Consider the following 57,671-nt stretch of genomic DNA (forward strand, 5'->3'; position numbering starts at 1 on the left):
GAACGCATACAGTTCCTGTTTTCCACCAAGAGGAAGCGGCGGGGCGAAACGAACGGGAAATCCAACGCATCCCCGCCCAAAGCAGAGCGAAAAACGACAAAACCAACCCTAAAAGAGCAGGCCAATACTGCAAAAAAATAACACGCAGCAGAAACACGATTTCGTTGCGAACAGTAAGCACTTCTTCGGCAAGGTGGCGTTTTGCCTCCGGAAAATAAATAAAATCGCCCGTCAATATTCCGGCTGTCAGTACAAATAAGATACACCACAGCACATAAACGGTTTTAATGTATTTAGGCGACTTTATGGGCAGCAGTAACACCAACACAAGCGGAGCGCAAAAGAACGAAACAATGGACAAATCAAAACGAATACCTTGTATAAACCCGCGCCAAACCTCTGCCGCTGTCAAAGCAGCAAAAACGGGATGATAAAAATAATAAACAGCATACCGCGCCGCCGAAAAAACGATTAAAAACAGCACAAACCACGCCAGAATCAACTTCAACTTAAAATGTAAATCCTGCCAGCATTTTAATCCAATATTACGAATGGCGCACATTTACGGCCTCCCTTAACGCCGCGATTCTTTCAGTTTCCCTTTTGCTGCTTATGCAAACAACACCCTCTGTTTGTAAGTTAGGCAGAAACTTTTACACCCAAGTGCGGACAAAGATCCGCTAATTTACATTTTAAACACGCTGGCTTGCGCGCATTACACACCTGCCGTCCGTGCAAAATAAGCGCAATGGCAATCCAACCCCAGTATTCATACGGAATAATTTTCGTCAAATCTTTCTCCACTTTCACGGGATCGGTCTGTTTAGTAAGCCCCAAGCGAAATGATAACCGTTTCACGTGCGTATCCACCACAATGCCGGCGGGTTTCTTAAAATAATCGCCCAACATCACGTTAGCCGTCTTGCGCGCCACGCCGCGAAGCGACAATAAATCCTCCATACACTGCGGTACCTCTCCGCCGAACACCTCGCACAGGCGCTTGGAAGATTCAATTAAAGATAACGCCTTGGAATGATAAAATCCGGCGGAGTGAATAATTTTTTCCACCTCTTTTATATCGGCATACGCCAAGTCCTTTACGGTGGGATATTTTTTAAACAGATGCGGCGTAATGGTATTCACGCGCGCGTCCGTGCATTGAGCGGACAAAATCACGGCGCACAACAGCTGCCAAGCATTCTTGTGATGAAGCGGAATAACGTGTTCCGGATACAATTTTTTAAGTTGTTTAACGACATCCAACGCGTGCGTTTGCAGCGTAGTCTTTTTAACGGGCATCCATCCCCCCCAGTTTGGAGTAGAGATAACTGCCGGCCAGAAAAATCAAATTGACCAGAATAATCGCCGCTCCGGACGGAATATTAAATACAAACGACAAATATACCCCTGTCCAAACGCTCCCCACCCCAAAACACGCAGCCAGCCACAGCACCTGCCTAAACGTACGTGATACTAAAAGCGCGCTGACGGGTGGAATTATGATAAGCGCAGAAATCAAAAAAATTCCTACCACTTTAAATGCTAATACCACCGCAACGGAGGTTACCATAACAAGCACCGTATTAACCGCTCCGGCACGTATACCGCGCGTGCGGGCAAAAGGCTCGTCAAAACAGGTGGACGTTAAATCGCGGTAAAAATAAATAAGGCCGAACAGAACGGCGGCCAGCAAAAGACCGCACAACACGGCTTCGGATGAGGTAACCGTCAAAATACTGCCAAATAAAAAGCCGAGTAAATCGGTATTAAAACCACCTGCAAAAGCGGTAATCATGAGGCCCACGGAAAGCCCCGCCGCGCTGACAATGCCGATAGCCGCATCGCCATAGATTTTAAACTTTTGCGCCAGCTTCATAATACCCAAAGAGGAAGCCATCACTACCGGCACCGACACATACACCGGATTGGCAGACGTCAGTAACGCCAGGGCAACACCGCTTAAACATACGTGGCTCATTCCGTCTCCAATTAGGGACAAGCGTTTAAGCACCAAAAACACCCCCAGTAGCGCACACGATGCCGCCGCAAAACTGCCGGCAATAAGACCGCGCTGCACAAACCCATAACTTAAAAATTCCCCAATCACTTGTGTTCCTCCCCGCACGAACAACCCAGCGGACAATGCCCGTGGTTGTGTAAATGGTCAATGGTATGTTGGGCAAACGCGCCCAGTTTCTGGGCCACTTTATCGGACTTACAAAATTCCTCTTTCGTACCAAAAAACACAAGTGTTTTGTCCACGTACATAAATTTGGAAATATATTTGCCCACCTCACCCGTATCGTGCGTAATGAGCAAAATGGTCACGCCACGTTTATTGTTTAACTCGCCCAAGAGGTCAAAAAACATTTCACGGGACGAAGCGTCAAGCGCAGTGGACGGTTCATCCAAAATCAGAAGTTCCGGTTTGCTGACGATAGCACGCGCTAATAAAACGCGCTGTTGCTGTCCGACGGATAAATCGTGAAAGATCCGCCCCGCATATTCACGCGTGCGCGTTTGGCGCATTGCTTCGTGCACTTCCTTCAGCTCCGTGCGCAACACATCAGCCCCGCGTCGTGACGGCAGTCCCATCAGCACCACTTCTTCGGCCGAAATCGGGAACCGGCTCTGCGATACGGGGCTTTTCTGCGCTAAATAACCGATTTTTTGCCAATCTTTAAACCGCGCGAGCGGCGTACCGAACAACTCAATTTTTCCCTCTCCGCGCTCAAGCCCTAACAATAATTTTAACAGCGTTGTTTTTCCGCCTCCGTTAGGACCGATAATCCCCACATAATCGCCGGACGTTATCTTGAAAGAAACGCCTTCTAAAACGGGCGTACGCGTATACGCAAAACGCAAATTGTCCGCGCAGATTATGCTTTGCATTCAAGCCCCCTTTTCAAACTTTCCAAATTCCGGCGCATCAGTTCCGTATACGTTACGCCGCGGTCAAAATCCTCTTTGCTGACGTGCTCCACCGTATAAAGCGGCAAAATTTGCGCGCCCGTTTCTTCCGCCACCGCAGCGGATAAACGCGGAGAAAGCGTTTCTTCGGCAAAAATGGTTTTTACGTTTTTTTGGCGGATAAACTTAACCAGATCCGCCAACTTGCGCGCGGAATGTTCCCCGTCGTGAGAAGCCCCTGCTAACGCGAAAAGCGAAAGGTGATATCTCTGTGCCAGATTTTGAAACGCCAAATGCCCTATATGTACCACTTCTCTTGATCGGCAATCCGCAAGCGCGCGTTGATAATCAGTGTCCAATGCGGCAAGTTCCGCTTGAAAAGCGTCTAAATTCTGCTGGTAAAATGCCTTGTTTTGCGGATCTTTCTGCGACAATGCCCCCGCTAACGCAGCGGCGATTTTTCCGGCATTATCAAAATCCATCCAAACGTGTGGATCCTCCGACGGTACGGCAAACGCCGCCGACTCCACCGCAAGCGTTTCCGCTCCCGCAGCGGACAGCACATCTTTCGCCCACGGTTCAATGCGGGGCGACACATACACAAACACATCCGCACGGCGCACGGCTACCATATCCCCGGGGGCAGGCTCAAAAGAATGAGGTTCGGCATTGGCCGGAAGCAGCATAGAAAGAGAAATTTTATCTCCGCCGATTTCTCTGGCAAGCGTATACGGCACATAGCCCGAAACTACTACGGACGTTTTATCCGCACGCGCCGTATTCGGGCGCGAGAATCCCCAATACAAAAGCCCCAGCGCAATTAAAACAACCAAAAGAAAAAATGTTTTTTTCATGCGTTTCTCCTTAATATATATTATACGAATTCACGGCCGCACGCGTACGGCCGGTTACTGGCGCCGGTATTAGACCCCAAAAGAAAAAAATACAGGATGACAACAAAAAAATCGGTAGATTCCCAACTACAACCCCGGGAATGACAGCAATAAAATAATGCCGTGCAGATTAGAATAACATTACATAGCTTCGGCTGGTTTTTCAGATTTGAGCTAAATTTGCGTTGCCAGTTGCCCGAGGAAGTACTGCCAGGTACGCTGAGTGGCAAGGGAACGCAAAGTTAGCCAAATGTGGAAAATGGTTGCCCGTAAAAGCAACAAGGGATAAGAAATATCTCTTTCTTATCCCTTGTGCGCAAATCGCCAGTTAACATCAGCCGTCCGTTGTTATTTACTATAATATTTTAAAGGAGAACTATTTTAACTTATGGGATATATCCTCGCCGTCTGCCTGGCCCTCTGCTGGGGTACCGCCCCGCTGGCCACCAAATACATTGTATCCGCCCTGCCCCCAGTATGGGGAACGTTCTTTCGCGTTTTTGCGGGGCTTATATTTTTTGCCGTTTTATACGCGGCACAGCGTAAAAGTTTATATTTGCCGCTGCGCCGCGCGTGGAAACCCGCGCTGTTGGGATTTACCCTTATTTTGTTCCCGTTTGCAGCCTTGTCGTGGGGACAGCGTTTTGTGGCGCCTACCGTGGGAGGTATTTTTTACGGCACCGTACCGATTTGGTCATTTATTGCGGCCGGCATTTTTTTAAAAGGAGAGGACCGCTTTACCCTAAGAAGAACCATCGGCGTACTGTTTGGCCTTATCGGTATGTGGACGGTAATGTGGCCGATGGTGTCAGCCGGAGCTGCTTCGCTGGAAGGCAACCCGAACGCCGTCTACGGCTGTGCGGCGTTTATTTTGATGACGTGGTCTTTGGGGATGGGCGGCGTGCTCATTAAAAAAATTATGGTGGACGAACACACCATTACGCCGCAAGCCAATACGTTTTACCAATACTTTTTTTCCGCCGTAATTTTGCTGATTTCGGCGTTTATGTTTGAACAAGTTCCGGCGGCCTCCGCCTTCAGCACAAAAGTAACGCTGGCTATTCTGGCAGCGGGCGTATTGTCATCCGCGGTAGCTTTCTTATTAATGGTGGCTTTAGTCCGGCGCTGGGGCGCCACGCGTATGGCCGCAGTGGCGTATTTTTCCCCCGTGGTGGCAATGGGAGGAGATTTTATCGTCTACGGACGAATTCCGTCCGGCGCGGAAGCGTGCGGGCTGCTGCTTATTTTTATAGGGCTTTTTTTAATTCAAAAGAAAGTGGACGCAAAGTAGAAAAAACCTCGGGAAAATTCCCGAGGTTTTTTAATTGAGTGAAAACGCTTTATAATTCCCGGTCATCAGCGAATAATCTTCCGGAATTTCGCTCGTTCCCAGGGACTGGCAAACGGACATTGCTTTTTCATCCGACGCCTGCGCGACGCACAAATACCTTCCGGCATAGGACGTATTCGTGTTCAAGTCGCGCAAAAAGAAACGGTAGTGCAAGGTGCTGTTATCCCGTTTGACACGGATATTTTCCGTCGTAAAATCCAAATCAAACGTCCAGCCTTTTATTTGGGGCTGCGTTTCGCCCAACTCATCCCAGTCATCTGTATACCGCCCGTTAGATAAAAGGAACAATTCCTCCGCTTCCACTAAATGTTTCCCCAGAATAAACGCTTGCGTGGCGCGGGATTTTTCCACCGCCGTTTCGTATTGCGGCACCGCCACCGCCGCCAAAATGCCGATAATCAAAACGACGACCAATAATTCAATCAGCGTAAAACCTGTTTTCATACTGCTCCCGAACAGCTTGTTAAGGATATTTACACTTATACTACTTTTCGGACTGGAAAATCAATCCGTTTCCCCCCTTTTCAATTTTTAAATGCTACAATATAATTGGGTTAAAGGATTTAAAAAAGGACATTACAAATTAAACAGGGGAGGGGAGAATAATATTATGACGCAAAATTTATCTTCATCTGCATTAGTACGTCCGCAAGTAAAAGACGCCAATGCGGAAGCAGACATTCCGTCAGGATACGGAAAAACGGAAAGCTTTTTGCTTCCTAAAGATCCGGCTTGGCTGTTCCTGTTTTGGGAAATCACCCAAAGCACGCTGGATTGCGTAAAAAGCCAATACGGCCAAGAAACGCTTGAAAAAGCGCGTACGGTCATCCGCCTGCACGACGTAACAGGCGTGGAATTTTTTGACGGCACGAACTCCGTACGCTTCTACGATATGCCGGTTATTTTTGAAGCCCGCAGCTGGTACATCAACGCCCCCGAATCGGGCCGCACTTATTTGGCCGATTTGGGATACCTGACCGAGGACGGACGTTTTATTTTAATTACCCGCAGCAACATTACCTCCGTGCCGTCCGGCCGTATTTCCAATGTGGTGGACGACAAATGGATGATTGTGGAAGGCGATTTCCAGAAACTCCTGCAGCTCTCCGGCGCAGACTACATTGGTCTGGGCTCCAGCGAACGGATGCAGGTACTCGGCGAACGCTGGAAACTGACGGAACTGACCAATTCCGGCGCGCCCAGCTCGTGGAGCTCTTTCAAACTCCACTTGGACAGCGTTAAAACCGAAGAGGACGAGGACATCTGGCTCAAGGCCGACTGCGAAATCATCATCTACGGTTCCGCCTCCAAAAACGCCATTGTTACCATCAACGGGCAGGAAATTGAACTTAAAGAGGGCAAATTTTCCATCCGCCAGCATTTACCCGCCGGCAGCGTGGTGGACTTGCCCATCAAAGCGCGCAACGCCAAAGGCGACAAGACGCGCCAAGTAACCATTAAAGCTCTGCGCGAGCAAGGAAAGTAATATGGGAGAAGAAAAGGGATATCTCGCGCTTGTTCTGCACGCGCATTTGCCGTTTATCAAACATCCGGAATATCCGGACTTTTTGGAAGAGGACTGGTTCTACGAAGCGATGGTGGAAACGTATATTCCGCTGTTAAACGTATTCGAAAACCTGACCGAAGAAGGCACCGATTTCCGCCTGACGATGACCCTCACGCCGCCGCTGTGCAATATGATGGAGGATCCGCTTCTTATCGAACGCTTCCGCCATTATTTAAACCAACGCGTGGAATTGTCGCAAAAAGAGCTCAACCGCACGCAGGGCACCGAGTTTGAAGGCGTGGCGCGGATGTACTTTAACAAATTCCGCCGCTATCAGGATCTGTTCGAACACCGCTACCACGGGCACGTGCTGCAGGGATTTAAAAAATTCCAAGATATGGGCAAACTGGAAATCATCACCTGCTGCGCCACCCACGGCTACCTGCCGCTAATGGTACATAAAGAAAGCGTCAACGCGCAAATCAAAATCGCCGCCAACGACTACCGCAGCCGCTTCGGCCGCAGCCCGCGCGGCATCTGGCTGGCCGAATGCGCCTACAACCCGGGTGATGACAAATTCCTGCGCGACGAAGGGATCCGCTTCTTTTTTACCGAATCGCACGGCATTTTACACGGCACCCCGCGGCCGAAATACGGCATCTATGCCCCCGTGTACTGCCCGCAGACGGGCGTAGCCGCTTTTGCGCGTGATATGGAATCGGCCCAGCAGGTATGGAGCGCCGAAGCCGGCTACCCGGGCGACGCCCGCTACCGCGAATTTTACCGCGACCTGGGGTACGACCTCGACTACGATTATATCAAACCCTACCTTCACTCCGACGGCGTACGCCGCAATATCGGGATGAAATACCATAAAATTACCGGCAAAGTGGCGTTAAACCAAAAGCAAGCATACGATCCGTACGCCGCGCGCGAGGTAGCCGCCCAGCACGCTGGCAACTTTATGTTCAACCGCCAGAAACAGATTGAATATTTAAGCACGGTAATCGACCGCAAGCCGCTTGTCGTGTCTATGTACGACGCGGAACTATACGGCCACTGGTGGTACGAGGGGATTGATTTCCTGGAATATCTGTTCAAAAAAATTTATTACGACCAAAAAGATATCAAACTCATTACCCCGAGCGAATACTTGGAAATGTACCCTGAAAACCAAGCGGTACAGCCGTCTATGTCCTCGTGGGGAGACAAAGGATACCACGACGTGTGGCTCAACTCCGGCAACGACTGGATTTACAGACACCTCATTAAATCGGCCGAACGGATGATGGAACTGGCCAATAAATTTCCCAATGCGGACGGGCTTCTGCGCCGTGCACTCAACCAGTTGGCACGTGAACTGGTGCTGATGCAGTCCTCCGACTGGGCCTTCTTGATGACCACCGGAACAGCCAAGGAATACTCCACCAAACGCACCAAGGATCACGTCAAACGCTTTAACGAGCTTTACGAACAAATCCAAGGCAACCGCATTAACGAAGGGTACGTCTATGACTTGGAACAAAAAGATTCCATCTTCCAACAAATAGACTACAACGTATACTCGTCTGCAGCTAAAGAAGCCGTATTGAAGAAATACTAATTTTCTTCTTAAACCAACGGGCCCCAAAAGGGCCCGTTTTTTTGTTCTCCCCCACCCTGCGAAAGCTAAAAGACCTATGCGCGCACTAGGCCCAAAGGCCCTGTTACCAAACAAAATCTTTTTCTATACTTTTTATATGAAAAGACCAATTTTGCTATTATCTACCATCTTGCTGACGCTGCCTGCCTATGCACAAATAAAAGGGCTATCAAGAGTAGCGAGAATATCATCTACAGTTACCGAACGGGTATCCCAACAGGTATCCCGCAATCTCTCTGCCGCTTCGCGCAACGCCTATGTATTGACACTGGGACTTTCCAATTCCCCCACCAAACATATTTTAAACCAACGTTTCCAGTTCCAACGCGAATACGCCCGCGCCGTTGACTTATACCAAAGCTTGCAGAGCCCAAGTGCTCTCCCCAAAAACCTGCGGGACAAAATACAGGAAGACATCATCAATAATACACTGAGAACGTCCCTCTTAGACAATTTGGACAAGGGCTTCGTTTCCGGTATGACCCGGGATTTGGAAGAATACTTTAATCTTACGTCTCAAATGCCGGTCTTTTCCACCAGCGCCGCCCCTGGTGAATCGTTTGCTCTCTCGGCACGGAGCTACTTAATGCGCCATCCGCATAAACCTTCCTGGCCGCTGCGCGAAGTGATTAAATTTGGCGGAATGCGCACCATTAGCTCAGAACTATCTAGGGACGGCCGCTCTCCGCAACAGGCAGCTCTTACACACAACCTCAATGAGGACGAAGCTAAACAACTGTTCGCACTGTACGAACGAGCAAATATATTCAACGCCGAAATCAAAGAATTTATCGCCAAAGGCACCCCCACCCCACAGGAATATGAAGACGTGCTGGTTACGCTGCGGCAAATGAGTGATTTGTACAAAGAATTACTGGTTTTTGCCGAAAACAGCATTTCTGTAAGAACCACCGTTGAAATTTACAACAACTTATTAGCGGATATGGAGGCATTCGTTGCCGAATACCACCGCGCGCCGACGTGGCAAAACCCGCTAGAACGGCCGTTGTACAATTTATTTGAACCATTGGTGTTTAACAACCAAGTCAACATGTTTGAAGAAATGGTCCCCATTATGACACGACTCTACGAACTGACGGAAATGTATCCGGTAAAAAGATTGACAGAACAAGAAACATTAGCAGGCATACAAAAGTTTAGGGAAAAACACGGATTTTTCCCCCGATCCGTCAAAACCCGGGATTTCTTTGACATCCGCAAAGACGAACCTATGCTGTTTGAAGCTATATCCTACTGGAAACAGAACAGCAATAAATTCGCCGGAGAGCTCAACCAGTTGATGTTCCCTGCCGAAGAAAATTGATTTCCGCCGTTCTTTTAAACTCAAATTTGCAAAAAAATCCACGGCATTTAAACCGTGGATTTTTTATATTCAAAGCATTTATTTATATTCCAACTTAACCAACTTATATGTTTTGGGTCCGCGCGGCAGCCGGGCTTCAAACGTATCGCCTTCTTTCTTGCCCAGCACGCCATTGGCCAGCGGAGACTGAACGGACAAAAGTCCTTTTTCCGGATTGGCTTCCATAGAACCTACTAGCGTATAAGTAAACTCAAGGCCCGAGTCCACATCTTGGAACGTAACGGTAGCGCCAATACGCGCTTCGCTTTTATCCACCGTTAAATCGTCGGTAATTTGGGCGTTTCTAAGACGAGATTCCAGCTCCTGAATACGAATCAGCGTTTCGGCCTGTTTTTCTTTGGCAGCGTGATATTCGGCGTTTTCTTTCAAATCACCTTGTGCGGCGGCTTCTCCGATTTCATTGGAAAGCTGGGCTTTTAATTCTTTTAAATCTTTCAGCTCATTAACAAGAGCTTCGTATTTTTTACGGCTGACATAAAAAGCTTCTGGCATATTGCAACTCCTTATCTTTAATTTTAGTGTACAATTTATGTACCTTTATTTCAATGTTTCCACCCGAAAAAAAATTATTATATAATCAGTAAATGAAGAATCTTTTTTCCGCGCTTCTCATTTTATTGTGTTGTCTGGCCGCCCAAGCGGAAAACGACCATGTCCGCATTGCACGCGACAACGCCCCCGCCGTGGTGGCCGTAAATACCGTCCGCAAGGACGGATCCACTTTTACCGGTACGGGCTTTGTGCTGACACCCGACGGACTGATTGCTACCAGCCGCCATGTGTCAGACGATACACTTTATATCAATATCACCTTCAACAATGGGATTATCTCCAGTGAAGCCGTTACCGTTTTAAGCGCGGGAGATGTGGATTTGTCCTTACTTAAAATACAGGCGCTAAACCTGCCTACTGTCCGGCTGGCTGATTCTGACGAAGTGCAAACCGGTCAATCGATTACCGTCATCGGTAATCCGCGCCGCCTGCAAAATACCGTAACGTCCGGAATAATCAGCCAAGTACGAAAAAAATCAAACGGCGTCATCTGGCATCAAATTAGCGCGCCCATTTCCCCCAGCTCCAGCGGCAGCCCCGTGTTTAATGCAGACGGAGAAGTTATTTCTATTGTTTTCGCCAGTTATTCGGGTGATAACAACCAAAACCTAAATTTTGCCATACCCTCCAAATACTTAGCCAAACTGGTGCAGCGGGCGGGCTATTCCCTGCCCCAAAAAGATGCTCCCCCCCAAACAGAACAACCCTCTAAAACTGATAACGCGTTTATAGCCCACATCAAAAAAGCGTGGGCCATTTTAAAACGGCTGCTCCGCGGGAATGAGTCCCAAGGTCCCACAGAGAAATAGGTCTTATTTCCCTTGAAAAAATCTCCACAAACGAGTAGACTATGCCTAGATAGATCCTTAAGCCTTTCACGGAGTATTTATGAAAAAAGCTGCTAAAATTATTTTACCCATTTGTATCTGTGCGTTATGTTTATTTTTATTACTACCGTTTTTAGAGACACAAGCGCCCTCAACAACGCATCCAACCACCGATAAAGTCGAACCGCAGATTTTTACGTCTAACCCGCTGACCGAAATCATCGGTCGGATTGCGTGGTTCTTTAACGTGCGCGAAAAAGCAAAATCTGCCCGAAACGCACAAGGACAAACCTTGACGGATAAACAAGCCGCCGAAATGTTTGGGGAACCGCAAAATGATACACTTTACGCCGCCGCCAACGGTACTGCAGCAGGTGCCTCTTTGCAGGACGCCGCTGCCTACAGCAATGCCTATCTTCAAAATGACGATGGAGAATGGGTACTCATCCACCAAAAAGTACCGCAGGGAGCTTCACGCGGTATGCACGAAATTAATGTTCGGGATAACGCCTATGACCGCCTCATCACTCAGGAACGCCATGCCCGTTTTACGCCTGTTATGCGTCTTCCTGCCGTCAAAGGAGAAGTGCCCGATTCCCGTATGGCACGCATATTTAACCCAATAAAGCGTTTCTTCGGTTTTGGCGAGGATCCTTCTTCCTTCGATGCATTTCCAGATGAGCAAGGTCCCTTTTATGTCAGCCAACTTGCTTCTTCTGGAATGAACAAAAATAAAGAAAAAAGATCCACACTGCCCTCCATTCACCCCATAGACTGGGAAGGATTTAGAAATAACCCCTTTGCCTCGATGGCAGCAGGCGGAAAAGAAGCCACCAAAGCTTTGGCTGATATGATTTTTCCCAACTCAGCTTTACAGGAAGTTGCGGAAATGCTGGCAAATATTAAATTTCCCAATGCGGAAAACGATCCGCAAGTACAACAAGAAAAAGAAAATTTCAAATTACAATGGCTGCAAGAAAAATATCAAGAGGTTAATGCACAATCCGCCGAAATTTTGAAGGAACAAGCAGTCAATCGGGAAAATACGTTGGGAGACATCTTAAAAGACTCCTGCCCCAGCGAAGTTCCTTCCGTAAAAAAAACCAGCTGTTCCATCACCGACGGAGAAAACCAGCCCCAAAACCAACAGGAAATGGAGGAAATCAAGAACCTGAATAAACGGATATTCTACGAAAAAACCAATTTGAATCTTCCGCCCGCCGGAATTACCGTCGTGCTGCACAAAACGGACTTGCCGCTTCCGACACTAGAAGACATCCAATCCTCTTATGAAGGGAAAGATGTTCCGCTTGAGAAGCAACAGGCTATGGCACTATTCGATTATATGCAGAGGCAATGCCCCGACTGCTACTGGGTAGCCACGGGGAAAGGCCCAGCACAGGAACTACAGCAAACGGTGGAAGCCACCGGGCTCTTGATGAAAGGCGACCCGTTGAACCGCCACCAACAGTACATTGACGGATTCCTCGAAGAAATAAAACAAACCGGGGTAAATGAAGAAACATTAAACGAGTTAAAAACACATTTGGAACAAAATCCGACCCCTTATACGGCCTATACAAAAGCGGAATTACAGCAGCTCCACGCACAGATATTAAGATTGATGATAGACAACTCTATGCCGGAAGAAGCGGCCGTACCTTTCTTTGTACAAGCCAGCAGTGCTTACGACTATTATAACGAAACCGGACAACGACACCCTATGTTTTATGGAAACGGCAGTGCCACAAAAGAAGGCACCTTACAAACCCGTTCCGAAGCGCTGACCAACGAAATGGCGGTTTATGTTAACTCGTGGAAGCCAATTCTCCGAGAAGTTAAACAGGCAGCTGCCCGAGAAGGTGTTACGGATTTAGCAGGTCCCCAACTACAAAAAGTGCTGCAAGATTATCTTCAAAGAAAAAAAGATTTTGACGCCAACAATGACTTGGGAAAAACCCAAAAATAAGTTTTTGCGCACATTCCGCAGGGCCCTTTTTTACGGGCCCTGTTTTTTTGCATTGCAAACCAGTTTCTTTTCTTTCCAAAAACGGGTATAATCTGTATAGGAGTTTCTATATGCGCATAAACGCGCCAAACCTGAAAAACAAGGAGCAAAGTTTATGAAAAAACTGCTCGGCCTGCTGTTAATTTCTTCTTTCGTTTTACTGGCGGGATGCCATTTAAAAAAACAATCCCCCTATAACCGTACCGATGATAAACAAGACTACGAACGCTTGCTTAACACTCACGTGTTTGCCGCGTGTTTAAACATTGGCAAACCCTACGCCACTTATTCGCTGGCCGATCTCAATAAACGTCCATCAAGTAATCATCCGTATTATAAAGTTACGTTCGTCAACGGTCCATGCAAAGGCCAAACACTGTGGACCAAAGACGTTTTGGTAAAAACTGCTCCTGTAGGGGCGGAGTATCTGCCCAAAGGCACCGTACTGCTGCGCAATTACTGGAACCCCAAAGAACCCTATAACCAAGAAAAAGTAGATTCTTGGCACATCGGCATCGTGGCAGATTCCTCCCGCGCCGACAAAGGCATCGTAGATTTGGAATTCCCGCGCGACAGTCACGATTTTATGCCCGCACGCGAAGGGGTTTACTTGCACAATGTACGTTATATTACCAAACCGGAAATAAAAGACATACGCACGTTTCTGTAATTTTAAGGAGCGATTATGAGATTAAAAAATTTTGCCATTTTATTCACTTGTCTGACGCTGACGACCGCCGCGTTTGCGGATCAAGGCGATCCTATCAGTCTGGAAACCACGCTCATCGACATCCCCACCGCCGAAACGCTGGACCGTTACCAAGCTTCTTTCCTTACCCGTGCGTATGACCACGGAACGGTTATGGAAAGCATTGATTTCGGTGTATTCCCGCGAATTAACTTAGGCGTTTCCGTAGCTGTACACGAACTTTTAGGCTCGTCCTCTTCCGTACGCGTATTGAATCCGGATTTCCAAGCCAAGTGGAAAATTTACGACGGCAGTCTCTATCTGCCCGCCATTGCCATCGGCTATGACGGCCGCCGCTACGGTTACGGCTACGACCAGAAACGTAACTATACCAAAACTAAAGATTATCTCGATGACCGCAAAGGCGGATACGTTACCTTCTCACGCGAAATTATCGTCCCCGGATTAAATGCAAATGCGGGGGTAAATCTGTCCGATTTTGATTTTGACGATTTGTATATGTTTACCGGTCTTTTCTACCATATAGCCGAACAAGCATCCCTAATAGCGGAATGGGATAACATCCGCAATATTCGCGATTCGCGTTTAAATTTGGGTGTGCGTTTTTATCTGCATCCGTCTTTGGCACTTGACGGAGCCGTGCGCCGCATCGGCCGCGGGGACGAAAGCGAACGCGTGTTGCAAATCCGGTACGTAACCAATTTCTAAGGCGCTCCTATGAACCAAACCAATCCACAGCCCCAACCCCAATTTAAACGCCGCACCATTTTCATCAAAAAAAATCAACAGCTGCGCTATATGCTGATGATTATCTTAAGTGTATTGTCCGGCTTGGCGATTATGACACTTGAACTTACTGCCACGCTTAACGATTTGTTCGATACCTACCCCGTCCTCGTCCAACCCATCTACGATCAGTTTATCCCCATCGCCGCCGGTTTCTTCTACAAAATAGCGATCTACGTGTTGTTTGTGGTGCTCATTTCGGCTATTTTATCGCATAAAATGGCCGGTCCGGTCTACCATTTCGAACGCGTATGCAAAGCCATCGCCAAAGGAGACTATTCCCAGCGCGTACACTTGCGCAAGGGTGACCAGCTGACAGATTTGCAAGAAGAATTTAATAAAATGATGGACCGCATTGAAGCGGAAATAAATAAAAATAAACCGTCTTAAACGGTAAACGGGGGTCTTATGAAAAAATATTGCGCACTGGCGCTGGCTTTTTTGTGTGCGGCGCTGCCGGCTGCGGCGCAACAAGAATACGGGCTAAAATTTTCCAACCTAATTAATGACGACTTGTCTTTGGAAAATGCCATCCGGCTGGGGCTTGAAAACAATTCCGAATTTCTAACCGCACGCCAAGAAATCATCATCGCCGAACAGAAAATCAACGAAGCAAAATTTCGTTTTCTGCCGCAATTTTCACTACAAGGCACCGCCACGTGGTACGACTTGGAATACCCTATGGTACTGCCCGACGCAGTCGCCAACCGCTTTCTGCCTAGTACGGATACACTCAACGAAAAAAAATTCTTCGGCGTAGGTGTAACAGCTACCCAGTATTTGTATTCCGGCGGCCGGATTCGGGGTACGCTTAAAATGGCACGCGCCAATTTAAAACAAATGCAAAGCCGGTATGAGACGGTTAAAAACGCCGTCGTATTGGACATTAAAAAATCGTTTAATAACCTTCTCTATGCGCAAGAACGCGTCCGGTTTACTCAAGAAACGCTGGAACTGGCCCAAAAATGGTATCCCCGGACTTCTGGCGATGTTTGGACCCAAATTCGCCAACGCTCGCTGCTAGGAGAACTCAGCGCGCGCCATAACCAAGCCCGCCAAAATCTGCGCCGCGCGCAAATGGCAATGCTCGTCAGCCTGAACAAAGAACTTAATGCCTCCATTACTATTAAAGGAGATTTCTCCCCCGTCAAAATGGATTGGGACTTACCGCATCTCAACCTATGGGCAATGGAGTTCCGTCCCGAATTAAAATCCGCTATTTACGCTTTAGAGGCCGACAATATTGCCATTGACCTTGCACTTTCCAAACGCTATCCAGACATTATTTTAAACGGCTCTTACGAACAGATGGGGGCGGACTCTCTTGAGGAAGTAAACAAACAAGTATCGCTGGCCGTACGATTGCCGATTCCGTATAACTTTTCCGAGCAAATCGCCCAAAAGAAAGCCGAACAGCGCAAGAGTTCGCTGCGCCGCGCGGCAATTGAAGATAAAATACGCACGCAAGTGGCGGGCAGTTTCGAAAGTATGCGTTTCTGGCAACAAGAAGTGCTGGAACGCCAAGCCGTCTATCGGGATTTGAAAGACCGCCTTGCCGGCGCCAAAAATGCGCCCAAAACGGGAACCGCGCCGCTGGAAGCATTGGTAGCATTTGAGCAAACGGCTGACGGCTATTTCGATGCCGTCCTTCAAAACCGCACCGCCAAAGCTGAATTGGAATGGTCCATCGGTCAGGATTTATAATGAAAAAATTTTTACGCCGCGCAAGCTGGCTTATATTATTGTTGGGATACGTGCTGCCGTGCAGTGCGCTGCAAATCCAAACAGACGATGATATCCTGCGCGATTTTTTATGGCAGCGTTTTATCAGCCTGCCCAAAGACAAACGCCCCCAAATCGGGCTGGCGTTGTCGGCTGGAGGAGTGCGCGGGTTTGCACACGTGGGCGTGCTGGAAACGCTTGATAATGCGGGCCTGCCGATTGATATGATTTCCGGAACGTCAATGGGCTCAGTCGTAGGCGCTTTATATGCGGCAGGGCTCCCTACGGAAAAATTATGGGAAATCAGCGCCCATCTGACGATGGACAATATCACACCAGACTATAACGCAATAGGGCTTCTGCGCTTTTTATTTGCCAAAAAACTGCCCTCCTCATCCAATCTCGTTAAGTTTTTTCACGAACAATTGGGGGATATGCAATTTGAAGATATGAAAATTCCGTTCTCCTGCGCGGCAATGGACGTAAAAACGGGGGAGCGTGTCGTCTTTAACTCGGGGCCGCTGGCCATTGCCGTACGCGCCAGTATGAATCTTCCCGGGGTCTTTGAACCCGTGGAATACCGCCACCGCGCATTGGTAGACGGAGCCGTAGTGGATTATCTGCCTGTGGAATCCGTCAAATTAATGGGAGCCGATTATATCATTGCTTCCGTCACGCCGCCGGATTTTTATTCCACCACACCGCAAAGCATTGCCGCCTATCTCTTGCGCGTGGGTGACGTACGCGGCGCGGCAATGATTGAGGAAGCGGCCCAAAAAGCAAACTTTGTACTGACTAACCGCGTACTTGATATCGGCACACTGGAACTGGATAAACTGCATCAGGCAGGAGAGGTGGGCATTCAAGAAGCCACCCGCAATATGGAGGCACTGCAGGAGGATATCCTGCTGTTTGCATTACCCTATGTGCGTACATTATAAACCTTTTTCAACCATACTCGCTGCCCTTCTGCTGGCGGGCTGTTCCACCGGATTTTTAGGCCTTGCCCCTGCCGGCGACCGCAGAGAATATGTCCAAGCGCGCAACTCATATGACGCAGGCGACTACGACCAAGCCATCCGCGAATTGACCTCGTACATCAATAAAACAAAAAACGTCAAACGCCGCGAAGCGCGTGCCTACCGTTTGCTCGGAGCCAGTTATGAACAGCAAAACAATTTGAGTAAAGCGCTGGAAGTCTATTTGGAAGCATTGGAATTTCACCCCAGAAACGCGCCGCTGTTGGCGGCTGCGGCGCACCTGTACCAAGAAACCGGACTGACAGCCCGTTCCATAGAACTGTATGACCGTGTACTTAAGGAAGAACCCAACAATTTGGATGCGCTTTCCGGTCAGGCCGCCAATTATACGGCAATGGGTTTTTATTCCAAAGCGCGCCATATGTACGATCGTTTTTTTGAACTTAACCCTACGGCCGACGCGCGCTACCGCGCCCGCTACGCAGACACATTTCTGCGCCAACGTAATTTTAAGGACGCGTTTATCAACATTACTGCCGCTTTGGCTGAAAATGGGAAAAATCCCGATTTTTGGCGTCTAAGTGCGGCAGCGCGCCGCGGCCTAGGGCAAACGCAGGAAGCCTTAAACGATTTAAACACCGCGCTGTTGCTGGCCCCCGCACGGCCAGACCTTTTAGCACAAAAAGCCCTGTGGGAATACGAAGAAGGACGGTATGAACAATCGCTTGCTATAGCGGAACAAATTTTGGCGCAGGAACCGGACAACCAGCTAGCCCTTTTCATTCAGGCGATGAATTGGTACCGCCAGGGAAAAACGGCCGCCGCCGAAAAACAGTTGGAAAAAATCCGCCGCAGCGATTCTGACACGTTTGTAGGACAAGTGGCGGCCAAGCTGCTAACCTTTTTACCTGCAAAATAAATTCGTTTAAACTAAACGCGCAGCGGAATTTTAACACACAAAAAGGGACGGGAAAATTTTCCCGTCCCTTTCGTTTTTCAAAATACTACGGTTTACTGATAAACGGAGGTTTGTCCGGCTTCACATCACTGGGCAGGATTTCCGCCTCTTCCAATAGTAAAGACGGCACAACAACTGTGGACTGACCATAAGAACGCTGAAAATAGATTACCTCTTTATTATTACCGGCGGCGACGATGTCCCGCAAAGACCGCGAATACAGATTCCGCAAATTCAACCCGAATGCGGGAACTTTTCGGCCGTCCTGGGCGTAGACACGCCACGCACGGTTTACCAAACTGCCGTTGGCGTCATCATACGCATCTATCTGGTAGCAGTATTCCAGTTCCCAGTCGCGGCATACGGACAAAAATTCTTCCTCCAGTTCCTTCTCCGAAAGAGGCGTCTTGGGTTCCACAAACGTATTGGTTAAACTTTCGCGCGGATACGTGTAAAAATCCATTCGGGCGTGCCCGTTGCTTTGGTGGTTTTCTCCCAGCGGACGGCGCGTCTGCGGAAGCACGCGCAAACGTCCCAGCGAAGTCAGCTGCAGGTCCTGTGAGGGAACGCCCTCATCATCCACTGGCATAAAAACAAGCGGTTTGCCTTGGTATTCGCGCAGCAGCGGCTTGTCGATCACATCCACAACATTGGAAATGACCCGCATTCCTTTTTTATCCCGAAACAATCCGGAATATTCGTCGTTCTCAGATCGGTTAGAGAGGAGCGGCTTGACGTTTTCCACATTCCGAACAAATTGCTGCTGCACAAACTGCGCCGCGGCGGTCGGCCGGAACAGAACCGGCCCCAAATAAGCCTCCGCTTTATAGGCGTTGTACATTTGCGCCGCGTCTACTAAAAACGCGTCCGTTTTTTCTTCCAATGCTTTTTCGTCCGGCGCGTCAAATCCGGCCAGCTGAATTGTGTCTTCCGCTTCTTGCAAATAACCGTCCTGGTTGCGGAAGCGCGCCTTTAATTTTAAATCGGTTTTGGTGAACGGAATTTGGTACGCGCCGCCCAAACTGTTTAAATAATACGTTTCCTTCCGCTTTATTTCGAAAGAAACCGTAAAATTTTCAATCCACGAAAGATCTTTCCCTTTGGCGGAAAGTTTTTTAATGGTTTTTTCCCATTTTTCCATATCGGGGAAAGAGAAATTTTTTACCTCTTCAAACACGGCGGCTTGCGGGGCGGGCGTAACGTCCGGAAGCGTATCCGGCAGCGCTTTTTGCCGTTTATATGCCTGCTTTTGAACGTAAAAATCAGAAGCCACCGAATACTCGGAATCCGTTATGCTCCACAAAGCTCTGCGGATGCCTTCATAGCTGTCCGGTATATTCCGGAGGCTGCCGGGGTAGTAATAAAAACGGTCGCTTTGAAAACCGAGCTGATCACTTTTATCCGAACCGATACCCAACATAACAATCGCGTCAAGCCTCGTTTGCGGCGCCTCTGAGGAAGGATACAACTCCCCGAAAGAGGCGTCCTTTTCCAAATAAACAGTCCGCATCAGCTTATACGCCACGTAATAGGGATTAGGAGAATCTTTGGCACGCAGCTCTTGAAGGGTACGTTTCATTTCGTCCTGCATCGCGCGGAAATAAATGTTATCCGGCAATTTGGGCGCGGGCTTGCCTGCGTCCGCAGGGACCAAACAGCCCAAAAGACATAAAAGGGTTAAAAATTTTCTCATTTTTTATCTCCTTTTTTGACAGCAAACGGCGGAGGGAGCACAGGCGGCTTTACCGCGCTTTTGGCCGTGTGTTCAAACTCCAGCGTTTTAAACAGTACGCTGGGCGCAATGGCCGAAACGGGCACCCAACCCGATTCCGCACCGCAATTTCCGTTAAATATGCCGTCATCATCCGCCGCCGCCAGAATTTGCGAAAAACTGACAAGCGGAGTGCCCACCAAATCCGCCCCGCGGATAACTTCTTTTTTGCCGTCAGGGTATACGCGGTAAACGTATTTCGGTTCCAGTTTAAACACTTGCGGGAAACCGGTATCCGTCATCGTAAATCCGCCGGACAAATCTTCCACAATAAACCCGTATGGTTTGCCTTGGCGGTTAATTTCCTCTACAAGCATTTTTTCCAGCTCATTATACGGAACGGTTTCGGAAGCAATTACACGCGTATTGCCCATACGCGCCACGGCCCGTTTGCCCGACCCGCGCCGGCCGTGCCCGTTTGACACGGGAAATCCTTTAATAGGACTTGAACTCATCAGAAAATTTTTAAGTACGCCGTTTTCAATCATCACTACGGGCTGGGATTTTACCCCCTCGTCATCATATTCATAAAATCCGCGCAGCGGCTCGCCGTTAAACGACTGCAAAGTGGCGTCGTCCACCACGCTGATAAACGGAGCGGTAACGGTTTGCCCGATTTTGGACGTAAACGTCCGCCCGAAAGAATCTTCTTTTTGGCGGTGGCCTTCCATACGATGCCCGAGCACTTCGTGCACAAAAACCCCCATCGCCCTGTTTTTCAAAATAGCGGGCACCGTCATCGGTTCAGCCAGCGGGGCGCGGGAAAGTTCTTCCAATTCACGCAGCGACTGTTTTACATCCGCCAGCAGTTGTTCTTCAGATGGCAAACCGCTTTCATCCAGCATATCATACGAATTGAAACGCGAAATTTCGAGGCCGTCCGCCGTCTTTCCGCTTAACGAATAAGTCAGCCGGAATTCAATAAGCGGCGTTTTTAACTGCGTTCCTTGGGAATCTACAAAATAACGGTGGCCGAAAGTTCCCGAAAAAACAAACAAACTATCTAACACGACGGCATTACCTTGCACCGCGCGGGAAACGGAAAGCAACATTTTTTCAATTTTATCCAAATTCATAGATACCTCAGGCGCGGTACGGCAGAAAGAGGATTTGGGCGGAAGTACAAAATCGGGAGAATCGTCCATACGTTGGGAGGCCGCCTGCACGTCCGCCTGTACGCGCCCATAATCTTTTTGAGCGCGCTCCACAGCGCGCTGTGTCAAGCGCCACGCGGCGGCAGTAAACGATGAACCGTTCTCTGCCATTGCAGGAACGGAACCGCCGACGACAGCATAATCGTTATTGGCATTCTTAAGGTTACGCGTATTATCCAGCGCCGGACTGCCGACGCGAACCTGTACGTCCAAGTATTGAAAAGGGGAATCACTTCGATACACAACGCCGCCGTCTGCCACAGGAATGTAAAATTCCCGCGCGTCTATATACGTATAAGCCATATAATAGACAGGCGGATTTTGCTTTTTAAACGTCTTAAATCCGCGTTTAAGTTCAGCAGACAAAAGTTTTATTGGCTCCTGTGCCGAAACTTTACAATTTTGTTCCGCCGCACTAGCGGGAGCAAGCATAATAAAAAAGAAAAACAGACTTGCCAAATGTTTCATAAAAACCCTCCTTTGAACATTGTACTAAAATACCCATTTGGAGTGGACCGCAAAAAATGGTATGATATATAAGTAGCTGTAACGCCGAGGTAGCTCAACTGGCAGAGCAACGGTTTTGTAAACCGTAGGTTGTGGGTTCGACTCCCATCCTCGGCTGACTTTATCCACCCGTAAGGGTGGATTTTTGTCAGCAGGGAAGCGCACCAACTGCTTGGTGCGCGTTGGGAGGAGAAGGCCGGAGCGATGTTTTTGTTTGCGCCTGCCAAGTGCGCAAGGCAAAAACCGCGAGGCCCGGCCCGAAGGCTTTTTCCGTCAGAAAAAAGACCGTAGGGGACTCCCATCCTCGGCTGACTTTATCCACCCGTAAGGGTGGATTTTTGTCAGCAGGGAAGCGCACCAACTGCTTGGTGCGCGTTGGGAGGAGAAGGCCGGAGCGATGTTTTTGTTTGCGCCTGCCAAGTGCGCAAGGCAAAAACTGCGAGGCCCGGCCCGAAGGCTTTTTCCGTCAGGGAAAAGACCGTAGGGGACTCCCATCCTCGGCTTTTTTGCTGCCTATTTTACGCGCGGACTTCGTTCTCGCGCCCTCTCTTTAAAAGCGTTTTTTCCCCCCCGCTTACTCAAACTGCTATAATTTATATATCTTTACTTTTGAGGAGTCAAAATGGAACCCGTCACCACCGCCGTTTCCACCATTATGTGGCTTGCCTTTTGGGTAACCGTCCTTGCGGCGTTATTTATTGATTTAACCGTTCTAAATAAACATCACGGCAAAGTAAGCGTAAAAGAAGCCGCGCTGATGGTCTGCGCGTGGGTAACGCTGGCCGGACTTTTCGGCGGAGCGATTTGGCTGATGGAAGGCCCGCGCCACGCGCTGGAATTTTACACGGGCTATGTGCTGGAGTACTCCTTGTCCGTAGACAATATGTTTGTGTTTATTATGATTTTCAGCTACTTCGCTATTCCGTCCCACTTACAGCCCAAAGCGCTTTTGTGGGGAATTTTAGGAGCGGTAGTCTTACGTTTTGCATTTATTTTTCTGGGCGTAAAATTAATTTCTATGTTTTCGTGGACGATGTACGTTTTCGGTGCGCTGCTTGTATTTACGGCTGCCAAAATGCTTTTCCAAAAAGACGACGACTCGTTCGACCCCTCCAACTCGTGGGTATTAAAAACGCTTAAAAAAATTATTCCGCTCAAAACCGATTATTACGGAGAAAATTTCTTCGTCATCGAAAACGCCAAACGCTTTGCTACGCCGTTGTTTGCCGCAGTGGTAGTGATTGAAATGTCGGACTTGATTTTTGCGGTGGACTCCATTCCGGCTGTTTTATCTATCACACAGGATACGTTTTTAGTCTATTCGTCTAACATTTTTGCGATTATCGGTCTGCGCTCGCTGTATTTTCTGCTTTCGGGAATGGCGGGAAAATTCCCGTATCTTAAATATGGTATTTCGGTCATTTTATTTTTTGTGGGTGCAAAAATGCTTTTATCGCACCATTTCAAAATTCCGGTGGCGGCTTCGCTGGGCGTTATCGTAGGCGTTTTGGCTTTAAGCATACTAGCCAGCAAAATTTTCCCGCCCAAAGAGGCATAAGTCTGGACACGCCCGCGATTATTTACTAAAATGTAAATATAAAATTTAATTCAGTTATAAGGAAGGAAACTATGGCGTATAAATGTGCAGTATGTGGCAAGGCTCCTGTCTCCGGCGGTTCTTACAGCCACTCCAATATGAGAACGAAAAGAAGCTTCAAACCCAACTTACAGAAACAAAAAGTGGTGCTGGACGGCAAAACTCAAACCGCCTATGTTTGCACCTGCTGCATTAAAAGCGGTTTGGCGCAAAGACCCACCAAATAAATCGTTTTTAAACGATACAGGCCCGCGCTTTACACCGTAAGTGCGGGCTTTTTTTAAGGGGAGGCTTTATTACGTTATTTAAACGCTTGGCCGCAGTTACATTTGCGGCGTTTTTATCTTTATCGTACGCGCGCGCGGAAGAATCTGTGCAGCCGGAAATGAACCCCAACGGGCCGTGGATGATTTGCGCCGTAGAAGCAGACGGCGTAAAAAATATCCGCCCCAAAACCGTTACCAAAGCCGCCTCCGCAAAAAAAGGTGTTCTGTACGACCGCTACCAAGTATCCGAAGATATTCAAAGTATTTCCGCACTGGGAAATTTTGATAGTGTAGAAGTGGACATTTCCCCAATGTCCGGCTCCCGCAAAGACAAAGACGGCGGTGAAGCGCTTTATCCCTGCCACCGTATTACCTACATCGTCGCGGAAAAACCCATTTTCGACCGGCTGACTTACCGCGGACGCAAACACCTCGGCAAAGGCGCCATCACACAAGCGATGACGCTTAAAATTAAAGATCCGTTTAATGAAGCCAAATTACAAGCCGACTTGGAACGTATCAAGGCTAAATACGCCGAAAAAGGCTACGTCCGTGCGGATGTACAGTACGAAATTACCAAAGACGAAAAGCTTGGCGTCGTATATGTAGAACTTGTCATTAACGAGGGTGACCGCGTACGCGTAGGCAAAGTCACACTCAACGGCGCGGAAGAACTGCCTGCCGAAAAAATCTTGAAAAAAGCCTCCAACCGCGAAGGCAAAGTGTTTAAACCGCAAAATCTCCAGCGCGATTACGTCAAAATGATTCTCTACGGACGCAACAAAGGGTATTCGGACTTTATGCTCTCAGCCCCGCAAGTGGATATGAACGACGCCAAAACCGAAGTTAACATTTCTTACAACGTAACCGAAGGCGAAAAAGTGGACTTTGGCACCGTGTCTTTTGAAGGCAACAACGTATTTACGCCGCAAGAACTGCAAAAACAGGTTTTCTTCCGTGAAGGACACCTCTATAACCAAAAAGATTTCGATGACACCATTACCGCCATTCAAGAGCAGTATGCCAATAAAGGGTATCTGCAAGCCCGCGTAACCCCCGTAAAAAACATCCAAAACGGAAAATTAAACCTTACGTTCGACATTGCCGAAGGGCATATTTTTTACATTGACCATATCGACGTTACCGGCTACACGAACACTAAAAAATACGTCTTTACGCGCGAGCTTTCCATCAAGTCCGGTGATGTGTACGATAACGAAAAAATCCGCCGCAGCCAAACGAAAATTTTAAACCTCGGATTTATCAACGACGTACAAGTAGACCTGCAGCCCACCGCCGATCCGCAGAAAGTGGACCTCGGCTTCAACATTGTTGAAGGCCGACCCGGAATGTTTACGGCGGGCCTTGCAATGAGCTCTATGGACGGCTTGTACGGAGAACTTTCTATTAACCATATGAACCTGTTTGGCCGCGCGCAGCGTTTGTCACTCAGAACGCTGTTCGGTAAAGAAATTTTGGACTATACCGTCAGCTGGTCCACTCCGTGGATCTACGACAAACCCACCTCGCTGGGCGTAGACTTATTTAATACCCGCCGCTACCGCTCGTTTGCCGATGATAACCAAGCCTATACTGAAAAACGTATCGGCGGACGCGTAAAAGTCGGCCCGCGTTTTAATGACGACATCTACCAACTCTCTTTCGGCTATGCGTTTGAACGCATTGATATTTACGATGTAGAAGAACGTTTCATCTGCTCGCCGGATAAAAACCCTAGCGAATGTATCGCCAAAGGGATTACCAATATGTCCACTATCAGCACGGACTTTGCGATTGACACGCGCGACAACATCTGGGATCCCACCCGCGGGTGGCGCAACTCCATTGGTCTTGCGCTGGCGGGCGGCCCGATTGGCGCGGACCTTGATTTGTGGTACTTAAACGCGCGTTCTATTTTTAACTACACCGTTTTGAACGTAGGCGGAAATTATCCGATTGTTTTTGTACTGTCCAACAAATTCGGCTCCGTGCAAGCATACGGGCGCACTAAAGAAGTACCTCCCTTTGAAAAATTTTTCTTGGGCGGCGCGGATACAATCCGCGGCTATGAGCGCGCGGGCGAAATCGGTCCCGAATACGGCGGAGATATGTATTACGTAATGAACGCAGAATTGCGTTTCCCGCTGGCACGCGAAGGCAGAAGAAATATGGCGCAGTTTGCCTTCTTCTTTGATTTGGGCAACTCGTGGAACCATTTTGATGATTTGGACTTTTCACTCGGGCCGGATGAAAACCAATTTAAAGCGGGTGTAGGCGTCGGACTGCGCTTTACCACTCCGTCGCTGCCCATTCGCATCGACTGGGGGTACGGTCTTAACCACGGCCCGAACGAGGACCGCTCCCACTTCTATTTCAACATTTCAAATATGATGTAGAGAAGTTTATGAAAAAAACGCTGGCGTGCTTAACTTTACTGATAACGGCTCCTTTCCTGCAAGCACAGGAAATGTCCGCCGACGCGCTGACGACAGAAGAAGAAACGGCGGTAGCCGCTATTTTGGCCAAGCAGGCACGGCAGGACGAACCGCCCGGTAAAGAAACTACAACGGCAGAAAAAATCACGCTTTCGGAAGAAACAAAACAGCAGGCCCTTGATGAAAACAACCAAGACGCAACAGCTGAACCCGACGAAACAGCATCAGAAGAGAAAGAGGAGGAGGATCCTAAACCGCAAAAATGTTTAACGGTAGCTTTCGTGGACATTGACGTCGCTTTCAACGAACACCCGCGCACAGTGGCGGTAAAGGAACAAATCCGGTTGAAAATTGTTTCAAAAGAGGACGAAGTGCGCGGAGCCAAGCAACTAATTGAAGTATTGGCGCAGGAAAACGCAATGCTGTCGGCACAGATACGTGAACTGAAACCGTTTTACGAACGTATTGTGGTGGAACCGCAGCCGCTGCAGCCCAAAATAGAGGAAAGCGCTGACGCGCTCCTATTGGGAAATGTGCTCAACCGCCTGACGTTTTCGGGTGCGGAAATTTTATCCACAAGCCCCCTCAACACGCCCGCTCGGCTGGAAGATTTACAGGCGCGTATTGCATCCAATAAAAAAATTATTGCGGAACGCGGATTATTTATTGATAATTATAGATATACCACCCGCGAAGAAATTTTACAGTTGGAAAAGAAAGAAGTAAACGAGATTTTGAAGGACATTTATACGGAAATTAAATCTTTCGCCAAAAAGAGAAACATCGGCGCAGTCGTACGCAAAGATGAAATTCTCTACGGCGAAAAACCGGTCAACGTAACGAAAGATTTCGTCAGCCGGCTCAAAAAATCAAAAAAATACCGCAAACGCGGTAAATAGGAACTTTGTATGACGTTTAACTTAACCGTAACCGAAATTGCCAAAATTACCGGCGCAGAAACCGCCGGAAAAGAAGAGACGCCCGTTACCAAGCTCTGCGCGCTTGATGACGCACAGGAAGGCGGCGTTTGCTACCTTACCGGACTGGAACATGCAGACCAATTAAAAGATTTAAAAGCTGCCGCCTTATTTGTGCCCGAAGAAGCCAAAGGAAAAGAGCTCCCTTTTAACGGCGCGCTTCTTTACGCTAAAAATCCTGAATGGGCGTTTATTATGTTAATGAAATATGCCGACGCCAAACGCCAAAAACATACCGCGGGCATCCACCCCACAGCCGTCATCAGTCCAAACGCCAAGCTGGGCGAAAATGTTTCCGTCGGCGCGTATACGGTCATTGAGGATGGCGCCGTCATTGGAGATAACACCGTTATTTTTCCGCAGTGCTATATCGGAAAAGATGTTACCGTCGGGAAAAACTGCTATATTTATCCGCAAGTCGTCATCCGCGAGGATTGTATTTTAAAAGATTATGTCATTTTACAAGCCGGTGCAAAAATCGGTTCGGACGGATTTGGTTTTACATTTCACGAAGGCCGCCACCAAAAAATTCCGCAAATTGGAAATGTGGTTATCGGGAGCGACGTGGAAATCCAATCCAACACGTGTATCGACCGAGCCAAAATTTCGTCTACCGTCATTGGAGATAACACCAAAATAGACAATCTCGTCCAAATCGGCCACAATGTGCGTATTGGGATGAGCAGTATTCTCTGCGCGCAAGTGGGCGTGGCAGGGACGACCGATATTGGAAACGGTGTGATTCTTGCCGGACAGGTGGGACTCGCCGGCCATATGAAAATTGGTGACCGCGCGCAAGTGGGAGCACAATCCGGCGTGATGGGCTCTATCCCCGCCGGAGCAACGTATTTCGGCTATCCGGCTATGCCGCAAAAAGAAGCCTTCCGCCAGTTGGCTGTATTACGGAAACTGCCGGAAATCAATAAAGAATTTAAAGCGTTCAAAAAACAAATGAATGAAGCGAAAAACCTTTCGTTTTTCGGAAAACTAAAAAAATTGCTAGGACTTTAATTATGAGAAAAACCCTTGCTTTACCTGCCGTCGTTAAAGGAATCGGTCTGCACACGGGCGTACCCGTTACAATGACGTTTAAACCCGCCGAAAACGGCATTACTTTTCTGCGTACAGATCTACCCGCTGCCAAACCCATTTTGGCGCACGTAAACAATGTAGGTTCCACCTTGCGCGGTACCAATTTAATTAACGAAACTGCCGAAGTATGGACGGTGGAACACGCGCTGTCTGCGCTGCACGCCTTGGGCATTACCGACGCGGCCGTGGAAATGGACGGGCCTGAACCGCCCGTTACCGACGGGGCGAGTGATATCTTCGCCGATGCATTACAGAAAGCAGGCGTCAAAGATCTCGGATCCGAACAGCCCGTACTCAACATCAAACAAAAAATCACCTATTCGTGCGGAGAGATTTCCTACAGTGCCGAACCGGCTGACAAACTGACGTTTACCTTTTTATTCCTGCACAAACATCCCTTGGTGGCGCGGCAGGAATATACGCTTGAATTTACACCGGAGAACTATTTAAAAGAAATTTCCCGCGCGCGCACGTTTGGGTTTGAAGAAGAACTGGCCTTTTTAAAAGCACACGGACTGGCCAAAGGCGGAAATTTAGAAAACGCTGTTATCGTAGGCAAAGATAAATTTGCCAACGAACTGCGCTATCCGGACGAACTCGTCCGCCATAAAATTTTGGACCTTGTAGGCGATTTAAGCCTTACGGGCCGCAAACTGCCGCCGCTTAAAATTACATGCACCCGCGGCGGCCACAAACACAATGTTATTTTCGCCAAAATTCTTTTGGCCAATTCGGAGGAAAAATGAGCGCAAAATCCGCCAATTTAAAAGAATTCTTAACGCTTCCCGTTTTGGAAACGCTGAATCAAGAACAAATCAAATCCAACATTCCCCACCGCGACCCGTTCCTGTTGGTCGACGAAGTACACGTGTTGGAACACGGAAAAAAGTATTTGGGAATCCGCCACGTACGCGCGGACGAATACTATTTTCAAGGGCACTTCCCGAACAATCCGGTTATGCCCGGCGTACTTGTAGTGGAAAGTATGTCCCAAGCCTTCGGCGGCGCGATTATGAGTACCGTATCAAAAGGGAAAGGAATTCCGCTTTTTTTAAGTATAGACGAAGCCAAATTCCGCGGTATGGTCCTTCCCAACGATACGCTGAAAATGCCCATTGAAGTGTTGCGTCTGGGTAAAATTTCCAAAATTTACGCCGAAGCCTACGTAAACGGCAAGCTTTGCACACAAGCCACCCTCAACTTTATTTTAGGAGAATCTTCCAATGACTAACATCCATCCCACCGCTATTATCGACCCGTCCGCCAAGATTGATCCGTCTACTGTCGTCGGTCCGTATACTATTATCGGGGCGGACGTCGTCATCGGAAAAAATAACCGCATCGGCCCGTTCTGCGTCATTGAAAATACCACGATGGGCGACGGCAACGATATCATCGCCAGTGCATTTATCGGCGTCAAACCGCAGGATTTATCTTATAAAGATGAGCCTACCCGCGTCACGATGGGAAACGGCAACAAAATCCGCGAATGCGTTACTATTCACCGTTCTACGGATGTAAACGCTCCCACCTCCATCGGCGATAACTGCCTGTTAATGGCTAATGCGCACATTGCGCACGACTGCCACCTGGGCAATAACATCATTATTGCCAATTCTACGGGTGTCGCGGGACACGTAATTGTGGAGGACCGCGTGGTAATGTCCGGTATGGTGGGTATTCACCAGTTTGTGCGCGTAGGCACTATGGCAATGCTCTCCGGCGGAGCGATGCTCCCGCTGGATATTCCCCCTTTCTGCATTGCACAGGGCCAACGGGCGCGCCTTGTGGGGCTCAACATCGTAGGTATGCGCCGCGCAGGCCTTACGAGAGAAACCATTATGGAAATCAAACGCGCCTATAAAATTTTGTTCAGAAGCGACAAACGCTTACTTGAAGCGTGTGAGGAATTGGAAGCGAAAAATCCCTGCGCCGAAGTGCAGCACTTAATTGATTTCTGCAAAGCTTCCAAACGCGGTGTGGCACAAGCCAAACGCAAAATAAATGAAAATGACGGTGAATAAAATAGGCTTAATCGCCGGCGAAGGCAAAATGCCCGTATACATTGCCCAAAAAGCTAAAGCCAAGGGGTTTGAAGTGTACGTCGCCGGCGCCAAAGGAAACGCCAAAGAAGAAGATTATAAAAACCTTGCTGACGCATTTGCACCGCTGCGGCTTGGGCAGATGGGCGCGTGTATCCGTTTCTTTAAGGAGCACGGAGTCACGCGCATACTAATGGCGGGGCGCGTACAGCACACGTCTATTTTTTCCAATTTAATGCCGGATTTACGCGGAGCCAAGTTTTTAGCCTCTCTAAAAAATATGCAAACCAAAAACATTCTTTCGCGCGTCATTGAGGAATTTAAAAAAGACGGACTGGAGTTTACCAATTCCGCCCTGTTTTTGGAAGATTATATGCCCAAGGCGGGCGTGTGGTCCGCGCGCAAACCGACGGAAGAAGAAAAAAAAGTAATTGCATTCGGATACAAAACGGCAAAAGCCGTGGCCGCGTTGGATATTGGACTGACGTGCGTAGTTAGCCAAAACGCGGTTATTGCGGTGGAAGGAATGGAAGGAACGGATAAATGCATCCTGCGCGCTGGAGAACTATACTGCAACTCAGCCGATAAAAAATTAGCGGTGGCGGCCGTTAAAGTGGCCCGTCCGGACCAAGACTCCCGCTACGACCTGCCCGTCATCGGCAAAGGCACGCTGGAAAGCCTGCACAAAGCGGGTATCGGCGTACTGGCGTTTGAAGCGGAAAAAACATTAGTGCTGGACTTGGAAGAAGTCATTAAACTGGCGGACAAATACAACATTTGCCTGACGGCGGTTTAAAGGGATCAAAAACCCTCTTTAACTGGCAAATGCATTGCTTTACACAACCGTTTTCCGCGCGCGTTTCCGGGCTGTATACATTGTATTTGACCGCCGTTCTTCGCTGCATTATCAAAATAAAATATTAATGAGGCAATACATCCCTTAACGCAAGCCGACCAAGAAGTTAATCCGTTAGGACATAAAGCGATAAAAAAATATCCGTAAGAAGTATAGGAACCGGCATGATTATTAATCATAATACCATCTGCAGAGCAAACCGCTGTATTACGCATACCACTCCCAAGTAATTCTTCACAACCGGATGGCAATTCTACATCTAAATCCCATAAATTATAGGCATACGCCCCATTGGACATATAATAAGCTTCTTCAGCCTGTTTAATACTTTTACCTAAGGATAAATATTTCCCCAATCTTGCCTTATCCACCGCCGTCTGGTACTGCGGCAGCGCAACAGCCGCTAAAATGCCGATAATTAAAACAACTACTAACAGCTCTATTAACGTAAACCCGTATTTTTGATACATAAGATTATTCCTTAAAAACCGTAATTTCACAAAGTGATATCACAAAATAAATGTTAATCAGAATTATTCTTAATATATCAAAAAAAAAAAACGGGTCAAGCCCAGAGGCTGGACTCCCCATTTGTCCGCGCTCCTTTGATTACTTGAGCCACCCTATTTTAGAAATGCCGCTAACAAAGAAACAATATTCCCAGCGGTGCTCCCTTACCCAAAACAACCCTTTCCATTTTGCTTACTTTATGATAGTATTTAATAGGAAGATTCCCGCCTAATAACGGGAACACGCCGTAATTTTATATTTTCAGAGGAATTTACAATGACCAACAGAACTCCCATTATCGCCGGAAACTGGAAAATGCACAACACTTTGGCCGAATCGGCCGATCTCATCACCGCTTTGACCAAAGCCGGAAACAAAAATCATGTAGAAATAATCGTCGCTCCTTCTTACACCTCCCTTGCTAAAGTGGCGGAACTCGCCAAAGGCTCCGAAATTCAAATCGCCGCCCAAGACGTGCATTGGGAAGACAAAGGCGCTTTCACCAGTGCCGTTTCCCCCGTGCAGGCCAAAGACGCCGGCGCCGCGCTTACCCTTATCGGACACAGCGAACGCAGAAGCGTTTTCGGTGATACGGACGAAATTTTAAATAAAAAAGTGGCCGCCGCGCTGCGCCACGGCATTAAAGTTATTTTCTGCGTCGGCGAAACCTTGGAAGAACGCGAAGCCGGAAAAACCTTGGAAGTAATTGAAAGCCAACTCAAAAACGGTCTTAAAGATTTTACCGAAGAACAATTAAACGGTATTATCATCGCTTACGAACCCGTATGGGCTATCGGCACCGGCAAAACCGCCACCCCCGAACAGGCACAGGAAGTTCACGCCAACGTCCGCGCATACTTGGCCAAAGCGTATTCTCCCGCATTTGCCGAAGCCACCCGCATTCTTTACGGCGGCAGTGTAAAAGACTCCAATGTCGACGAAATTATGGCCAAACCCGATGTGGACGGCGCACTCGTGGGCGGACAGTCTTTAATTGCGGACAAATTCGCCCGAATTATCAACTTCAATAAATAAGGTATTTCGTATGAATCCGGCAAAACTGATTGACCACACTATTTTAAAACCCGTCGCCACAAAAGAGGACGTCCGCCGCATTTGCGACGAAGCCAAAACCTACGGCTTCTTCAGCGTCTGCATCAACCCGTACTGGGTGACGTACGCCAAGGAACTGTTGAAAGGAGCGGACGTAAAAGTGTGTACGGTCATCGGTTTTCCGCTGGGGGCCAACACTACGGCCGTCAAAGAATACGAAACCGCGGACGCTTTAAAAAATGGCGCCGACGAGATCGATATGGTGATCAATATCGGCGCTCTTAAAAGCGGCGACTATGAAACCGTGTTCAATGACATCGCCGCCGTACGTAAAGCGTGTGAAGGCAAAATTTTAAAAGTTATTATTGAAACGTCGCAGCTGACGGAAGAAGAAAAAGTCAAAGCCTGCAAATTGGCCGCAGAAGCCAAAGCCGATTTTGTAAAAACCTCCACCGGATTTACCGGCGGCGGGGCCACGGTGGCGGATGTAGCACTTATGCGCGCGTCCGTTCCCGCCAATATGCAGGTAAAAGCGTCAGGCGGAGTCCGCTCGCGCGAAGACTTTGACGCTATGGTCAAGGCCGGAGCCACCCGTATCGGCGCCAGCAGCGGCGTAAAAATTATCGAGGGCAAATGATTAATAACTGGGATATTCTCGCTCGGCAGGATTCGCAATCGGGCGGTCTGCGTTACACGTTGGTAACGGACGGCACAGAGTATGACGCGCACTTAATCGCTAAAAAACTGCAAGGTTTTGTGCAAGAGCCTATACCCGCTATCGCGCCGTATGTTTACGCATTTGAATTGCCGCAGACTATTGACGAAGAAACCATCGAAAAAATTCGCACCGCCGCAGCAGAAGTTGCAGAACAAAGCCGCAAAGTAAACGAGTTTACTTCCGGCGGCATATTAGGAGATCCCCTTTTTAACGCGGATAAGACCGGCAATGCGACGAACGACTCTTTCGGCACAATTGAACCTGCCGACAGTTTTTTCCGCACGCCCGCACCGCAAGCACCCAATATCCAGCCCCCGCAACAAAATGACCTCTCCGCCACCTCTGGTGAGATCACCATCAACGACAAAGATATGTTGATTAAGGATATGGAAGGTACGCTGCTAGACAAAATGCCTTTGGAAGATATTTTCGCCGCGGAAACCAAGTATGATATGTTTCTGGATTTAGAAAATCAGAAACTGGTGAAAAATTCTCAAATTCAGCGCGAACAAAAAATGGGCAACTTGGCCGATGGAAAAGACAGTCTGGAAGAAACATTTAATGTTTTTGAACAAAAAATTAAAGACCAAACTTGCATCATTGAGTTAGAAGATTTAAACACCATTACCGACGGTTTGTCGAAAAAGGACCTCAGCTTTGTCCAACACGCTAACACAACGCCGCCGCAAGGGCTTCCGCAAACACTCCAACAGACAGATACGGTGGTGTCTTCCGCAGGATCTCCTTTGCCGGAGGAAACACAAAATAACCCAAAAGAAAAGGAAAAAATGGACGGTGCGCACGCTCCTATCAATTTGACCGTCAGTATGCCGGAACCGCAAACGCCGCAAGGAAATGAAAGCATCGGTGCGGCTATTCCTGCGGTACCCGAACCGAAAAACGCAAAGGAAGATACGTTCTCTTTCTCGCAGCTGGATACTCCCCTGCCTGATACAGTAGACAGAACTCCCGCCCCCACGCTTTTTACGGTCCGCCAAGCACACGGACAGGATGATATGGTAGAAATAGAACAAGCTACCGCCGCCGATCCAATGCCGGAAGAGGTTAATCTAACCAATACGGTTCCTCCTGTACGCACCGGTGCTAAACCGATTTCTCCCGCAGGACTCATAGATGATCTGCCGGAAATTACTATCCGCGGGCAACAAGTAGATACGTTGGAAAAAACATTCAACTTGGAAACTACACTTAATACGGAAATTATGCGTACCCAATATGAAAAATCTTTCCACAATACGCAAGACCCGCCCGTAATGCATCATAAAAGTTATGCTCCTCCGCAGCCGTCCGCATCGGTTGCACCGCCGGTTCTCGCAAAACCGCAGCCCGCACCGGCACCGGAAACACAACCTTTGCAACCGCAGGCCGCACCAGTCCCGCAGTCTGCCAACGCGCCATTATATTCAGAACCGAAGCCCGCTACGACAGCTAAACCCGTCAATGAACGAACTACGGCACCGGTCCGCACACGCAAAACCGAAGTCAATACAGGGGAACCCAATATGGAAGAAAATATCAAAGAAAAAACCACTTTCCGCATTCGGCGCAAAATCGCCTCCACGCAGCCCGTACCACCCGCACCGCAAGCTCCGATTCCGCCGGCTCCCGTGCCCACACAAAAACAGCAGGAAGCCGCACCCGCACAGCCGGTTCCACCCGTTCAGTCTACGCCGCAGTTTGCCCAACCTAAAAAAACCGTAGCTCCCGCGCAGCCTGTACCACCAACGGCATCTATCCATCACTCACCGGCTGCGCCGGCACAACCGCGGGCGGTAACACCTAACCCCGTTATTGAGAAAACAAAAACGATTGACCACTCCATCGAGCTGCCGCTTTCGGAACTAAAGAAACATAATTGGCCGCTTGAAGTACCAATGATTCCCACATATACGCTGGAGAATATGGTAATTTCTGTCCACCGTTTTGCACACGCAACAGCCATTTCCGTTATCGAAAATCCGGGTAAGCTGTATAATCCGCTTGTTTTCCACGGGACCACCGGCACCGGCAAAACCCATTTCTTAAACGCTATGGCCTATGCGTTTTCCCAAAAATACGGACAAGAAAATATTTTTATGACCAACGGCGTGCGCCTTTCGCGCGGCATACAGCGTTATGTAATGGAAGGCAATATCGAAAAATTTGAAAAATTTATGGATACGGTAAAAGTTCTCTTGATTGACGACATTCACTTGATCGCCGTCAATGAACAAAACCGTACCCATATTTCCGCCCTCTTAAATAAATTCCTGCGGGAACAGAAACAGATTGTGATTACATCTAAATATCCGCCGGAAAGCTTAGAGAAATTAGAACAACTGATCCGCTTTAAACTGGATTCGGGGTGGATTTCCGAATTAAAACAACCAGGCGGTTCCACGTATTTAAAAATTGTAAAGAAAATGCTGTTGGACAACGGGGTCGATTTAAATGACTCCCAAATTTCCGCTTTCTTCGGCGGCTCACATATGACGCTGGGCACCATTACACGCAGTATCCGCCGTTTAAAAGTGTTGGAGAATTTAATGTATCCGAATATGCGGGAAGAGGACCGCTCCCAAGCTAAAATTTTTGAAAAATTATTGGCCACTTCGGGAGAAGACGCTTCCAGCGAATTGCTAACCATAGAGCCGTCGGATATTACCGCTATCACGGCCTGTCCTCAGACGGATTGGGGCAGGATTGGGTTCTTCTATCCACACGACAGCTCCAATATGATGCCTTGGATGGTATATGCGCTGAAACAACGCGCGAAAGAATTAGGAATTCCGGGCGGGTTTGAAATTGCGGTCCGCTCTTCATATTCCACAGAAAACATCATTTCATCGGCTTTTAAAATTGCTAATTTGTGTGACAATAAAAAGTTAAAAGGCGCGGTTATTTTGGGTCCCTCACTAAAGGTGTGCGAACCCTCTGTGCGCGAAAACTTTTACGATATTCTCACACATATGTTGGAAATTATGCTTATACGCTGCGGCATCATCAATTTTGAGGATGTCAGAGTGCCGAGCACATACGTAAAAGTGATTTCCGAATTGTTGAGGTAACGCTATGAAAAAAATCTGCACGCTTCTTGCCGTTGCCGTGTGCCTGTGCGCCTGCGGCTCCACGCTAAAAACAGCTGTCAAAAACGGTGCGATTGCACCCGCTTTTAACGACACCCTTTTAACCGGAGACTATCTCTGGGTGCGCGGTTTCGGCGCGGCCAATCCAAACCATAAAACCGATTCACAACGCCGTATTATGAGCCGAGAAGCGGCCATTGCTCACGCCTACCAGCGTGCCAGCGAAGTGCTTTACGGCGCGAATTTGGAAGCAAATGTGCAAGTAGTGGATGCGGTATCCGCCGGCAGCACGATTGAATCAGCTACAAACGGCGTCATCAGCCAAATGGAACTTGTTTCTACGGAATATATGGAGGACGGCGGATGCACCGTCATTATGCGCCTAAACAGAGAACGCCTTAAAAAAGCCGGTTTGGATCCGGAGGATAAATAATGAAGAAATCAATTTTATGTTTGCTCACAGCGGCGGTATTTTGCGCGGCTTGCAGCGGAATTCGTATCGGACCGAAAGGAGAGGGTGAATACGTATATGCGGAATCGCTCGTTCCTTACGACGAAAACAATTTAAAACAGATGAAAAAAGACGGCGTCTTAGCTGCCCAGCGCACCGCCGTAGAACAAGTAGCAGGCGTATTTATTTCTTCTGCCACAACGGTGGACCAAGCGCAGCTTGTGGAAGACAAAATTACCTCCAAAACCGCCGGTTTTATCCGCAGAAGCCACGTTCAAAAAGCTTACCGCAAAGGCGACCAATGGTTTACGCGCATAAAAGCGATGGTACTTGTAAAAGATATCGGGGAGATTATCAAACAGTCCGAGTCCGACGCGTTTGCCAAAAAAACCACCATTTTAGTAACTTCCCGCGAAATGAACGGAGAAGACATCTCCCTGCGTCAAGACTGCAAACAGGCCATTTACCGCGCTTTAAAGAACCAGCCGTTTGCGCTCGTAAACGGGGATAATTTAAGCCAAAATAATATTGAAGAACCCACCTCGGTTATTGACAAAGCCCGCACTGAAGGAGCGCGCTTTGTTATTGTAGCAAACGTAGAAACTAATCCGCTCGTTACGCTGGCGGGCAACACCTCTCCGTTTAAAACGTACCGTGCGCGCGCCAACATCCGCACCTACGCCGCCAACAACTATGCGTTGGTGGCCGAAGGCGCACAGCAATTATCCGGTTTGGACCCGCTGCCGGATATCGCTGCGCAGAAATCCATCTCCGCCGCGTGCGAAGCTGCCGCCAAACAGCTGGCCGAACCCGTTAATGCGGCCATTAACTCGGCCAAGACGTTTAATGTAACCGTCAAAGACGTAAATACGATTGAACGGTTGAAACAAATTCAAAATATCTTTAAAGACTTGCGCGAAATTGAAGATTTCAATCTGGTGCGCTATGCTAATTCCAGCGCGCAGTTTGAAATTGCGGCCAATATTGCTACACCCGAAGAACTGGCCGCCAAGATTATCCGCAAATACAACGTCAATTTTACCGTGGTGACGATTACGCCGTCCGCCATTGTGTTGAGTTTTAACTAATATGCTGGCCAACGTTTGTACAGGAGCCATAAAAGGCATTGAAGGCTTTGCCGTGTCCGTGGAAGTGGACATTGCGCCCGGTATGCCCACGTTGGCCGTTGTCGGGCTGCCGGACGCGGAAGTGCGCGAAAGCAAGGAACGCGTCGTAGCCGCCGTACGAAACAGCGGGTTTGATTTTCCCACCAAACGCATTACCGTCAATTTAAGTCCTGCCGAACTGCGCAAAAGCGGCACGCAATTTGATTTGCCGATTGCGCTGGGTATTCTGGCCGCCAGCGAACAGCTTTCGCCCCAATCCGCGGCCAAATTGAAAGATTTGCTCGTTTTAGGGGAACTCGCGCTGGACGGATCGCTCCGCCCTTGCGCAGGGGTGCTTCCCATGTTAATTTCCTGCAAAGACCAGCGCAAAACGGCTGTCATTCCGCCCCAAAACGTATTGGAAGGGCAGGTGTCCGGCGCGGATTTTATCACCCCGCATACGCTTAAAGAGCTGGCCGACTATCTGGAAGGAAAAGCCGAAGAGTCCGCCGTTAAAATCGCCTATATCCCGCAAAAAGAAGAAGAGGTTTTGCCGGAGCTTGATTTTTCAGAAGTCAAAGGCCAGGCTCTTGCGAAACGCGCGCTCGAGATTGCGGCCGCAGGCGGACACAATGTACTCATGATTGGCCTGCCCGGCACGGGCAAAAGCATGCTGGCCAAACGTTTTTCGGGCATTTTGCCGCCGCTCACGCAGGCAGAATCGCTTGAAATTACCAAAATTTATTCCATTTGCAATTTAATGGGAAAAAGTAAACTGCTGACACAGCGTCCGTTTCGGGATCCGCACCACACCATTTCGGACGTAGCGCTCATCGGCGGAGGTTCCTCCCCCCGCCCGGGCGAAGTGTCGCTTGCGCACAACGGAGTGCTCTTTTTAGACGAATTTGCCGAATTTTCCCGCTCTTCGTTAGAAGTTCTGCGCGAACCGTTGGAAAACGGCCAGGTAACCATTTCCCGCGCCAAAGAAACGGTTTCTTATCCCGCCCGATTTACCTTGGTGGCAGCCATGAACCCGTGCCCCTGCGGGCACCTGGGGGACCCGCTCCACCCGTGTTCCTGCTCGCCGATGCAGGTAAACCGCTACAAATCGCGCATTTCGGGGCCGCTCCTGGACCGTATCGATTTAACCGTCAATTTAAATCCCGTCAAATATACGGACTGGACCAAAACCAGCGAAGGGGAATCCTCCGCCGCTATCCGCGGGCGCGTGTTAAAAGCGCGCGAAGTCCAGCGCAAACGTTTTGCCGGCACGCCTACCACGGCCAACGCGTTTATGACGCCGAAGCAAATTAAAGAATTTTGCAAACTCCCCGCCGAAGCGGACGATGTTTTGGAAGCCGCCATGCGCAAATTCGGTTTAAGCGCGCGCAGCCTTGACAAAATTTTAAAAACGGCGCGAACCATCGCCGACCTTGAACAAAAAGCGGACATTGAAACCAAACACCTGGTGGAAGTAATGCAATACCGCCCGCTGGACCGCAAAGGAGTGGCGGACATCTGATGAACCCGAATATCTCCGCCGCCGAACGGCTGGCCCGCATCCGCTTAAACGCCTTCCTGTTTTTTCGCGCTGACTGGCTCGAACGACTTATTGAAATTTTCGGTTCGGCCGAAGAAATCCTTCGCCAAGATGCCGAAACGCTGGCGCGCGAAGCCAATTTAAACCCGTCCACCGCAGCCCACCTGCTGCACGACGCATTCGCCATAGACCCGCAGGAAGAATGGGATAAAACAGCCGCACTCGGCGGGCACATCTACATTCCCGAAGACGAAGAATACCCGCAGTCTTTACGCAACATTAAAGAAGCCCCGCTTGCCTTGTATGTGCTCGGTAAACTGCCCGCAGAAGAGCAAGCGTGCGTGGCAATGGTAGGTACGCGCAAAATCACACCGTACGGCAGAAGAGCCGCCAATAAACTGGCTACAGATTTAACGCAGGCAGGCGTAACCGTCGTGAGCGGTTTGGCACGCGGGGTGGACAGCGAATGCCACGCCGCCGCGGTACGTCTAAAAAAACCTACGGTGGCCGTCATCGGTACGGGCGTAGGCCGCTGTTACCCGCCGGAAAACCGTCAACTCGCCCGCGCACTCTTGGAATACAACGGTGCAATCATCTCCGAACTTCCTTTTAATAAGCCGCCAAATGCGTTCCATTTTCCGCGCAGAAACCGTATTATCGCCGCGCTCTCGCAACCTGTAGTGGTGGTAGAAGGAGAAATCAAGTCCGGCGCACTGATTACCGCGAAACTCGCTTTGGAAATGGGAAAAGACGTTTTGGCCGTACCCGGCCCGATAGACAGCCCGCAATCGGCCGGCCCCAACCACCTCATCCGCGAAGGGGCGGGGGTTGTAACGTCCGCCGCAGATATACTAGACTATATACCACAGCAGCTTCGTTTCGGGTTGGACCCGCGTTTCTTTGAAACGCCCTCCTTAGCACCTGACAAGCCGCAAGACGATTTAACGCCCCGCCAACGCGAAGTAATGCAGGCCGTGGGCGAAGGATTCGCCAGTTTGGACCAAGTGGCCGACGCCATCGGTGCGGACGTGCCCGAAACGGCGGGGCTTTTATTTGAATTGGAAGTAAAAGGCTTTCTGGCTTGTGAAAACGGCCTGTACAGCAAGAGCAAATTTTAACTTTATAAGGAAGTGAATTATGGCAACACCCAACGTAAAAGGCAAAAAATTGGTAATTGTGGAGTCTCCCACCAAGCAGAAAACAATTAGCAAAATTTTAGGCAACGACTTCATTGTACGCAGCTCCTTCGGCCACGTGCGCGATTTGCCCTCCAAAGATATCGGCGTCGATATCGAACACGATTTTAAACCCACCTACGTACCCGTGGACCGCGCCAAACGCTTAATCGCGGAACTGACCGCCGCCGCCAAAAACGCCAGCGAAATTTATCTTGCCACCGACCCTGACCGCGAAGGTGAAGCCATCGCGTGGCACTTGGTGGAATTGTTAAAACTGCCAAAAGAACGGTACCAGCGCATTTTCTTCCACGAAATTACGCCTACTGCCATTAAGGAATCTTTTGAACACGCCCGCAAAATTGATGATAACCTCGTCAACGCCCAGCAGGCAAGGCGTATTTTAGACCGCATTGTGGGGTATAAATTATCCCCCCTCTTGTGGCGCAAAATTACGTCCGGCCTGTCCGCCGGACGCGTACAGTCCGTAGCGGTGCGCCTTCTTGCAGAACGGGCCAAAGAAATCGCTGCGTTTAAAGAACAGGAATACTGGACAATCAGCGCACAATTTGAAAAACCGCAAACCGCTCCCAAATTTTGGGCACGCGTCACCAAATGGCAGGGTAAAAATGTGGAACAAACCACTACGCACCATTTATTTGCGGAAGATTACAAAGTAAAAACCACGGTCTTTGACAAGCCCGAAAAGCTGGCCCCGCTTTCGGATATTTTACGTAAAGGGCCCAACACCGTTATTAAAGTGGAAAAGAAAGAGGTCAAACAGAAACCCAAACCGCCGTTTATCACCAGCTCTATGCAGCAGGACGCATATAACAAATTGGGTTTCGCCTCCCAAAAAACAATGATGACGGCCCAACATCTCTACGAAGGTATTGAAATCGCCGGACAGACCGTCGGTTTGATTACGTATATGCGTACGGACTCGTTTAACGTATCCAAACTCTTGCAGGAACAGACCAAAAAATTCATCGGCGAAAAATACGGTCCGCAGTTTGTTCCCGCCAAACAGCCCGTTTACAAAAGCAAAGTAATGGGTGCGCAGGAAGCCCACGAGGCTATCCATCCCACCGACGTACGCCGCACCCCGCAGCATATGAAACCTTACCTGACGGCCGATCAGTACAAACTGTACGAACTTATCTGGCTGCGCTTTGTAGCCAGCCAAATGGCCGACGCAGTCTTTAATACCGTGGCGATTGACATCGCCGCCGGAGAGAATAAGGAATGTCAACTGCGCGCCAGCGGACGCACGGTCAAATTTGCGGGGTACTTATCCATTTATAAAGATCAGGACGACGAAGAGGATAATAATAAAGAGGACGGAAGCGCACTGCTGCCAGTCCTCACGGAAGGGGATACACTGACGCTACTAGAGCTTAACACTAAAGCGCATAAAACGACTCCCCCACCATGCTATAACGAGGCGAGCCTGATCAAAACACTTGAAAAACACGGTATCGGCCGCCCGTCCACTTACGCACCTACCATTAAAACGATTTTGGATCGCAAATACATTGCCCGCCAACCTAAAACCAGTAAACTGGTGGCAACGGATTTGGGCATCACGGTTACGGACAGTTTAAAGGATTTCTTTAAAGAAATTATGGACTTGTCCTACACCGCAGGCGTAGAAGAACAGCTTGACCAAGTGGCCGAAGGCGCCCAGCAATGGGTGGCACTTTTAAGCGGCTTCTACGGTAATTTTAAACGCGAACTGGACGAAGCCGACAAAGGTATGCAGCGCCCCGCCGCTAAAGAAACGGATGAAAAATGCCCCATCTGCGGCAAAATGATGCTTAAGAAAAGAAGCCGCTTCGGCGAATACCTTGTCTGCAGTGATTCCACGTGCAAGGGAAAAGTCAACTTAACGAGTTCCGGCGAAAAAGTACAGCCCGAACAAACCAGCGAACGCTGCGACAAGTGTGGTTCGCCAATGGTCATCCGTATGGGACGGCGAGGTAAGTTTTTGGCGTGCTCGGCTTATCCCAAATGCAAAAATACATTTTCGATTGACGCGCAAGGCAACAAAGTAGCCTCCGCGGGCCCCATCGTTACGGACCGCAATTGCGAAAAATGCGGCAAGCCGATGGTACTGCGCAACTCTAAACGCGGCGAATTTTTAGGCTGTTCCGGTTATCCCAAATGCAAAACGATTGTAACCGTCACGCCGGAAGAAATCGCCCAATTTAAAGAAGCGCACGCGGCCAAACAAGCGGCGGAAAAATAGTTCCGGAGGTCCTGCGTGAAAGACTGGGTGGAAGCATTTTTATTACATTTGCAAAACAAAAATTTTTCGCCCTATACCGTTAAAGCATATCGGGAAAATTTAACGGAGTTTTTGCATTTTGCAAAAACCCGCAGGCAGGAAGATTTGCGCTTTTTTACCCCGGCCAATATCCGTTCTTTTTTGGCCGGAGCGCAAACGGAAAAGCACGTTTCACGCAATACGGTTTTACGTAAAATCGCCGCGCTTCGCAGTTTTGCGGCGTATTTGTTGGAGCAGGGCAAACTGGTCAGCAACCCGTTCAAACTGCTGCCCGCGCCCAAACGCGAGAAAATTTTGCCTAAATTTTTGACCGTACCGGAAACGGACCGCCTGCTGGAAGCGGCCGCGCACAGCAAAAATTTCGCCCCGCGCGACAAAGCGCTTTTTGAACTGATGTACTCAAGCGGCCTGCGCCGCAGCGAAGTGACCGGGCTTAAAGTAAAAGATGTAGATTTTTTTAACGGCGTAGTCAAAGTACTCGGAAAAGGGAACAAAGAGCGCCTCGTGCCGGTAACGGACGCCGCGCTCGCCGCACTGAAAGATTATCTGGCCTGCCGCCCTATAGCCAAACCGCAGGATGCGCTGTTTTTAAACGCGCACGGCAAACCGCTGACGGGCGATGGCCTTGCGTATATTTTTAAAAATACGGCCATTTCTGCCCATTTGGCCCGCAAAGTGACGCCCCACAGCTTGCGCCATTCGTTTGCCACACATCTTTTAAACAACGGCTGCGACTTGAGGAGTTTACAGGAAATGCTGGGGCACCAAAGCTTGGCGGCGACGCAAGTATATACACACGTGTCGCTGGAAAAATTGAAAAGCGTGTACCATCACGCACATCCCAAAAGCAAGGAGCAAGATTTATGATCGGCATCGGAGTAGATATTGGAGGAACTTTTGTAAAACTGTTTGTAATGAACGAACACGGAGAAATCTTCCGCAAAGAAAAAATGGAAACCGATTATTCCCGCGGAGCCAAAGGGTTTATCGCCCAGATCGGGGATTTTATTAATGCCATCCAACAGGAATTTCCGGACCAGCGCGTTGCCGTGGCCGTCGGCGCCCCCGGGGACGTAGACAACCAGCGCGGCATCCTGCGCTACAATCCCAATTTAAAATTTAAAGACGTGGAAGATTGGCCGCTTGCCGAAATGATTAAAAAGCATACAGGCGTTATACCCTGCATCGCCAACGATGCCACGCTTGCGGCGTGGGGAGTATATGAAGCAGACTTAAAACGGCAGGGAACAAACATTTTGGTAATTACGCTTGGAACGGGTGTGGGCGGAGGACTTATCATCAACAAAGAACTCTATCAAGGCTCCAATGGTACTGCGGGAGAAATCGGACACACAAAAATAGCCGATATCGCTACAGGCCCGCTGTGCGGCTGTGGTGCGCGCGGATGTTTGGAATCGTTCGTGGGTACCATTGGCATCAAACGCCGTGTAATGGATGCTGTTTTCGATGATCCCTCCTCCGAACTGGCAAAACTGGTCAACGCGGAAAAAGATTTTAAAGTGGAACTCGTTTCCCGTGCGGCGGAAAGAGGCTGTAAGTCCGCCTTAAAAGTGTGGGAAGATACCGGCTATTATTTGGGTATCGGCATTGCTAATTTTACGCTTGTATTGGATATGGACACCGTCGTTCTGACAGGCGGCGTATCCGGCGCAGCCAAATTTTTTATGCCCGCTTTAAAACGTGTTCTTGAACACCAACAAATTCAAACGCCGTTTAAGCGGCTGAAAATTCTAGTTTCCCAAAACCCCAATATCGGAGGAGTTGGCGCAGCTATGTACGCCATTTATCACGCACAGAAAGACCATACCCTATGCAAGTAAACCCGCTGAAACTTTTATGTGCACTCCTTTTCGCCGCCGTGCCCGCCTGCGCTGCGGACAATACGCTGCCGCCGCCGGACGGAGACGGTTTTGTTTATTTTACATCTGACCAAGCTACTCTGGAACCAAATGATAAAAAAATCAACCTAACGGGAAATGTAACCCTCATCCAAAAAACGCCCGACGGAAAAAAACGCACCGTTACCGGCGAAAATATCACGTTCGATCAACCCAACACCACCATCACCTCCGTAGGCCCCATTACCGTAGAGGATGGACAGGGCGGCATACTGCACGGAGAAAATGTCTCCGTTAATTACACGACACAAGACTTTACCGCCGACAATTTAACTACCGAATATCCGCCAATCCGCATTGTTGGCGCCAAACAAATTTCGTCTAAAGACGGCAAACAAATTGTGCGCGGAGCCGAAGTAACCTGCTGCAATAAGCCGGACCCGCACTATACCGTTTCCGTAGGCAAATTAAGCGTGTCTCCGCAAAAGCGCGTATTCGGTACCAATGCCGTATTTAAGTTGGACGGAGTGCCCGTCTTGTGGCTGCCGGTATTTTGGCGGTCGCTTGAGTCCCAAAAACCGTGGACGACCTACGTGGAATTTACTCAAAGCGACAAAGTCGGATTCGGCGTTTTAACAACAACGCTTTTTCAGCCCGTTCTCAATCTGCGCCCTAAAATTATGCTGGACTACTATACAAAATCCGGCGTGGGCCTTGGCGGCGGACTGACTGCCGTGGAATCCCCCACTCTACGCGGTTCAGGCGAATTTTTGTATATTGACGACCAAGCCGACCATACCGAAATCGACTTAAACAGCTCCAAACGCTGGGGGGTTCAGGGTGGATACTGGTGGGAGATGTATGACTCCTCGGATCATTTCAATAACCCAAACGGCGCCTTATATCAATTTCAAACGCAATTTCGCAAAGTGTCGGACCCGTATTTTAACGATACCTTTTTCCGCAGCAACCCGTATATCTTTATGCCGGACCAAGAAACAAATTTCTCGCTCTCCCGCCAAACGCGCCGATCCACGCTCCGCGTGAACTATCAGGAAAAAGATATCTTTGCGTGGGATAAGCAGGAATTTTTGGCCGAAAAACGCACGCTGCCGGAAATCAATTTTATGCTGTTGCCGTTTAACGACCCCATTTTCAAAACGGCCAACCGGTTGGAAATAGATTTCAACAACACCTCTACCCTGCAATACAAAAACGGTATTCCCAATGAAGAAGGCCCTTACCAACGCCAAGCTCACGCCCGCTGGACAACGGAAAAATCGTTTCGCCTGATGCGCGGACTGGCGTTCGCCCCCAGCGTATTTTATGACCAAACCGTCACGTTTACCGACACACAGTACGACAATAAAGACGCGTGGGTCGCGCGCATCGGCACCGATTTAAATCTGCAAACCCGCACAGCACTGGGCACGTTTGATTTCGGTTACCAGTTTACCAAACGCCTTTCTACAGGAACATTAGCGTCGGACCAACTTTCCCCCGACAAAGGTATTGAACGCAACCACCTGTATTTCAACAACTACTACCGCCCAACGTTTAACACCTATGTACGGTTTGGCTCGGGTTTTAACCTCTCCGATTACACGTACGACTTAACCGACGGCTACGGACGAGAAATCAGCTGGAATCATTTAAAAGAACGCATAGAACCGCTGCTGTTGGAATGGGGGTATAATTCACCCGACGGAAAAATAAATTTGTTTTTGCAGGACCAGTACGACTTAGAAAAGAAAAACGTCAGTTTTATTGCGCAGTCTAACTTTATGATAAAGAACCATCTGATCGGTTTTGGATTTAATAATTTTTCCGATTATACGGACCCGGGCTCTTTATATGAAACCAATGCGGACCGATATACCGCCACCACTACGTGGGGAATCCGGCCGGAAGGCGGAAAATGGACGGCCGATTTCGGGATAGATGCCGTATTCTTTCGCGGGAGTACGGTAGGATTTAACAAATTGCTGCGCGTGGGATATACGTTTCACGACGCACGTGTAGATTTAACCCTGCGAGACCGCAACCACAACTTGTCGTTTGCGTTCCGTATCAACATTATTTGCGGGAAAGATCCCCTCAAACAAGCCCAGCTCCAAGAAGACGCCTATTGGTATCCTTGGCGCGCGGAGGGCGATTTAAGAGATTAAAAACAGGAAGTAAAACTATGGCAAATCCATTAATGTACCATAAACAAGGCTGGATTGAAGTGATTTGCGGATGTATGTTCTCAGGCAAAACCGAGGAACTCATCCGCCGCGTGCGCACCGCGCTCATCGCCAAACAAAAAGTGCAGCTGTTTAATTCCAAAATAGATACGCGCTACGGAATCGACAGCATCATCAGCCACAACCAAAACAAGGTGGCTGCTACGTGCGTTAAAAATTCGGCGGAAATTTTACCGCTTATCGAAAAAAATACGCAAGTCATCGCTATTGACGAAATCAACTTTTTCGACAAAGGCATCGTAGATGTATGCGACAAACTGGCCCAAATGGGCAAACGCGTTATCGTCGCCGGACTGGATACCGACTACCGCGCAGAACCGTTTGAAGTAACCGCCGCGCTGCTGGCCAAAGCGGAATACGTGACCAAGAACTTGGCTGTCTGCACCAAGTGCGGCAATCCGGCCAGTTTTACCCAGCGCATCAGCAAAGAGAAAGAACGCATTGTAGTAGGAACAACAGACGCCTATCAGGCCCGTTGCCGCCGCTGCTATAAAAAACCGCGCAAATAGTCCGTTTTAAGCTGTACGAATGCTATATACGTTCAACGAGCAAACAATATAAAAGGAAATTTATGAATAAAACTCCATACATTGGATTTTGCAAACGCGCTATCGCGTTTATTATCGACAGTATTCTCGCTTCTCTTCCCCCCGCCGTCATCTGCCTGCCGCTGATTCTGTGGCAAGTTTCCAAAATTACACAAACGGAAGGGACCGAACCGGCCCTCGGGCATATTGCTGCCGTGGGAGGAATTTACATTCTATGGCAAATTTTGGGGCTTGTTTGTTTTTGGCTTTATTTTGCGTGGTTGGAAAGCGGCCCCGAACAAGCCACTTTCGGCAAACGAATAATGGGCATTAAAGTAGTGGATTACAAAGGAGAACGCCTCGGCTTCGGACGCGCGACGGGCCGCACGTTTGCGAAACTGCTGTCGTACACCCTGATGTATATCGGATTTATTATGGCGGGTATGACCAACCGCAAGCGCGCCCTGCACGATTACATTGCGCAGACTTATGTCGTGCGTAAAGACTTTCAAACAGGCGACGATCTGCCCGATACGCCTGCCCACCCCGTTTGTTTGGGTATCGCCTCCACCTTGCTCGTATTGGGAATGGCCGCGATAATTTTATTCTCTATCGCAAATGCCGCCCCCGCCATTACGGCCAATACGGCGGCGCAGCGGCTCCAAGCCTTTGCCGCAGAACCCCAGTTACTGCGGGAACCGGCGGAACTTAACGGCGTTTCCTATTTGCGCACGCGCGAAGGGTTTGAAGCGCGTTTTGAAGCGAACGGAGACGAGTACCGCTTAGTGCTTACGCGAGCGGGCGAGGCCGTCTGCTGCGACGGATTTGCCTGCGAAAACACTCCCTTTGAAGAGTGCTATTAACCGGCAGACGCGTTTTAAATGTGCTCTCCGCACCCGCGAGGGGGGCGCATTTTTCTTGCCAATACCGTACTAAAAAAGTATACTGGAAAATAAACTTTTACAGGAGAATACTATGTCCCGCATTTATCCGTACGCCGGTTTTTGGCGCAGAGCAGTGGCCTTGTTAGTTGATTCCTTGATTATCGGAATCATTTCGTCCATCTTGTATATCACCGTTTTGGGAACGCAGGTCTTTAAACTCATCGTCCAAAACCCTCAGACGTCGGATCCGAAGAACATTCTTTCCATAATGGGATCGATGATTTTGTTTCAGATATTAGCTTTTATCTTTTTTTGGCTCTATTTTGCCCTGCAGGAAAGCAGTAAATCGCAAGCCACGCTAGGTAAACGGGTAATGGGGCTTAAAGTCGTCGGGGCTGACGGCGGACGCATCAGCTTCGGACGCGCGACAGGCCGTACCTTGGGAAAGTTGGTATCTAATATGACGCTCTATTTCGGCTACTATATGGCCGGATTTACAAAAAAACGCCAGGCGCTGCACGATCTTATGGCCGATACGTTTGTAGTGCAGCATGCGTTTCAAACCGGCGATGAAAAGCCCGCTCTCAATTTTAGCACGGGCGGCCTCATCGCTTCCATTTTGGCGGCAATCCTGCCCGTCGTATTCATTGCCCTAATGATGCTTGTCGGCATAGTAGCGGCATTTAAGGAAACGGAGAATATCAACGTAGATAATATGAATTCAATCTTAGTACGAAGCAAAGCCGTCAGCGCACAAGCCAATTTATTTTTACTGGCTATCGATGAAGATAAAGAGGTGCCGTCTTCCGACGAAAACGGGATTTCTTATTCTAAAACGGTCAACGGTTACCAAGCGGTATTTTCGGACGACGCTGGCAACCGCTTTGTACTGCGTGAGAAAAAAGGCGAGTACGACGCCTGCTGTGCCGAAGGGAATTGCGAACTGATTCAAATAGACCCGTGCAAATAAAATTTACTTGCCGACATAAACGCCCGAAACAATAAAGTTTCGGGCGTTTGTATTACCACAACGCATAAACATTACACGGCTTCCCCCCGCCCATATTGCACCTCTCTCCTTTGTAGAGAAGCGTTCCCATACTTTGGCAGACGCTGTCGGCATCTTTTGTCACCGCATAACAGCGCGCCGTTTCGTCAGAGGACCCTGCGCTCGTATCATAATAATAGGTAAACCCAATGACCTGTTGAATTCCCCCGTAGGAAAAACTGCCGTATAACTTATAATCCAATCCACGCGGCGTTTTTAACCCTACGAGCAAATTATCATCCACAACCTGATGTTCCGTCCCATTTAAAGAAATATCTAATTTTTCAAACGAATCGGCGTACTCCCCGTTTTCCAAATAATACACGTCCTGCGCATTTTTAAGCTGGCGCGCCACCAACTGCACCTCCGCCGCGCGGGATTTCAAAACGGCTTTTTGGTATTGCGGAAGTGCAACCGACGCTAAAATACCGATGATTAAAACAACTACCAATAATTCAATCAACGTAAAACCTTTCGCTTTATCGTCATCCCGGACGCGGCTCCGTGCTCCAGTCTGTTTATTAAACCTTGTTTCCCCCTGATATGGATGCTGAAACGAGTTCAGCATGACGGCTTTTTTATACATGGAATATCTCCTATATTATGGTTTGGCGGATTACTTATTATTATTGCGTCATCCCGTAATGTCCTTATACGGGATCTCGCCGTTATGAAACGACAGATTCCGGATTACCACCCTCCGGAATGACCTAAAGGGTGTTTCCGCAATAACGCCACAAAAGCAAACCCCGAACCATTAAAAGTCATCATGAGTCGTTTCTGCCCGGGATCTACCAATTTTGACGAAATAAACCCCAATCGGGAGATCCCGCACAGAAATCCTCGGAATAACCTCATGTTATCAAAAAAAAAAAACGGGTCAAGGCCCTGAGGCCGCCCCCCTTTCCCGATCGCGTCCATAAAAAACAGTCATTGCGCAGCGTATTTATACGGGATCTCGCCGTTATGAATTAGGGCATCCTGTCTCTGGCGGCCCGCAGCATGCGGCCGCGCAGCGTGCCGGAATAACGGCAACAGTTGGTTCCTGAAACCAGTTCAAAAAACAATACAATCCCTTGCGGCCGGATCTCCCGCTAATCCGCAAACACACCAAAACGCCCCGTTAGAAAACGGGGCGTTTCAAAAGGACAAGCTAAAATACCGTGGTTAAAAACTCCAATGCGGCGTAAAAGAGTCGCCTTTCAAGTCCGCCAACAAGTGCGGCGCACTGCCGTCCATATCCATTAAATACAGCTGGCGTTTGCCGTTGCGCGTAGTGGTGAATGCAATAAAGCGGCCGTCGGGGGACCAAGTCGGGTCCTCGTTGGAACCGGCGTCCGTCGTCAGACGGCGGATTTGTGTTCCCGTCAAATCTACCAAGAAAATATCCATTGGGTGGTACGGCGATTCGCGGCCAGAAAATACAATCCACTCTCCGGTAGGAGACCACTGCGGGCTGTCCGACCAGTTGAAGTTTTTTGTCAGCGGGCGGGTGTTGCCAGTAGCAAGCTCCATCACATAAATTTGCGGGTTGCCCGCACGGTTAGAAACGAACGTAATATATTTTCCGTCAGGCGAATAAGACGGGGAACCGTCCACCGATGCTTTATTGGTAATACGCGTTTTGGCGTGCGTTTCCAAATTGTAGATGTAAATACTGGGATTGGAACCGCCGGAGCTCGTAAACGCCAGAGCTTTACCGTCCGGCGATACGCCGCCGATAAGCGATAACCCGCCTCGGATAATAATCGGCGCGATTTTTCCGCCGCGTAAATCAATGGCGAAAATATCCGGATTTTTATATTTGTACGTAGTGTAGAAAATCCGCCCGTCCTTGGACCAGCGTGGCAAAATCGCAATGCTTTTATCGTTAGTCAGTTTCTGTAAATTGGCGCCGTCATAATCCACCACGTAAATTTCTTTGTGGCGGGTGGAATTGTTAGAGAATGCGATTTTCGTATCCGCAATGCCGCGTTTGCCCGTCAGTGCGGAAACAATTTGGTCCGATGCAATATGCGAAAGCCGGCGCAGACTGCTTTGCGTACCTTTAAACGCCTTGGCAAATACAGGTTGGCGGGTGGAAATATCGTACACATACAGCTTAATGGTGTAATATGGATCAGCATAGCTGATATCCCCAGCCAACAGATAACTGGCGCGCGCGCGGGCCCAGCCCGTCAGCGTTTCGCTGAGTTTTTTAACATTAAAATCGGGACCGTCCTCGGACACGTCAAAATAACGCGCAAAAAGCAAATCTCCGCGCATTACGTCGCGCACCTCTACAGCGGCGTCTTGCGCTTTATCCCCCGAAAAATTAAAAGGCGGCATTCCAATGGTGGGGAGACGTTTGTCCCCCACAGAAGTAATACCGATATAAACATCGGTCTGCGGCGCGCAAAACGCTGAAAAGGCCGTCAAACACAACACGCTTAAAAGGCTAAAACAAGAGAGAATTTTTTTCATAAGAATAAAACCACCCACGCGCACGGCCATAAAATTATTTCAGTTTGGCAAGCTCGGCCTTGGCCAATTTGGCTTCGGGCGAGGAGGCAAATTCCTGCACCACGGAGTTAAGATAGCGTTTAGCTTCGTCAGTCTTGCCCAACGGCACAATGCTGCGGGCGTATTTCAGACGGGCGGCAGCTGTTTGTTTGCTCTGCGGAAATTTTTGAAGCACCGTCGCATAAGCTACGGCAGCCTGCTTGGATTGACCAGCCCCTGCGTAAGCGTCGCCCATATACATATAGGCGGTTTCCGCGTTCTCGCTGTCTGGATATTTGGAAATATAGAGTTTAAACCCCATAGCGGCGGAATCAAAAGCGCCTTTATCTAAATGCGTTTTGGCTTCGGCAAATAAATCCGAAGGAAGCACGGCAGTGGACTTTTCCGGAGCGGAAGTTCCAACCGCAGCGCCGGATTGAAGAGAAGCGGTCAAATCATCAAGTTTAGCGGAAAGTTTTACAATCTGCGCGTCTACTTGAGATAAATTCTCACCGGAAACGGACAGATTACGGTTTAACTCATCCATCGTACCGGCCAGCTCCGCTTGGTTGGCCTGCATCTGGGCAATGGTAGCGTTAAGTTCCTGAAGCTGCAGTTTAAGCGTACTTATATCGCGTTCGCTGGCAATGCAGCCGGACAGCAAAAAGCCCGAACCGGCCATTAAAATAAGTTTAATAATGTTTTTCATTTCGGTTCGGGCTCCTTGCCAAAACAAATTAGTTTACTTTAAGAAGCGTATCTGCTCTGCGGTTTTGCGCCCAGCAGGACTGAGAAGCTTCGTAGCAAACCGGTTTTTCTTCCCCGTAAGAAACGGTGGTAATGTTTTTGGCCGGAATGCCCAAACGCACGTAATATGCTTTCACTTCATCGGCGCGTTTCTGGCCTAAAGCGATGTTGTAGGCAATGGTTCCTCTGTCGTCGCAGTTCCCTTCAACGGTAACGGTGTAGTTGGCCATAGAAGCGGCGGATTTAATAGCCTGCGCGTTGGCTTCTACAATTTTGCGGGCATCAGAAGACAAAGTATATTTGTCGAGCGCAAAATGCACTACGCCCAAAGCCACTTCCTGAGCGGGCACTTCGGCCACGACTTCTGTTTCTTCAAGCACCATTTCGGTTCCGGTGCCGGCGGTAAGGTCCGCATTGGCGTCATCTTTTACATTCTTTTTACAGGCGGTCAAGCCGGCAGCCAAAGCGAAAACCAAAACAACTTTCAGTAAGTTTTTCATTTGTTTCTCCGTTTTATATTTTATACTTCTATACATAAATCATAGCAGACTTTGACCCCCTCGGTCAACGGAGAACACCCCCCGTCCGCCATATTTATGCGTATTTTTATTTAAGCTTTTTTAGAACTTACGGGCAACGTAAATTTTAGATTAGAAAATCTCCCCGGCAAAACTGAGGGGTTTTTTAAACTTGCGGCGGATTCTCTGCGGGAGCTTCCGTTTGCGCGGGCGGTGGTAGCGATGCGGCAGGCGTTTGCACTTTATGCCGTTTAAACATTGCTTTTCCAAGCCATTTAAGGCCGCCTTTTTCTATTCTAAAAGACATCAAATTCGACAACAACACGCTAAAGAAAATCACTGCATAAATCACATCCTGAATGACGGATCCTTCCTCCGGCAGTTGAGAAGCTATTATGGACGCCAACACTGCACTCACGAGTCCGTTGGGACACATCGCCAAGATGACGGAGGTATCCTCCCGACTGATATTTTTAGATACGCAGTAGTTTACCACAGGCGCGCGGAACAACAATTTAAAAAACGATACCGCAAACCCGATGGCCAGCAAATCCACCCGCCCGATACGCATACAAATGCCCATATATACAAAAAACAACGTTTTTAAAATAAATTCTATCTCATCAAAAAACGCTTTTTCGCCGTGGTTTAAAGACAGCAGGTGGCTGAAATCAAATTTTGTCAGCCACAGACGGCGGATCAGCCGCGTATTTCCCGCCATCACCCCAAACGCCAACGTAGCAATCGCCCCGTCTGCACCAATCAGCCCGCTAACGCTATAAACAAGCAGCACAAATGCAAACGTCAGCGAAACGGCGTTTTCCAAACGGCGCACCCGATTTAGAATTCCCATCCAAAACACGCCCGCCGCCGCCGCAAACAAGATACCAAGCCCGAAAGATTTTATTACCTTCCACGAAATTTCGGACGCGGAAACCTGTCCGCCGTGCGACGATACGCTTAACAACGCAAGCGCCAGTACAATGGAGTATACCCCCGTCAAATTGGCTTCCAGAAACAAAATGGTTTTGGCGGTTTTGGATACCTGCAGTTTGGAAAGCATCGGTGTAATAACAGCGGTAGAATTATCCGCCACGATCGCGCCGATGATAAACGCGTAGAGCTGCGGGATATGCAGCATCCGCTGGGTAATAAAAGCCGTCGTCAACGTAATGACCGCAAAGCACACAGTAGTCAGCAACATTCCCTGCCCTACTGCCCCGCGTAAAGATAAAATACGAAAATCCACACCGCTTTTAAATAGAACTACGATAAGAGCCACTGTCGTAAAAATCTGCCCCGCGCCGCCAAAATCATCTGCGGAGGCCCAGCCGAACACAGGGCCAAGCAAAATTCCCAACACCATCAGCGGCAGTACATCCGGCAGACGTGTTTTCTCAAACAAAGAAGAAAACACCTGCCCCAAAAAAAGCAAAACGCCGATAAATAAAATAGTATATGTCATTAGTGTATTATACGAAAAACATCTCTTGCACGAAACCGCAATATTTAATTAAATATCCATATGGAACACAACGCAAAAATCTTACTGGCCGACGACTCCCACGCTATCCGTTTTTTAGTGTCCGAAATTCTAACCGACGCCGGATTTACCGTCATACAGGCCGAAAATGGACAAGAAGCCATTGACAAAACATATAAAGAAAACCCCGATTTACTTATCTTAGATTACGAAATGCCCCAAAAAACAGGGTTTGAAGTAGTTAAAGAGGTCCGCAGCCGCACCGGATATTTACATACGCCCATTATTATTTTCACCGCAGTAACGGACAAATCCACCAAGTTAGAAGGGCTGGGATTGGATATTGACGATTATCTTACCAAACCGGCCGACGAGGACGAAATCGTCGCACGCGTAAAACTGCTTTTAAAGCGCAGCAAACAAAAAATGGATTGCAACCCGCTTACGCGCCTCTCCGGAAACCCGTCTATTCAAGCGCGTGTAGAGGCGGAAATTGCCTCCGGCAGTCCTTTTGCCGTATTATATTGCGATTTAAACAATTTTAAATCCTTTAACGACCATTACGGTTTTGAAGCCGGCGACCGCGTACTGAAAACGGAAGCGGACATCATTACCCGCGCCGCGGCCAAACACGCAGGTACGTTTGTGGGACATATCGGCGGGGATGATTTTATCGTGGTCTGCCCGTTTGAAGCGGCAGAAGATATTGCGCGGGAAATTACGGAGCAAACTGACAAGGTATCCCCCTCTTTTTATAACGAAGAGGACCGAGTCAAAGGTTTTATGACGGCTATTAACCGCAAAGGCGAAGCAGAAAATTTCAAGTTTCTGTCCATCGGTATCGGTATTGTGCACAACACGAAACGCCCGTTGACATCGTTTGCGATGGTCAGCAATATTGGCAGCGAACTGAAATGTCTGGCCAAGCAGCATCCGAACGGCAGTTTTTACGTAATAGATCGACGGAGCTAAAAAATAAAGAGGAGCAGAAAACTTGCTGCTCCTCTTACACAAACCGCAAGTTAAGTACAGCTGTTATTATTCTTTATAAATGGGATAGTAGTAAATGCCCATATACACAGGATTGTCTACAAACCCCTTCACATTTGACCGTACAGCCCACAGACCCGTGGGGTGAACAGTGTAGATTTGCATCGCATCATCGTGAATTAGGTTATGTACTTGTTTGTAAAGCGCATTGCGCTTTTTAGCGTCCGTTTCCGCCACAGCGCGCTCAATGAGTTTATCGGCTTGCGGATTGGAATACCCCTGTGAAAGCGCATACCGCCCCTGACTGTGTGCAAACGGGAAATAGAAATTATGCGCATCAGCATAATCCGCCACCCAGCCGCGCGCCCATACAGGCATTTGGCGGCGGGCCGTTTTTTCCAAGAATGCAGGCCACGTTACCCCGCGCAAATCAATCTGAAACTTGGGATTCAAACGCTCCACGTTACGTTTTAAAATTTCACTCGCAATTTGGCGCATTTCTCCGCTCGTATTATACGTAATCGTAAATTTAAATCCCTTTTCCCATACTTGCCCGCCCCACGCTTTTTTAAAGTATTCTTCGGATTTTTTTAAGTCAAATTCGTAGCGTTTAAAATCTTTGTCGTATTTAACCAGTCCGGCGGGAGCGGGGCCAAATGAAGCTTCACCGCGGCCTTCCATCGATTCGCGCAAAAATGCGTCATAATCAAAAGCATAAACAAATGCTTGGCGTAAATCGCGGTCAGCAAAAAAGTCAGAAGGAATACCATTTCCATCTAATTTGCCGGATCCTACGTCCGGATTGGCATCCATATTAATATCCAGTGTAAAGAAAATCACCGGATCGGTACGCAGGCGCGGCAGATTGTCATACAACGTAATATCCGGATTCCCTTTGAGCTGGGAAACAAACTTGGGTGACAATTCTGCAATATCCGCATCGCCCGATTCCAACCTTAACCGCAACGTACTGGCTTCGTCCACCGTCTTTAGATGAATGGTTTTAATTTTCGGGGCACCCGCAAAATAGTTTTCATTGGCAGCCAGCGTAACGGACTTGCCCGCAATATCCCAACGGGCCAGTTTAAACGGTCCTGTGCCATTTGTTTGCGCAAACAACGGGGAATTTTCTTTGGAGAAATTGTTGAATTGTTTCCACGTTTCTTCCGTTCCGTCCCACGCGCCTTGCCCGACAGCCCAGTTTTTGCTCATTACATACCCCCACCGCGCCACAATAGACAAAAACGGTGCAAAAGGACGCTTGAGCCTAATAACGACATTATTTCCCTCTACGCGCACCGCATCGGCCGCGTCTTTAAAATTTACAACGATATTCCCTTTATCATCACGCGTGGAAGAAACCCCCAAAACTGGTTCCAATAAAAGGCTTGAGGGGCCTCCCGCAACATCGGACAACAAAAAACGCAAGAGTGAATAGCGCACGTCCTCAGGCGTCAGTTCCGTGCCGTCGTGAAATTTAACTCCTTGGCGAATCGGGAATGTATATGTACGGCCGTCTGCGGAAATCAAACCGTTTTCTTTAGAAGGAACCTCAAGCGACAGCGACGGCTCCAACTCGGTAAGCGAACTGCTCTTAAATTTTAACAATGTATCGTAAATGTTGATCAACAGTCCGTGCGTAACACCGTCATAAGAATACACAGGATCCATCGACTCCATCTCGCTTTTATGCACCACAACAAGTGTGTCTTTTTGTGTACCTTGAGAACACGCGCCCAAGATACAAACTAAAAGTAAATATAACAATATTTTTTTCATTTTTTCCTCACAATATACGCGACCCCTTTTTTGTTTAAAAGCCAAGCATCAGCAAATTGGCGGGCATCATAGGCCCGCAGAACGGTTTCTTTAGTGGCGGCGGCAGGATCGGCCACCAGCACCTTTCGTTTTTCCCAGCCGCGCACCAGCACTAAATGACCCGCGGTGGATTCCATTGGCGCACCGTCCAACTGACCTCTGCCATACGAAATGCTGGCCACCGCAAACGACTCCGGCGTTACAAAATCTTTCAGCTC

The 57,671-nt window shown here is 48.7% G+C and carries 53 protein-coding genes and 1 tRNA gene (2 of these 54 cut by a window edge); 37 read left to right on the forward strand and 17 right to left on the reverse strand.

Annotation, left to right across the window (positions count from 1 at the left end; translation table 11 throughout):
• From ACI351_RS01225 to ACI351_RS01245, 5 genes are all read right to left on the reverse strand, one after another.
• Nucleotides 1–562, reverse strand: partial view of an LTA synthase family protein gene (locus ACI351_RS01225; protein ID WP_439733438.1) — the 5' end (the start) only. Its footprint begins 1,412 nt before the window's first position; 562 of the gene's 1,974 nt are visible here — the first part of the coding sequence; it begins with the start codon at nucleotides 560–562; the stop codon falls past the left edge of the window.
• A 77-nt stretch (nucleotides 563–639) separates the two neighbouring features.
• Nucleotides 640–1,299, reverse strand: coding sequence for an endonuclease III (nth, locus tag ACI351_RS01230; RefSeq protein WP_439733439.1), 660 nt, complete (start codon nucleotides 1,297–1,299; stop codon nucleotides 640–642).
• Nucleotides 1,289–2,107: a metal ABC transporter permease gene (locus tag ACI351_RS01235; RefSeq protein WP_439733440.1), complete on the reverse strand. Its 819-nt coding sequence runs from the start codon at nucleotides 2,105–2,107 to the stop codon at nucleotides 1,289–1,291. The genes nth and ACI351_RS01235 overlap by 11 nt, the downstream gene beginning before the upstream one ends.
• Nucleotides 2,104–2,892 (reverse strand): metal ABC transporter ATP-binding protein, encoded by a 789-nt coding sequence (locus ACI351_RS01240; protein ID WP_439733441.1) that lies wholly within the window; start codon nucleotides 2,890–2,892, stop codon nucleotides 2,104–2,106. The genes ACI351_RS01235 and ACI351_RS01240 overlap by 4 nt, the downstream gene beginning before the upstream one ends.
• On the reverse strand, nucleotides 2,880–3,764 hold the full coding sequence (locus tag ACI351_RS01245) for a metal ABC transporter substrate-binding protein (RefSeq protein ID WP_439733442.1): 885 nt from the start codon (nucleotides 3,762–3,764) through the stop codon (nucleotides 2,880–2,882). Before ACI351_RS01245 ends, ACI351_RS01240 begins: the two co-directional genes overlap by 13 nt.
• Nucleotides 3,765–4,191: 427 nt before the next feature.
• Here ACI351_RS01245 and ACI351_RS01250 point away from each other — a divergent pair, with 427 nt between their 5' ends.
• On the forward strand, nucleotides 4,192–5,094 hold the full coding sequence (locus tag ACI351_RS01250) for a DMT family transporter (protein ID WP_439733443.1): 903 nt from the start codon (nucleotides 4,192–4,194) through the stop codon (nucleotides 5,092–5,094).
• A gap of 30 nt (nucleotides 5,095–5,124) precedes the next feature.
• Here ACI351_RS01250 and ACI351_RS01255 read toward each other — a convergent pair whose 3' ends face one another.
• Nucleotides 5,125–5,598 (reverse strand): type IV pilin protein, encoded by a 474-nt coding sequence (locus tag ACI351_RS01255; protein WP_439733444.1) that lies wholly within the window; start codon nucleotides 5,596–5,598, stop codon nucleotides 5,125–5,127.
• A 166-nt stretch (nucleotides 5,599–5,764) separates the two neighbouring features.
• Here ACI351_RS01255 and ACI351_RS01260 point away from each other — a divergent pair, with 166 nt between their 5' ends.
• From ACI351_RS01260 to ACI351_RS01270, 3 genes are all read left to right on the forward strand, one after another.
• Entirely contained in the window at nucleotides 5,765–6,640 is an 876-nt protein-coding gene (locus tag ACI351_RS01260) for a DUF4912 domain-containing protein (RefSeq protein ID WP_439733445.1), read from the forward strand.
• Between the two features lies 1 nt (nucleotide 6,641).
• Nucleotides 6,642–8,264 (forward strand): glycoside hydrolase family 57 protein, encoded by a 1,623-nt coding sequence (locus ACI351_RS01265; RefSeq protein ID WP_439733446.1) that lies wholly within the window; start codon nucleotides 6,642–6,644, stop codon nucleotides 8,262–8,264.
• 136 nt (nucleotides 8,265–8,400) lie between these two features.
• Nucleotides 8,401–9,627: a hypothetical protein gene (locus tag ACI351_RS01270; protein ID WP_439733447.1), complete on the forward strand. Its 1,227-nt coding sequence runs from the start codon at nucleotides 8,401–8,403 to the stop codon at nucleotides 9,625–9,627.
• Between the two features lie 78 nt (nucleotides 9,628–9,705).
• On the opposite strand, the gene ACI351_RS01275 is transcribed toward ACI351_RS01270, so the two are convergent.
• Nucleotides 9,706–10,179: a GreA/GreB family elongation factor gene (locus ACI351_RS01275; RefSeq protein WP_439733448.1), complete on the reverse strand. Its 474-nt coding sequence runs from the start codon at nucleotides 10,177–10,179 to the stop codon at nucleotides 9,706–9,708.
• A 92-nt stretch (nucleotides 10,180–10,271) separates the two neighbouring features.
• Between ACI351_RS01275 and ACI351_RS01280 the strand changes: the two genes are divergently transcribed.
• The 8 genes from ACI351_RS01280 to ACI351_RS01315 all read left to right on the forward strand — a co-directional run bounded on the left by ACI351_RS01280 (nucleotide 10,272) and on the right by ACI351_RS01315 (nucleotide 18,190).
• Entirely contained in the window at nucleotides 10,272–11,048 is a 777-nt protein-coding gene (locus tag ACI351_RS01280; RefSeq protein WP_439733449.1) for a S1C family serine protease, read from the forward strand.
• Between the two features lie 79 nt (nucleotides 11,049–11,127).
• On the forward strand, nucleotides 11,128–13,035 hold the full coding sequence (locus tag ACI351_RS01285) for a hypothetical protein (RefSeq protein WP_439733450.1): 1,908 nt from the start codon (nucleotides 11,128–11,130) through the stop codon (nucleotides 13,033–13,035).
• Between the two features lie 154 nt (nucleotides 13,036–13,189).
• A complete protein-coding gene (locus tag ACI351_RS01290; protein ID WP_439733451.1) occupies nucleotides 13,190–13,744 on the forward strand; it encodes a hypothetical protein in 555 nt (184 codons plus the stop codon).
• Between the two features lie 15 nt (nucleotides 13,745–13,759).
• Nucleotides 13,760–14,491: a hypothetical protein gene (locus ACI351_RS01295; RefSeq protein WP_439733452.1), complete on the forward strand. Its 732-nt coding sequence runs from the start codon at nucleotides 13,760–13,762 to the stop codon at nucleotides 14,489–14,491.
• A 9-nt stretch (nucleotides 14,492–14,500) separates the two neighbouring features.
• Complete coding sequence (locus tag ACI351_RS01300; RefSeq protein WP_439733453.1) at nucleotides 14,501–14,959, forward strand: HAMP domain-containing protein; 459 nt, start codon at nucleotides 14,501–14,503, stop codon at nucleotides 14,957–14,959.
• 18 nt (nucleotides 14,960–14,977) lie between these two features.
• Nucleotides 14,978–16,273, forward strand: coding sequence for a TolC family protein (locus ACI351_RS01305; RefSeq protein WP_439733454.1), 1,296 nt, complete (start codon nucleotides 14,978–14,980; stop codon nucleotides 16,271–16,273).
• Complete coding sequence (locus ACI351_RS01310; protein WP_439733455.1) at nucleotides 16,273–17,232, forward strand: patatin-like phospholipase family protein; 960 nt, start codon at nucleotides 16,273–16,275, stop codon at nucleotides 17,230–17,232. The genes ACI351_RS01305 and ACI351_RS01310 overlap by 1 nt, the downstream gene beginning before the upstream one ends.
• Nucleotides 17,216–18,190 (forward strand): tetratricopeptide repeat protein, encoded by a 975-nt coding sequence (locus ACI351_RS01315; RefSeq protein ID WP_439733456.1) that lies wholly within the window; start codon nucleotides 17,216–17,218, stop codon nucleotides 18,188–18,190. The genes ACI351_RS01310 and ACI351_RS01315 overlap by 17 nt, the downstream gene beginning before the upstream one ends.
• Nucleotides 18,191–18,275: 85 nt before the next feature.
• Here the strand turns inward: ACI351_RS01315 and ACI351_RS01320 are convergent, their stop codons facing one another.
• Nucleotides 18,276–19,922: a metallopeptidase TldD-related protein gene (locus tag ACI351_RS01320; protein ID WP_439733457.1), complete on the reverse strand. Its 1,647-nt coding sequence runs from the start codon at nucleotides 19,920–19,922 to the stop codon at nucleotides 18,276–18,278.
• Nucleotides 19,919–21,622 carry a metallopeptidase TldD-related protein gene (locus ACI351_RS01325; RefSeq protein WP_439733458.1) on the reverse strand — a complete coding sequence of 568 codons (1,704 nt, stop codon included), beginning with the start codon at nucleotides 21,620–21,622 and terminating at the stop codon, nucleotides 19,919–19,921. Before ACI351_RS01325 ends, ACI351_RS01320 begins: the two co-directional genes overlap by 4 nt.
• 83 nt (nucleotides 21,623–21,705) lie before the next feature.
• Here ACI351_RS01325 and ACI351_RS01330 point away from each other — a divergent pair.
• From ACI351_RS01330 to ACI351_RS01375, 10 genes are all read left to right on the forward strand, one after another.
• A tRNA-Thr gene (locus tag ACI351_RS01330) sits at nucleotides 21,706–21,778 on the forward strand.
• Nucleotides 21,779–22,283: 505 nt separating this feature from the next.
• Complete coding sequence (locus ACI351_RS01335; RefSeq protein ID WP_439733459.1) at nucleotides 22,284–23,219, forward strand: TerC family protein; 936 nt, start codon at nucleotides 22,284–22,286, stop codon at nucleotides 23,217–23,219.
• Nucleotides 23,220–23,290: 71 nt separating this feature from the next.
• A complete protein-coding gene (rpmB, locus tag ACI351_RS01340; protein ID WP_439727318.1) occupies nucleotides 23,291–23,485 on the forward strand; it encodes a 50S ribosomal protein L28 in 195 nt (64 codons plus the stop codon).
• A gap of 86 nt (nucleotides 23,486–23,571) precedes the next feature.
• On the forward strand, nucleotides 23,572–25,920 hold the full coding sequence (gene bamA, locus ACI351_RS01345) for an outer membrane protein assembly factor BamA (protein WP_439733460.1): 2,349 nt from the start codon (nucleotides 23,572–23,574) through the stop codon (nucleotides 25,918–25,920).
• An 8-nt stretch (nucleotides 25,921–25,928) separates the two neighbouring features.
• Nucleotides 25,929–26,858 (forward strand): hypothetical protein, encoded by a 930-nt coding sequence (locus ACI351_RS01350; RefSeq protein ID WP_439733461.1) that lies wholly within the window; start codon nucleotides 25,929–25,931, stop codon nucleotides 26,856–26,858.
• A gap of 9 nt (nucleotides 26,859–26,867) precedes the next feature.
• A complete protein-coding gene (gene lpxD / locus ACI351_RS01355) occupies nucleotides 26,868–27,947 on the forward strand; it encodes a UDP-3-O-(3-hydroxymyristoyl)glucosamine N-acyltransferase (RefSeq protein WP_439733462.1) in 1,080 nt (359 codons plus the stop codon).
• A 2-nt stretch (nucleotides 27,948–27,949) separates the two neighbouring features.
• Nucleotides 27,950–28,774, forward strand: a complete 825-nt coding sequence (lpxC, locus tag ACI351_RS01360) for a UDP-3-O-acyl-N-acetylglucosamine deacetylase (RefSeq protein ID WP_439733463.1) — start codon at nucleotides 27,950–27,952, stop codon at nucleotides 28,772–28,774.
• On the forward strand, nucleotides 28,771–29,259 hold the full coding sequence (gene fabZ / locus ACI351_RS01365; RefSeq protein ID WP_439733464.1) for a 3-hydroxyacyl-ACP dehydratase FabZ: 489 nt from the start codon (nucleotides 28,771–28,773) through the stop codon (nucleotides 29,257–29,259). The genes lpxC and fabZ overlap by 4 nt, the downstream gene beginning before the upstream one ends.
• A complete protein-coding gene (lpxA, locus tag ACI351_RS01370; RefSeq protein WP_439733465.1) occupies nucleotides 29,252–30,052 on the forward strand; it encodes an acyl-ACP--UDP-N-acetylglucosamine O-acyltransferase in 801 nt (266 codons plus the stop codon). The genes fabZ and lpxA overlap by 8 nt, the downstream gene beginning before the upstream one ends.
• A complete protein-coding gene (locus ACI351_RS01375; protein WP_439733466.1) occupies nucleotides 30,033–30,866 on the forward strand; it encodes an LpxI family protein in 834 nt (277 codons plus the stop codon). Before lpxA ends, ACI351_RS01375 begins: the two co-directional genes overlap by 20 nt.
• A 5-nt stretch (nucleotides 30,867–30,871) precedes the next feature.
• Here ACI351_RS01375 and ACI351_RS01380 read toward each other — a convergent pair whose 3' ends face one another.
• Nucleotides 30,872–31,426 (reverse strand): type IV pilin protein, encoded by a 555-nt coding sequence (locus tag ACI351_RS01380; RefSeq protein WP_439733467.1) that lies wholly within the window; start codon nucleotides 31,424–31,426, stop codon nucleotides 30,872–30,874.
• A 286-nt stretch (nucleotides 31,427–31,712) separates the two neighbouring features.
• On the opposite strand from ACI351_RS01380, the gene tpiA reads away from it, so the two are divergent.
• The 14 genes from tpiA to ACI351_RS01450 all read left to right on the forward strand — a co-directional run bounded on the left by tpiA (nucleotide 31,713) and on the right by ACI351_RS01450 (nucleotide 49,338).
• Nucleotides 31,713–32,471, forward strand: a complete 759-nt coding sequence (gene tpiA / locus ACI351_RS01385) for a triose-phosphate isomerase (protein ID WP_439733468.1) — start codon at nucleotides 31,713–31,715, stop codon at nucleotides 32,469–32,471.
• 10 nt (nucleotides 32,472–32,481) lie between these two features.
• Nucleotides 32,482–33,126: a deoxyribose-phosphate aldolase gene (gene deoC / locus ACI351_RS01390; RefSeq protein WP_439733469.1), complete on the forward strand. Its 645-nt coding sequence runs from the start codon at nucleotides 32,482–32,484 to the stop codon at nucleotides 33,124–33,126.
• Nucleotides 33,123–36,275: a DnaA ATPase domain-containing protein gene (locus ACI351_RS01395; protein WP_439733470.1), complete on the forward strand. Its 3,153-nt coding sequence runs from the start codon at nucleotides 33,123–33,125 to the stop codon at nucleotides 36,273–36,275. Before deoC ends, ACI351_RS01395 begins: the two co-directional genes overlap by 4 nt.
• 4 nt (nucleotides 36,276–36,279) lie before the next feature.
• Nucleotides 36,280–36,726 carry a hypothetical protein gene (locus tag ACI351_RS01400; protein ID WP_439733471.1) on the forward strand — a complete coding sequence of 149 codons (447 nt, stop codon included), beginning with the start codon at nucleotides 36,280–36,282 and terminating at the stop codon, nucleotides 36,724–36,726.
• On the forward strand, nucleotides 36,726–37,832 hold the full coding sequence (locus ACI351_RS01405) for a hypothetical protein (RefSeq protein ID WP_439733472.1): 1,107 nt from the start codon (nucleotides 36,726–36,728) through the stop codon (nucleotides 37,830–37,832). The genes ACI351_RS01400 and ACI351_RS01405 overlap by 1 nt, the downstream gene beginning before the upstream one ends.
• Nucleotide 37,833: 1 nt before the next feature.
• Nucleotides 37,834–39,372, forward strand: a complete 1,539-nt coding sequence (locus ACI351_RS01410; RefSeq protein ID WP_439733473.1) for a YifB family Mg chelatase-like AAA ATPase — start codon at nucleotides 37,834–37,836, stop codon at nucleotides 39,370–39,372.
• Nucleotides 39,372–40,508: a DNA-processing protein DprA gene (dprA, locus tag ACI351_RS01415; protein WP_439733474.1), complete on the forward strand. Its 1,137-nt coding sequence runs from the start codon at nucleotides 39,372–39,374 to the stop codon at nucleotides 40,506–40,508. Before ACI351_RS01410 ends, dprA begins: the two co-directional genes overlap by 1 nt.
• Before the next feature lie 19 nt (nucleotides 40,509–40,527).
• Complete coding sequence (topA, locus tag ACI351_RS01420; RefSeq protein WP_439733475.1) at nucleotides 40,528–42,813, forward strand: type I DNA topoisomerase; 2,286 nt, start codon at nucleotides 40,528–40,530, stop codon at nucleotides 42,811–42,813.
• Nucleotides 42,814–42,828: 15 nt separating this feature from the next.
• The gene (xerA, locus tag ACI351_RS01425) at nucleotides 42,829–43,719 is read left to right on the forward strand and encodes a site-specific tyrosine recombinase/integron integrase (RefSeq protein WP_439733476.1); all 891 of its coding nucleotides are present in this window, start codon (nucleotides 42,829–42,831) and stop codon (nucleotides 43,717–43,719) included.
• On the forward strand, nucleotides 43,716–44,693 hold the full coding sequence (locus tag ACI351_RS01430) for an ROK family protein (RefSeq protein WP_439733477.1): 978 nt from the start codon (nucleotides 43,716–43,718) through the stop codon (nucleotides 44,691–44,693). Before xerA ends, ACI351_RS01430 begins: the two co-directional genes overlap by 4 nt.
• Complete coding sequence (gene lptC / locus ACI351_RS01435; protein ID WP_439733478.1) at nucleotides 44,684–46,879, forward strand: LPS export ABC transporter periplasmic protein LptC; 2,196 nt, start codon at nucleotides 44,684–44,686, stop codon at nucleotides 46,877–46,879. Before ACI351_RS01430 ends, lptC begins: the two co-directional genes overlap by 10 nt.
• Before the next feature lie 17 nt (nucleotides 46,880–46,896).
• Nucleotides 46,897–47,466 (forward strand): thymidine kinase, encoded by a 570-nt coding sequence (locus tag ACI351_RS01440; protein WP_439733479.1) that lies wholly within the window; start codon nucleotides 46,897–46,899, stop codon nucleotides 47,464–47,466.
• 62 nt (nucleotides 47,467–47,528) lie between these two features.
• A complete protein-coding gene (locus tag ACI351_RS01445) occupies nucleotides 47,529–48,347 on the forward strand; it encodes an RDD family protein (RefSeq protein WP_439733480.1) in 819 nt (272 codons plus the stop codon).
• Between the two features lie 112 nt (nucleotides 48,348–48,459).
• Nucleotides 48,460–49,338, forward strand: coding sequence for an RDD family protein (locus ACI351_RS01450; RefSeq protein ID WP_439733481.1), 879 nt, complete (start codon nucleotides 48,460–48,462; stop codon nucleotides 49,336–49,338).
• A gap of 52 nt (nucleotides 49,339–49,390) precedes the next feature.
• On the opposite strand, the gene ACI351_RS01455 is transcribed toward ACI351_RS01450, so the two are convergent.
• The 5 genes from ACI351_RS01455 to ACI351_RS01475 all read right to left on the reverse strand — a co-directional run bounded on the left by ACI351_RS01455 (nucleotide 49,391) and on the right by ACI351_RS01475 (nucleotide 54,627).
• The gene (locus tag ACI351_RS01455) at nucleotides 49,391–50,002 is read right to left on the reverse strand and encodes a type IV pilin protein (protein ID WP_439733482.1); all 612 of its coding nucleotides are present in this window, start codon (nucleotides 50,000–50,002) and stop codon (nucleotides 49,391–49,393) included.
• Between the two features lie 581 nt (nucleotides 50,003–50,583).
• Complete coding sequence (locus tag ACI351_RS01460; RefSeq protein WP_439733483.1) at nucleotides 50,584–51,879, reverse strand: hypothetical protein; 1,296 nt, start codon at nucleotides 51,877–51,879, stop codon at nucleotides 50,584–50,586.
• A gap of 34 nt (nucleotides 51,880–51,913) precedes the next feature.
• Nucleotides 51,914–52,606 (reverse strand): tetratricopeptide repeat protein, encoded by a 693-nt coding sequence (locus tag ACI351_RS01465; protein ID WP_439733484.1) that lies wholly within the window; start codon nucleotides 52,604–52,606, stop codon nucleotides 51,914–51,916.
• 28 nt (nucleotides 52,607–52,634) lie between these two features.
• A complete protein-coding gene (locus ACI351_RS01470) occupies nucleotides 52,635–53,144 on the reverse strand; it encodes an OmpA family protein (RefSeq protein WP_439733485.1) in 510 nt (169 codons plus the stop codon).
• Between the two features lie 184 nt (nucleotides 53,145–53,328).
• A complete protein-coding gene (locus ACI351_RS01475) occupies nucleotides 53,329–54,627 on the reverse strand; it encodes a cation:proton antiporter domain-containing protein (protein WP_439733486.1) in 1,299 nt (432 codons plus the stop codon).
• A 60-nt stretch (nucleotides 54,628–54,687) separates the two neighbouring features.
• Between ACI351_RS01475 and ACI351_RS01480 the strand changes: the two genes are divergently transcribed.
• Nucleotides 54,688–55,617: a GGDEF domain-containing response regulator gene (locus ACI351_RS01480; protein ID WP_439733487.1), complete on the forward strand. Its 930-nt coding sequence runs from the start codon at nucleotides 54,688–54,690 to the stop codon at nucleotides 55,615–55,617.
• A gap of 66 nt (nucleotides 55,618–55,683) precedes the next feature.
• On the opposite strand, the gene ACI351_RS01485 is transcribed toward ACI351_RS01480, so the two are convergent.
• Nucleotides 55,684–57,414 (reverse strand): ABC transporter substrate-binding protein, encoded by a 1,731-nt coding sequence (locus ACI351_RS01485; RefSeq protein WP_439733488.1) that lies wholly within the window; start codon nucleotides 57,412–57,414, stop codon nucleotides 55,684–55,686.
• A protein-coding gene (locus ACI351_RS01490; protein WP_439733489.1) for a C39 family peptidase crosses the window boundary here: on the reverse strand, nucleotides 57,411–57,671 show its 3' portion. 702 nt of this gene lie beyond the right edge of the window; only the last 261 of its 963 coding nucleotides appear in the window; the start codon falls outside the window, past its right edge — the gene reads right to left on this strand; the stop codon is at nucleotides 57,411–57,413. Before ACI351_RS01490 ends, ACI351_RS01485 begins: the two co-directional genes overlap by 4 nt.

Origin of the sequence: Candidatus Avelusimicrobium sp., from assembly GCF_051874775.1 — a bacterium.
Lineage (GTDB): Bacteria > Elusimicrobiota > Elusimicrobia > Elusimicrobiales > Elusimicrobiaceae > Avelusimicrobium.

Coding starts and splice junctions, on each gene's coding strand:
- ACI351_RS01290 (WP_439733451.1), top strand. CDS start 13,190: ATGAAAAAACTGCTCGGCCTGCTGTTAATTTCTTCTTTCGTTTTACTG.
- ACI351_RS01295 (WP_439733452.1), top strand. CDS start 13,760: ATGAGATTAAAAAATTTTGCCATTTTATTCACTTGTCTGACGCTGACG.
- ACI351_RS01255 (WP_439733444.1), bottom strand. CDS start 5,598: ATGAAAACAGGTTTTACGCTGATTGAATTATTGGTCGTCGTTTTGATT.
- lpxC (WP_439733463.1), top strand. CDS start 27,950: ATGAGAAAAACCCTTGCTTTACCTGCCGTCGTTAAAGGAATCGGTCTG.
- ACI351_RS01395 (WP_439733470.1), top strand. CDS start 33,123: ATGATTAATAACTGGGATATTCTCGCTCGGCAGGATTCGCAATCGGGC.
- fabZ (WP_439733464.1), top strand. CDS start 28,771: ATGAGCGCAAAATCCGCCAATTTAAAAGAATTCTTAACGCTTCCCGTT.
- ACI351_RS01315 (WP_439733456.1), top strand. CDS start 17,216: ATGTGCGTACATTATAAACCTTTTTCAACCATACTCGCTGCCCTTCTG.
- lpxA (WP_439733465.1), top strand. CDS start 29,252: ATGACTAACATCCATCCCACCGCTATTATCGACCCGTCCGCCAAGATT.
- ACI351_RS01445 (WP_439733480.1), top strand. CDS start 47,529: ATGAATAAAACTCCATACATTGGATTTTGCAAACGCGCTATCGCGTTT.
- ACI351_RS01455 (WP_439733482.1), bottom strand. CDS start 50,002: ATGTATAAAAAAGCCGTCATGCTGAACTCGTTTCAGCATCCATATCAG.
- ACI351_RS01280 (WP_439733449.1), top strand. CDS start 10,272: ATGAAGAATCTTTTTTCCGCGCTTCTCATTTTATTGTGTTGTCTGGCC.
- ACI351_RS01400 (WP_439733471.1), top strand. CDS start 36,280: ATGAAAAAAATCTGCACGCTTCTTGCCGTTGCCGTGTGCCTGTGCGCC.
- ACI351_RS01375 (WP_439733466.1), top strand. CDS start 30,033: ATGAAAATGACGGTGAATAAAATAGGCTTAATCGCCGGCGAAGGCAAA.
- ACI351_RS01300 (WP_439733453.1), top strand. CDS start 14,501: ATGAACCAAACCAATCCACAGCCCCAACCCCAATTTAAACGCCGCACC.
- ACI351_RS01240 (WP_439733441.1), bottom strand. CDS start 2,892: ATGCAAAGCATAATCTGCGCGGACAATTTGCGTTTTGCGTATACGCGT.
- ACI351_RS01260 (WP_439733445.1), top strand. CDS start 5,765: ATGACGCAAAATTTATCTTCATCTGCATTAGTACGTCCGCAAGTAAAA.
- nth (WP_439733439.1), bottom strand. CDS start 1,299: ATGCCCGTTAAAAAGACTACGCTGCAAACGCACGCGTTGGATGTCGTT.
- ACI351_RS01265 (WP_439733446.1), top strand. CDS start 6,642: ATGGGAGAAGAAAAGGGATATCTCGCGCTTGTTCTGCACGCGCATTTG.
- ACI351_RS01405 (WP_439733472.1), top strand. CDS start 36,726: ATGAAGAAATCAATTTTATGTTTGCTCACAGCGGCGGTATTTTGCGCG.
- ACI351_RS01285 (WP_439733450.1), top strand. CDS start 11,128: ATGAAAAAAGCTGCTAAAATTATTTTACCCATTTGTATCTGTGCGTTA.
- rpmB (WP_439727318.1), top strand. CDS start 23,291: ATGGCGTATAAATGTGCAGTATGTGGCAAGGCTCCTGTCTCCGGCGGT.
- ACI351_RS01440 (WP_439733479.1), top strand. CDS start 46,897: ATGGCAAATCCATTAATGTACCATAAACAAGGCTGGATTGAAGTGATT.
- ACI351_RS01325 (WP_439733458.1), bottom strand. CDS start 21,622: ATGAAACATTTGGCAAGTCTGTTTTTCTTTTTTATTATGCTTGCTCCC.
- ACI351_RS01305 (WP_439733454.1), top strand. CDS start 14,978: ATGAAAAAATATTGCGCACTGGCGCTGGCTTTTTTGTGTGCGGCGCTG.
- ACI351_RS01450 (WP_439733481.1), top strand. CDS start 48,460: ATGTCCCGCATTTATCCGTACGCCGGTTTTTGGCGCAGAGCAGTGGCC.
- ACI351_RS01245 (WP_439733442.1), bottom strand. CDS start 3,764: ATGAAAAAAACATTTTTTCTTTTGGTTGTTTTAATTGCGCTGGGGCTT.
- ACI351_RS01475 (WP_439733486.1), bottom strand. CDS start 54,627: ATGACATATACTATTTTATTTATCGGCGTTTTGCTTTTTTTGGGGCAG.
- ACI351_RS01310 (WP_439733455.1), top strand. CDS start 16,273: ATGAAAAAATTTTTACGCCGCGCAAGCTGGCTTATATTATTGTTGGGA.
- ACI351_RS01335 (WP_439733459.1), top strand. CDS start 22,284: ATGGAACCCGTCACCACCGCCGTTTCCACCATTATGTGGCTTGCCTTT.
- ACI351_RS01485 (WP_439733488.1), bottom strand. CDS start 57,414: ATGAAAAAAATATTGTTATATTTACTTTTAGTTTGTATCTTGGGCGCG.
- ACI351_RS01465 (WP_439733484.1), bottom strand. CDS start 52,606: ATGAAAAACATTATTAAACTTATTTTAATGGCCGGTTCGGGCTTTTTG.
- ACI351_RS01410 (WP_439733473.1), top strand. CDS start 37,834: ATGCTGGCCAACGTTTGTACAGGAGCCATAAAAGGCATTGAAGGCTTT.
- lpxD (WP_439733462.1), top strand. CDS start 26,868: ATGACGTTTAACTTAACCGTAACCGAAATTGCCAAAATTACCGGCGCA.
- tpiA (WP_439733468.1), top strand. CDS start 31,713: ATGACCAACAGAACTCCCATTATCGCCGGAAACTGGAAAATGCACAAC.
- ACI351_RS01270 (WP_439733447.1), top strand. CDS start 8,401: ATGAAAAGACCAATTTTGCTATTATCTACCATCTTGCTGACGCTGCCT.
- lptC (WP_439733478.1), top strand. CDS start 44,684: ATGCAAGTAAACCCGCTGAAACTTTTATGTGCACTCCTTTTCGCCGCC.
- ACI351_RS01250 (WP_439733443.1), top strand. CDS start 4,192: ATGGGATATATCCTCGCCGTCTGCCTGGCCCTCTGCTGGGGTACCGCC.
- ACI351_RS01470 (WP_439733485.1), bottom strand. CDS start 53,144: ATGAAAAACTTACTGAAAGTTGTTTTGGTTTTCGCTTTGGCTGCCGGC.
- ACI351_RS01320 (WP_439733457.1), bottom strand. CDS start 19,922: ATGAGAAAATTTTTAACCCTTTTATGTCTTTTGGGCTGTTTGGTCCCT.
- ACI351_RS01275 (WP_439733448.1), bottom strand. CDS start 10,179: ATGCCAGAAGCTTTTTATGTCAGCCGTAAAAAATACGAAGCTCTTGTT.
- ACI351_RS01460 (WP_439733483.1), bottom strand. CDS start 51,879: ATGAAAAAAATTCTCTCTTGTTTTAGCCTTTTAAGCGTGTTGTGTTTG.
- dprA (WP_439733474.1), top strand. CDS start 39,372: ATGAACCCGAATATCTCCGCCGCCGAACGGCTGGCCCGCATCCGCTTA.
- topA (WP_439733475.1), top strand. CDS start 40,528: ATGGCAACACCCAACGTAAAAGGCAAAAAATTGGTAATTGTGGAGTCT.
- ACI351_RS01480 (WP_439733487.1), top strand. CDS start 54,688: ATGGAACACAACGCAAAAATCTTACTGGCCGACGACTCCCACGCTATC.
- ACI351_RS01430 (WP_439733477.1), top strand. CDS start 43,716: ATGATCGGCATCGGAGTAGATATTGGAGGAACTTTTGTAAAACTGTTT.
- ACI351_RS01350 (WP_439733461.1), top strand. CDS start 25,929: ATGAAAAAAACGCTGGCGTGCTTAACTTTACTGATAACGGCTCCTTTC.
- deoC (WP_439733469.1), top strand. CDS start 32,482: ATGAATCCGGCAAAACTGATTGACCACACTATTTTAAAACCCGTCGCC.